Source organism: Anaerohalosphaeraceae bacterium, from assembly GCA_037479115.1.
Taxonomy (GTDB): domain Bacteria; phylum Planctomycetota; class Phycisphaerae; order Sedimentisphaerales; family Anaerohalosphaeraceae; genus JAHDQI01.
The window spans coordinates 1-54,551 of record JBBFLK010000022.1 but is presented as its reverse complement, the minus strand read 5'-3'; the positions used below and the strand labels follow the sequence as shown (position 1 = coordinate 54,551).

35 protein-coding genes and 1 tRNA gene are annotated in these 54,551 nt (G+C 55.5%); 11 read left to right on the top strand and 25 right to left on the bottom strand.

Going from position 1 to position 54,551, the window contains the following annotated elements:
- The first annotated feature begins 432 nt into the window (after positions 1–432).
- From WHS88_10355 to WHS88_10340, 4 genes are all read left to right on the top strand, one after another.
- Positions 433–978: a sigma-70 family RNA polymerase sigma factor gene (locus tag WHS88_10355; protein ID MEJ5260580.1), complete on the top strand. Its 546-nt coding sequence runs from the start codon at positions 433–435 to the stop codon at positions 976–978.
- Positions 978–2,612, top strand: a complete 1,635-nt coding sequence (locus WHS88_10350) for a LamG-like jellyroll fold domain-containing protein (protein MEJ5260579.1) — start codon at positions 978–980, stop codon at positions 2,610–2,612. Before WHS88_10355 ends, WHS88_10350 begins: the two co-directional genes overlap by 1 nt.
- 72 nt (positions 2,613–2,684) lie before the next feature.
- Positions 2,685–4,244 (top strand): sulfatase, encoded by a 1,560-nt coding sequence (locus WHS88_10345; protein ID MEJ5260578.1) that lies wholly within the window; start codon positions 2,685–2,687, stop codon positions 4,242–4,244.
- A gap of 7 nt (positions 4,245–4,251) precedes the next feature.
- Positions 4,252–5,382: an anaerobic sulfatase maturase gene (locus WHS88_10340; protein MEJ5260577.1), complete on the top strand. Its 1,131-nt coding sequence runs from the start codon at positions 4,252–4,254 to the stop codon at positions 5,380–5,382.
- A 75-nt stretch (positions 5,383–5,457) separates the two neighbouring features.
- On the opposite strand, the gene WHS88_10335 is transcribed toward WHS88_10340, so the two are convergent.
- From WHS88_10335 to WHS88_10285, 11 genes are all read right to left on the bottom strand, one after another.
- Positions 5,458–6,141 (bottom strand): hypothetical protein, encoded by a 684-nt coding sequence (locus tag WHS88_10335; protein ID MEJ5260576.1) that lies wholly within the window; start codon positions 6,139–6,141, stop codon positions 5,458–5,460.
- 77 nt (positions 6,142–6,218) lie between these two features.
- On the bottom strand, positions 6,219–8,672 hold the full coding sequence (locus WHS88_10330) for a LamG-like jellyroll fold domain-containing protein (protein ID MEJ5260575.1): 2,454 nt from the start codon (positions 8,670–8,672) through the stop codon (positions 6,219–6,221).
- Between the two features lie 92 nt (positions 8,673–8,764).
- Positions 8,765–10,792 carry a LamG-like jellyroll fold domain-containing protein gene (locus tag WHS88_10325; GenBank protein MEJ5260574.1) on the bottom strand — a complete coding sequence of 676 codons (2,028 nt, stop codon included), beginning with the start codon at positions 10,790–10,792 and terminating at the stop codon, positions 8,765–8,767.
- Between the two features lie 36 nt (positions 10,793–10,828).
- Complete coding sequence (locus WHS88_10320; GenBank protein MEJ5260573.1) at positions 10,829–12,817, bottom strand: LamG-like jellyroll fold domain-containing protein; 1,989 nt, start codon at positions 12,815–12,817, stop codon at positions 10,829–10,831.
- Positions 12,818–12,974: 157 nt separating this feature from the next.
- Entirely contained in the window at positions 12,975–14,678 is a 1,704-nt protein-coding gene (locus WHS88_10315) for a LamG-like jellyroll fold domain-containing protein (GenBank protein MEJ5260572.1), read from the bottom strand.
- Positions 14,665–15,171 carry a sigma-70 family RNA polymerase sigma factor gene (locus WHS88_10310; protein MEJ5260571.1) on the bottom strand — a complete coding sequence of 169 codons (507 nt, stop codon included), beginning with the start codon at positions 15,169–15,171 and terminating at the stop codon, positions 14,665–14,667. Before WHS88_10310 ends, WHS88_10315 begins: the two co-directional genes overlap by 14 nt.
- Before the next feature lie 209 nt (positions 15,172–15,380).
- Positions 15,381–16,181 (bottom strand): sulfite exporter TauE/SafE family protein, encoded by an 801-nt coding sequence (locus WHS88_10305; GenBank protein ID MEJ5260570.1) that lies wholly within the window; start codon positions 16,179–16,181, stop codon positions 15,381–15,383.
- Positions 16,182–16,997: an indole-3-glycerol phosphate synthase TrpC gene (gene trpC / locus WHS88_10300; GenBank protein ID MEJ5260569.1), complete on the bottom strand. Its 816-nt coding sequence runs from the start codon at positions 16,995–16,997 to the stop codon at positions 16,182–16,184. It lies immediately after the preceding gene.
- 23 nt (positions 16,998–17,020) lie between these two features.
- A complete protein-coding gene (locus tag WHS88_10295; protein ID MEJ5260568.1) occupies positions 17,021–17,398 on the bottom strand; it encodes a DUF1844 domain-containing protein in 378 nt (125 codons plus the stop codon).
- Positions 17,399–17,459: 61 nt separating this feature from the next.
- The gene (gene smpB, locus WHS88_10290) at positions 17,460–17,954 is read right to left on the bottom strand and encodes an SsrA-binding protein SmpB (GenBank protein MEJ5260567.1); all 495 of its coding nucleotides are present in this window, start codon (positions 17,952–17,954) and stop codon (positions 17,460–17,462) included.
- 123 nt (positions 17,955–18,077) lie between these two features.
- Positions 18,078–18,458, bottom strand: coding sequence for a DUF4870 domain-containing protein (locus tag WHS88_10285; GenBank protein ID MEJ5260566.1), 381 nt, complete (start codon positions 18,456–18,458; stop codon positions 18,078–18,080).
- Between the two features lie 635 nt (positions 18,459–19,093).
- Between WHS88_10285 and WHS88_10280 the strand changes: the two genes are divergently transcribed.
- Entirely contained in the window at positions 19,094–21,550 is a 2,457-nt protein-coding gene (locus WHS88_10280) for a methylenetetrahydrofolate reductase C-terminal domain-containing protein (protein ID MEJ5260565.1), read from the top strand.
- Between the two features lie 54 nt (positions 21,551–21,604).
- Here the strand turns inward: WHS88_10280 and WHS88_10275 are convergent, their stop codons facing one another.
- Together WHS88_10275 and WHS88_10270 are read right to left on the bottom strand one after the other, a co-directional pair.
- On the bottom strand, positions 21,605–22,435 hold the full coding sequence (locus tag WHS88_10275) for a protein-L-isoaspartate(D-aspartate) O-methyltransferase (GenBank protein ID MEJ5260564.1): 831 nt from the start codon (positions 22,433–22,435) through the stop codon (positions 21,605–21,607).
- A 165-nt stretch (positions 22,436–22,600) separates the two neighbouring features.
- Positions 22,601–24,040 carry an MFS transporter gene (locus WHS88_10270; GenBank protein MEJ5260563.1) on the bottom strand — a complete coding sequence of 480 codons (1,440 nt, stop codon included), beginning with the start codon at positions 24,038–24,040 and terminating at the stop codon, positions 22,601–22,603.
- A gap of 171 nt (positions 24,041–24,211) precedes the next feature.
- Here WHS88_10270 and WHS88_10265 point away from each other — a divergent pair, with 171 nt between their 5' ends.
- The 4 genes from WHS88_10265 (at position 24,212) to WHS88_10250 (ending at position 32,078) form a co-directional block, all read left to right on the top strand.
- Complete coding sequence (locus WHS88_10265; GenBank protein MEJ5260562.1) at positions 24,212–26,176, top strand: hypothetical protein; 1,965 nt, start codon at positions 24,212–24,214, stop codon at positions 26,174–26,176.
- Between the two features lie 137 nt (positions 26,177–26,313).
- Positions 26,314–27,345, top strand: a complete 1,032-nt coding sequence (locus WHS88_10260; protein MEJ5260561.1) for a LacI family DNA-binding transcriptional regulator — start codon at positions 26,314–26,316, stop codon at positions 27,343–27,345.
- Between the two features lie 20 nt (positions 27,346–27,365).
- The gene (locus tag WHS88_10255; GenBank protein MEJ5260560.1) at positions 27,366–30,536 is read left to right on the top strand and encodes a hypothetical protein; all 3,171 of its coding nucleotides are present in this window, start codon (positions 27,366–27,368) and stop codon (positions 30,534–30,536) included.
- A gap of 87 nt (positions 30,537–30,623) precedes the next feature.
- Positions 30,624–32,078, top strand: coding sequence for a family 16 glycosylhydrolase (locus WHS88_10250; protein MEJ5260559.1), 1,455 nt, complete (start codon positions 30,624–30,626; stop codon positions 32,076–32,078).
- A gap of 11 nt (positions 32,079–32,089) precedes the next feature.
- Here WHS88_10250 and WHS88_10245 read toward each other — a convergent pair whose 3' ends face one another.
- The 10 genes from WHS88_10245 to WHS88_10200 all read right to left on the bottom strand — a co-directional run bounded on the left by WHS88_10245 (position 32,090) and on the right by WHS88_10200 (position 46,268).
- Complete coding sequence (locus tag WHS88_10245; GenBank protein ID MEJ5260558.1) at positions 32,090–32,962, bottom strand: hypothetical protein; 873 nt, start codon at positions 32,960–32,962, stop codon at positions 32,090–32,092.
- 21 nt (positions 32,963–32,983) lie between these two features.
- On the bottom strand, positions 32,984–34,162 hold the full coding sequence (locus tag WHS88_10240; GenBank protein ID MEJ5260557.1) for an endonuclease/exonuclease/phosphatase family protein: 1,179 nt from the start codon (positions 34,160–34,162) through the stop codon (positions 32,984–32,986).
- Between the two features lie 139 nt (positions 34,163–34,301).
- On the bottom strand, positions 34,302–36,155 hold the full coding sequence (locus WHS88_10235; protein ID MEJ5260556.1) for a hypothetical protein: 1,854 nt from the start codon (positions 36,153–36,155) through the stop codon (positions 34,302–34,304).
- Positions 36,156–36,207: 52 nt separating this feature from the next.
- Complete coding sequence (locus tag WHS88_10230; protein MEJ5260555.1) at positions 36,208–38,811, bottom strand: hypothetical protein; 2,604 nt, start codon at positions 38,809–38,811, stop codon at positions 36,208–36,210.
- Positions 38,812–38,874: 63 nt separating this feature from the next.
- Positions 38,875–39,906 (bottom strand): prepilin-type N-terminal cleavage/methylation domain-containing protein, encoded by a 1,032-nt coding sequence (locus WHS88_10225; GenBank protein MEJ5260554.1) that lies wholly within the window; start codon positions 39,904–39,906, stop codon positions 38,875–38,877.
- A 177-nt stretch (positions 39,907–40,083) separates the two neighbouring features.
- Positions 40,084–40,731, bottom strand: a complete 648-nt coding sequence (locus tag WHS88_10220) for a PEP-CTERM sorting domain-containing protein (protein MEJ5260553.1) — start codon at positions 40,729–40,731, stop codon at positions 40,084–40,086.
- 264 nt (positions 40,732–40,995) lie between these two features.
- The gene (locus tag WHS88_10215) at positions 40,996–42,081 is read right to left on the bottom strand and encodes an ABC transporter ATP-binding protein (GenBank protein MEJ5260552.1); all 1,086 of its coding nucleotides are present in this window, start codon (positions 42,079–42,081) and stop codon (positions 40,996–40,998) included.
- 69 nt (positions 42,082–42,150) lie between these two features.
- A complete protein-coding gene (locus tag WHS88_10210) occupies positions 42,151–43,893 on the bottom strand; it encodes an iron ABC transporter permease (GenBank protein MEJ5260551.1) in 1,743 nt (580 codons plus the stop codon).
- A 6-nt stretch (positions 43,894–43,899) separates the two neighbouring features.
- Positions 43,900–45,249: an ABC transporter substrate-binding protein gene (locus WHS88_10205; protein MEJ5260550.1), complete on the bottom strand. Its 1,350-nt coding sequence runs from the start codon at positions 45,247–45,249 to the stop codon at positions 43,900–43,902.
- Entirely contained in the window at positions 45,246–46,268 is a 1,023-nt protein-coding gene (locus tag WHS88_10200) for an endonuclease/exonuclease/phosphatase family protein (GenBank protein MEJ5260549.1), read from the bottom strand. Before WHS88_10200 ends, WHS88_10205 begins: the two co-directional genes overlap by 4 nt.
- 368 nt (positions 46,269–46,636) lie before the next feature.
- On the opposite strand from WHS88_10200, the gene WHS88_10195 reads away from it, so the two are divergent.
- Both WHS88_10195 and WHS88_10190 read left to right on the top strand, forming a co-directional pair.
- Positions 46,637–46,709 (top strand) — tRNA-Asn (locus WHS88_10195).
- A 112-nt stretch (positions 46,710–46,821) separates the two neighbouring features.
- Complete coding sequence (locus WHS88_10190) at positions 46,822–48,048, top strand: site-specific integrase (GenBank protein ID MEJ5260548.1); 1,227 nt, start codon at positions 46,822–46,824, stop codon at positions 48,046–48,048.
- A 230-nt stretch (positions 48,049–48,278) separates the two neighbouring features.
- On the opposite strand, the gene WHS88_10185 is transcribed toward WHS88_10190, so the two are convergent.
- Both WHS88_10185 and WHS88_10180 read right to left on the bottom strand, forming a co-directional pair.
- Complete coding sequence (locus WHS88_10185) at positions 48,279–51,053, bottom strand: DUF499 domain-containing protein (protein ID MEJ5260547.1); 2,775 nt, start codon at positions 51,051–51,053, stop codon at positions 48,279–48,281.
- 20 nt (positions 51,054–51,073) lie between these two features.
- Positions 51,074–54,298: a DUF1156 domain-containing protein gene (locus WHS88_10180; GenBank protein ID MEJ5260546.1), complete on the bottom strand. Its 3,225-nt coding sequence runs from the start codon at positions 54,296–54,298 to the stop codon at positions 51,074–51,076.
- Positions 54,299–54,551 lie beyond the last annotated feature (253 nt).

The following is a 54,551-nucleotide window of genomic DNA, read 5'->3' as shown; positions in this document are numbered from 1 at the left end:
GCAAAAGCCCGATAATCGCTATCACCACCAGCAGCTCAATCAGCGTAAATCCCTTATGGAACCCCCTGCTCTGAAAAGAGTTGGAAAACCGTTTTTTCATCTGTTCGATTCCTTTTCCTGACAATTGTGGAACGTCCAAATCCACAAAGCACTTAATCAGAAAGATTCCAATCTTCCCTACTTTTACTTGATTCTTATTCGAAAAATTGGAAGGAAAATCTCAAAAAAAACAGATAGGAAAAACCAAAACCTCCTTAAAGAATTGGACTTATAACAAACAGTTGTTTGGTGTGCCCAGAAAAAGATTATATATATCTACATTATCCTCCAATAAAACCTAATTATTTTACAAAAAAGAAGAACTCAGACGGTTATAATATAGAAAATCTTATAATTTTATAGCACATACGCACATACGAGAGAAAGCCCCCAATGACGGCGGAACAAAACGAAAAGAAAAATTATTGTAAAGAAGATACTTTTTTTCGCTATTACGCCCAAAGCCAAAGTGAAATCTATACCTATATTCTCACTATGGTTCCAAACTCCACCGATGCTGAAGATATTTTTCAGGAAACCTCCTCCACAATGTGGCGTAAATTCGAGGAATTCAAACCTGGAACTAGTTTCACCGCATGGGGCTGTAAAATCGCTTACTTTCTCATCCTCGAACATCGCCGAAAAACCGCCCGAACACCTCTACGCTACTCCTCCGAAACCCTCCGTCTTCTCTCAGAGACCTATACACAGCACCAGATTGAAAAACCCCGACGAGCTGAAGCCCTGAAAACCTGCATCAGACGGTTATCGGAAAAGGAACGACTGCTGATCAATCTTCGATACCAGCGCGCTCTGCCGGTCAAACAAATTGCACAGCAGTGGGGAAAATCCAACGAACTGGTCTACAAAAACCTCGCCAAAATCCACTGTTTTCTCTTCGAATGCATTCAGCGAAATCTCCTTTCGGAACACTTTTAATGGAATCCGTCCGCGAAAAATTTGAAATCGCCCGAATTATCCTTCGAATTCTCGACGGTTCAATCTCCCTGGAGGAGTTTGAATCCTTTGAAAAACTCCTCCAGACACGCCTTGACGTGCGAACCTTCTATCTTTCCATCATTGAAAACACCGCTCAATTCCGAAAAACACCGGACATCCTTCAATGGGAACTAACAGAAGAAGACGAAGAAGGTCTTCTTAAGCAGGAACTGTGGCTTTCTCTGGCTGAAATGGAGCAACTGTCCCCGGCCGTTCCAATCGCCAAAGAACCTCCGGCTCCTCCTATTGCGGCCTCCAAACCCTCTCCGACCTTCCGCAAAATCAGTCTGGTGCCGATGCTTGCATCCATCGCCGCCGCCCTGATGCTCCTTCTTTACACTCATTGGATGCCGGTTCGAGATACCCAGCATGGGCAAATCCTCGAAACCTTTCAGGCATGTTTTGACGAGGAATTTGAACAGTACTCTCCCGGCGCTTCGCTTGGCAAACAAACCCTTCGTCTTCAGCAGGGGCTTGTACGCATTCGCACTGAGCAAGGCGCCTTTGTTCTTCTGGAAGGTCCCGCCGAATTCCGACTCGAAAATGACAATCAGCTGTTTTTGATTCAGGGGAAACTGACTGCCGATGTCCCCAAAAATGCCGAGGGATTCACGGTTCGGACACCCTCCGCGTGCATCATCGATTACGGAACCAAATTCGGCGTTGTTATGGACCAGTACGCCAACACAGAAGCTCACGTTCTTGAAGGAACGGTGGAAATGCTTCTCGGCTCCAACCTCCGTACTTCCCAGAAAACCGTGCGGCTCACCGCTTTTCAGGCCGCCTCTGCCTCCGGGCAAACCCTTGCACTGATTCCGGCGAAAGTCCAGGACTTTACGTATCAGATTCCTTCCCCGTTTGAGGCATCCGTTCGAGTCCTCGAGCCCACCCTTTATCTCCGGCTAAAAGAAAAACTCCCCCAAACCCTCGCCGATCTCACAGGAAAAACCGGCTTACAGATTCATTTCTCCTCCGATCTGCAAGTTGTTCAAGGACCTTTCTCGACTCCAGACAGTCCTTCTTACGCTCTTGCAATGATGCCTGAGCAGTCGGTCCGAATCTCCGAGGTCCGGCCGATTTTTGAAAATGATTCCGGCGACTACACCGTTCTCTGCTGGCTTCGGCCGGATAAAATTGAGCCCCAGCTCATCTGGTCTCATCTGACCGCTCAACCTATTCCGGCTGTTATGGAAAATTCCTACTATCGCATCCTGCGGATTGCCGAGGACGGCAGATTGGAACATACCGCCTACTACCCGAACCGACGGCCGGATGCTCGAAAAGTCAATTCCATTGTCAGCGACCGTCCTCTCGAGCCGGGCCGCTGGTATTTCTTTGCCGTCACCCACGCCAAAGGCACCCGGAAATTGATGTATCTCAATGGGCGTCTGTGTGCCCAATCCGCCCGTCCGCAGGACACCCCGCTTGAACGGTACATAGAGCTGTCCTTCGGGCGCTCCCTCGATGAATTGGGGGCTGGCTTTTCCGGTGCCATCACGGATATCGCTTTCTTCAACCGGGTCCTCTCGGAAAAAGAGATTCAGCATCTGTATCAAACCGCCCCGCGAAAATAACTCTTCAGCAGTAAGAAAGAAACCGTTTTCATTCGTTGTCTGCTTTGTTAAGATGACACACGGGAGATAGAAATGAATCCGACAAACAAAATCAGCCGCCGTACTCTGCTCAAACAAGGCACGCTCGGAGCCGCCGGGCTTCTTCTGAATCGACTGGCCCCTTCCCTTTATGCCGGCTCCTCAGTGTTAAAATCGAACCTTCTGATTGTCCTGGCCGACCAGCTGGGATTGAACCACTGCGGCTATGCCCGCTATTGGAACGGCACCCACTATACCGGGCAGGCCGTTACTCCGAATCTGGACCGGTTTGCCGCCCAAAGCACCAACTTCGTCAACACTGTCGCCAATACCCCCGTTTGTTCGGCCTTCCGCGCCACGCTGATGACCGGCAAGTATACCACCAGCCACGGAATGGTCATCAACGAACTGCGGCTCAATCCTTATCAGGACTGCCTCGGTCATGTTTTGACCCGCGCCGGCTGCCAGACTGCTTATATCGGCAAATGGCACCTGTATGCCAACGTCCTCGGCGACCACGACAACCCGAATAACTCCTTTGTCCCCCGCGGCGTCCACCGGCTCGGCTTTAACGGCTTCTGGGCCGCCTATAACTTCCATCACGATTACTACAACACCTACTACCACACCGAATCCAAAGAAAAAATTTATTACGGCCCCGGCGTCTATGAACCCGATGGTCAGACAGACCTGGCTATCAACTGGCTTAAGTGCAATGCCGTCAAATCCTCCCGGCCTTTCGCAATGGTTCTGTCGTGGGGTACGCCGCACGACCCGTGGAATGACGAAAACGTCCCCGCCGAATATCGGGATATGTTCGCAAAGACTTCTCTGCCCAACCCGCCCAACTATAAACCAACCAACGACCCCTATGCCGATAACTGGGCTCGGCTGTCCGACACCGAGCGTGCCTCCCTCGAAACGTGGAGACGAAACTATTACGCGATGACAACCAACCTCGACTGGAACTTCGGACGGCTGATGCAGTTTCTTGACGCCAGCGGTCTGGCCGAAAACACCATCGTTGTTTTCTCCTCCGACCATGGGGAAATGTTCGGTTCGCAGGGCCGCCGCGCCAAAAACATCTTCTACGAAGAAGCAGCCCGCATTCCCTTCCTGATTCGATGGCCCGGACATATCCCGGCCGGGGCCGTCTCCGATGCCTGCCTATCCACCGTCGATTTCGCCCCGACATTCCTCGGTCTGCTCGGTCTGCCTGTCCCCTCCCGATGGGAAGGAATGAATCTGGCCCATCTGGCATTGGGACAATCCGGCCCGCAGCCGGAGTTTGCCTTTCTGCAGGGAACCGGGGCCACCGCCGCCTGGGATGTCGGCCACGAGTGGCGGGCTGTCCGAACCAAACGCTTTACCTATGCCAGATTCCGCATCCCAAGAGCCGATGCACCGCAGGAATTGCTGTTTGACAATCAAAACGACCCTTATCAAATGACAAATCTGGTGTCCAATCCGGAGTACCAGACGACCCTGCAGGACCTTCGCAGCAAACTGAATGAGAAAATGGACTCCCTCAGCGATACCTTTGAAGCCGTCACGTACTACCGCGACAACTGGACGGACGGAAACCGAGTTATTCTCAGAGGAGCCAGAGGATAACCGAACGATGGTTCAGCCGTTTACATTGCTCATCAAACCGGCAGGGCCGGACTGCAATCTGGCCTGCCGGTACTGTTTTTATACCCCCAAAAAGACCCTCTTTCCCGACTCGCCCTGCCGGATGAGCGAAGCTGTTCTTGAAACGCTCTGCAAACAGTACCTTCAATTGCGATTCCCTGTGAATGCCTTCGCCTGGCAGGGAGGCGAACCAACCCTGATGGGACTGGATTTCTACAAAAAAGCCGTCCGCTTTCAGACACAATACCGAACCGAAGAACAATCCGTCCAAAACACATTCCAGACCAACGCCGTCCTTCTTGATGACGACTGGTGCCGCTTCTTCGCTGAACACAACTTCCTGCTGGGCATCAGTCTGGACGGCCCGCAGGAGCTCCACGATTTCTATCGAAAAGACCATTCCGGCCGCGGCACCTACAGCCGAGTTCTCCGGGCGATTGACAGCTGCCGAAAGGCCGCCGTCGAATTCAACATCCTTGTCCTGCTCAACGACCGCAATATCACCGAGCCGGACCTCCTGTTTGATTTCTTCACAGCACAGGGATTTGCCTTCCTCCAGCTGGTCCCCTGTTTTGAAATCGACCCTGATAATCCCCCACAGCCCGCTCCCTGGAGCATTACTCCGGAGCAATACGGCCGCTTCCTGTGCCGGTTTTTCGACCGCTGGCGGGACGGCTGGACGGAAAGACTCAGCGTCCGCACCTTTGACAATTTTATAAATGTTCTGGCGGGCGGCCCCCCCGCTGAGTGTATCTTCGGCCGGCTTTGCAGCGACTATCTGGTCATCGAGCACGACGGCAACGCTTACTGCTGCGACTTTTTCGTCACGCCGGAAACGCGTCTGGGCAGTCTCCTCGATACATCGCTTGAACAGCTGGCCGCCTCCCCGCTCAAACAGAATTTTATCCGCCGAAAACGCCGAATCGCAGACTCCTGCCTGGTCTGCCGCTACCTGGACCTGTGCGGCGGCGGATGCCTCAAAGACCGAATTCCCTTAACAGGAACGGAAAAAACCCCCAGTTTTTTCTGCCGGGCCTATAAAATGTTCCTGGACCATGCCCTGCCTCATCTTCAGGCCCTGGCTGCCTCCGCCGTCCAAAGACGCCAGCCCCCCCGGTGAAGAACCGCCAAAACAAAAAAGCCGTCTCGAGTGGAGACGGCTTTTGAAAAGCAGAAATTGTGGACAAAGGCAGAATTATTTCCTGCGGCGAATTCCCAGCAAGGCTCCTGCCGCAGCCAGCAGACACGTGGCCGGCTCCGGCACTTCCGTCAGAATCAGTCCGTCATACCACGTCCGGTCATACCAGCCGCCTTGAGAGGCATCCGACGGCTTGTCATCCAGATAAACGCGAATCCGGCCGTTCCCATCCGCTGCAATCGTCCCGATGGTTCCCGTAAAAACCCACCGGTCGCCGTCCTGAATCCCCTCAATCCGAGTGCCAGCAATGGCTCCGCTGCCGGCATCCCCCAGGCGGTCAAACAGCAGCATATTGTCCAGACTGAATCCGGCCCGAATGCACCAGTTCTGGCTGTTCGAAGACCAATAAACCACATCGACCTGATAGAGCTGCCCGGGCGTCAGGCCGGAAACGGTTGTCACAATCGCCACACTGTCTTCCCGACCGCTGCCGGTGCCGCTCGATTCAAAGATATCCTTCGCAGCGCCGTTCAGCACACCATCCTGGTCATACCCAAATGCCCTGCGGCCCCACAACCCATCCGGAGCCGTTGCCGTCGTCCACCAGGCATCGACATCCCCGTCACTGGCCCGGGCTGTATTGCCCGAAGCCCCACCCTCGGCATCCACATAAATCACCGCCCATGCCGGCAGAGCGGCCAACAGGAGCATCAGCCAAATCAAACCATCTCTCTTCATCATTCTTTCCTCCACATAAAGGTTTCCATTCCTGTTCCAATTCGCTTTTCTTTTTTGCACAACACACTTCACACACTTTTTCACAGACAATTCGAAGACGGAACCATTGTGCAGGACAGCCAGTCCGATGCCAGTTCCGCAAACTCATACAAATCCACAGCACAATCCGGCTCACCCGAAGCTCCCGTCCAATCCGCCTCCGGCCGGTTCACACACACATCCCCCTCCCAGCCGCTGTCCAGCCATTGTCCTCCCAAAACCGCCAAATCCGCTATATCCGTTCGGCAGTTCCGGTCGAAATCAAACGGTTCAATCCGATAACAGGCCCGCCCTTCCTCATACAGCAGCCTGATTTCCTCGGGCCTCATCGCAAAACTGTAAATCCGCACCTCATCAATCTGTCCCGTCCAGTATCGGGCCGCATCTGACCGATTCCCGATAAATACCGGGTCCGTCCGCTCATTGACCGGCTCGGGGGTCACAGCGGAAGCATCCAGTTGTCCGTCCACATAAAGCCGAATGACCTGACCGTCATAGGTTGCCGCCAGATGATGCCATCGCCCGTCCACCACCGGAATATCCCCATTGGCCTGAAATTCATAATTGGGAGAATTGAAATGGAAGGAAATAAAGTTGGTCGCATTGTTTCGACACAGACGCCAGGAATAACGGCCTTTGCCGATTACAGAAGCCCAGGCGGTGCTCAGCGCAGGGGTCCTGACCCAAACCGAAATTGTGCCGCCGCCGGCCAGCGTCAAATCGGCACTGTTTGTGCAGTTCAGATAACTGCTTCCGTTTAGAGAAATGCACTGCCCCTGGTAGCCGCTCGTGAAGGCAGGGCTCCCCACTCCAACGGCATGATAACCGTTTCCGCTGACATCCTGATAGGAACCGTCCAGCGGCCAATACGCCAGCAAGTCCGCCTTCATCAGCATCGCCGAAGAAGAAGTCGCCGACCCGGCCGAATTCGACACCACACAATAGTAGCGTCCATAATCCGTCGGACCAAGACCCTCCAGAACAAGCTTCGGCGAACCTTCTCCAACCAAAACATTCGAACCGGATGGATTGACTTTATACCAGCGGTACGTAAACGGCTCCAGTCCCGCCGCTTTCACTTCAAAAACCGCTTTCCCTCCTGTCGGTGCGCTGACCGGCTTTGGATGTTCCAGAATCTCCGGCTCGTAGGGCAAAATCGGCTCCGGATCAAACATGGCAACCACCTGCGTGTTATAATTCGTATAGGTTGAATAAGTCCCCCGCATCCAGAGCAGAATCGTGCCGGGCCCGCCGATGGGAATAATCGGACGAAGATTATCCACGGTCGAGTTCTTTGTGATATACTCCCAGGTCCAGGTCTCTCCGCCGTCGGCTGTGGTGCCGCGGAAAATCTCATAATGGCGTTTCCCGTCCGCCCCGCTGATCAGCGGAGCGCCCGTCACCGGATGGGCATTGGTCGAAATATACACTACATTCGGCTGCTCCGGATGAATCGCCGCCAGTCCTGCATAATCGTTCTCCGCCGAATACAGCGCACTGCCTGCATAGGCCAGCGGATAGGTCCGCATCTGGCTGCCGTCCCAGCGGGCATAAAAATACCGCAAATCACTGCCGTCAAAGGTTCCGCTGGAAGCCACCTGCACGGAGAAAATCATCACCGGCCTGCCGTCCGCATCCAGATGAATATCCGTCGGCCAGGCCCGCTGGGTCCAGCTTCCCGGGAAGACCAGCGTCAGCGTCTCCGGCGCCGCCGCATCCGTCGTGGTGATATCCCGCACTTTGACCCCGTCCAGCCGATACAGCCCGCCCTGATAGACATAACCGGCAAAAATGCTCGTTCCCCCAAGGCCGCTGTTGTAATACTCCCGCGGATGGGCATTCGAGCAAACCAGAAAAACCCTGTCGAGGTTATTGGAGGCATACTTGACATACGGCCGCTGTCCGTCTTTTCGAAGCAGCCAGCCGCCGTAGGACCAGGTCTGCCCGTTATCATTTGAAACAAGAAAATTGGGGTTGAAATTTTCCCCGCGGTAAAAATTGTAAATTCGGCCGTTTCCGTTATTTTCATCGGCCAGCCGGAACAGGTTGGAATAGGAGGTGCTGGCTCCGCGCGTCAGAGTAAGATAAGAGCCCCATAGCGTGGCATCATACGGATTGACGCTGATCCGATAACGAATCAGCCGGTCCGTCAGATGTTTGGTGTACACCGCCAAAAGACGTCCGTCCGGCAATTCCAGAAAGGCCGGCACATCATGGTCATCAGCCTCCAGATTGTCATGCAGGGTCACCCGAACCATTGAGCCGCTGTCCAGGTCATAGGAGACCACCTCAATGTCTCCGTGGCGGGCAGTGCCGCCGGCGCCGGCCGCGTTGGCAATCGAACCGACAATCAGTTTGCGGCCCTGCACAATTACCCGCTCATCCTGATACCAGCACCACCCGCCGTTGTCATTCAGCACAACCAGCGGTCCGGCAAACGAACAAACACTCACTCCAAGCAGAAAAATCCAAACCCATCCAGCCGTTTTCATCATGATGCCTTTCTGAGGTCCTCTCATCGAAAGTCCCCCCAAAAGGGGGTCTGTACTGAACGGCACAGACCCCATTGTGAACAGTCTCTTCCCTTTTAATCACACGCAGACGCCGGTATCAGATTGCAGACCAGCCACTGCCGTGCCACTTCCGCCAGGTCATACAAATTGACTTTGCAGTCCGGCTGTCCCTGCGGACCGCTCAAATCCATCTCCGGGTTGTCCACACAAATGGACACACCCGGCACAACATCCAGGTACAACTGGGCAATCGCCGCCGGTTCGAGGGCATAATTGTAAATCCGCACATCATCCAGCCCGCCCGAGAACGGCCAGCTGAAAACTCCCGCCGTACTTTTCTCCGAAGCTCCGATAACCAGGGGAGCTGATGTGCCGCTGCTGAACGGAACCGCTCCGCTGCTGACCCGCTGTCCGTTGCGGTACAGTGTTGCCGTCGTCCCGTCAAATACCACCGCCACATGCGCCCACTGTCCAATCGGCAGCGGCCCTGAGGATATCGCCGTGTTGCTGCCGTTTTTGTATACCACGTTGTTGTTCGTCTGGTCCACCTCAAGCTGCCACATCATTCCGTCCGCCGCAAATGAAGCCCGCTTGGCAAGGAGTCCCTGCCAGCTGGCCGGTTCCGTCTGCCCGTTCCATCGAGCCCACAGCGAAACCGTTATCTGCCCGGTGTAAGCGGAAGGATTCCATGTTCCTGCATCGGCAAACCCGTTTTCCGAATTCACCTGAACCGCCCCAAAGGCCTGGCCGTCCGCACCCTCCAGAAACGCCGGGGCTCCGTTCGGAACCGCCGCATGCCCTTCTCCGCTTGCATCCAGATACTGACCGCCCTGATAGTCCGACTGATTCATCGTCCACCGAGCGACCAGCCGCTTGACGGCAATGCTCGCGGCATCGGAATTCGCAGAACCCAGCTCATTGCTCGCCCGGCACCAATACAGCCCTTCATCCGCCGCCGCTGCGGTAATCGTCAATTGGGAACTGTTCGCTCCGGAAATATGCCCGGGCTCATCGGACAGCGGCTGACTCGTATCCCCGGAAGCGCCTTTGTACCACTGATACGTAAAGCTGCCGACGCCCGCCGCCGCCGTCAGCACGGCATCCTCTCCGACAAAGACCGCCGTATTAACCGGCTGATACCCAATGGGCGGATTAAAATCAGGCATAGTCTTGACCGTCTGAAATGACCAGACAACACCCGTCACCACACTGTTGTCATCCAACAGCTCATCCACCCGCCAGTAATACGTCTTATTCGGCTGCAGAGTCGGCATCTGCGTCTGGCTCTGCCCTGCCGGCACGGTCGCCAGCAAATCGTCTGCGTCCGCCAGATTCGGGTCATCATCAAAATAAACCCTGTGCAGCAGAATCTTGGGGTTCTCCTGATTCAGATGATTCGGGTCCCGCATGGGTGTAAAAGACAGCACCGCCGTCGAGGTCGGCACATTCACCGCCCCGTCCGCCGGCGACGGAGCAAACGGCACATTGTACACCTCATAAAGGATTCCGTCATACCAGCTGCGGTCATACCAGGCGCCCTGGGAGGCATCCGACGGTTTGTCATCGATAAACACCGACAGTTTTCCGTCCGCACCGGCGGCTTTGTAGCCCAGATAGGCCGTCAGTTCATTGCGGTCTCCTTCCGTTTTACCTGTGCGAGTACCGGCTGTTGCTCCCGCCGCACCGGTAAAGTCATACAGCGGCAGATTCGACGAAGTCAGACCCGCCCGAACACACCAGTTCTGTCCGTTGGCCGACCAGTACACCACCCACAGGTTGTAATACATCTCCGGCTGCAGACCTGAAATCGTCGTCTTGATCATCGGGCTGTTTTCCCGTCCGCTGCCGGTTCCGCTCGATTCGAGAATATCGCTGTCCCCGCCCAGCGTAAAACTCGGATTGTTTGCAAATCCCGTCCGCCGGCCCCACAGGTTATCCTGCGAAGGCGAGGAGACCCACCAGTCCGTCGGACTGCCTGTCAGCGCATTGACCGTATTGCCGCTCGCTCCGCCCCGGGCATCCAGATAACTCTGCGCCCCAAACCCTATGCCGCACAACAGCCCGGTTAAAATCAAACTGCTTATATACCTTGCCGTTTTCATCGTTTCTTCTCCTGTCTGGTTCTTTCTCTCTCAACCCTACTGCCCGCATGCATCCGCCGGAATCAGTCGGCACTCGAGCCAGCCGACCGCAAATTCCGCCAGGTCCGCCAGGTCCACCTGGCAATCCCCGTTAAAATCATGTGCCGGTGCTGTCGGACAAATCGTCGCCCCGGGGACAAAATCCACATACAGCTGCGCTGCTTCCGCCGCCGTCAGCATATAGTTGTACACCCGCAGGTCATCCATCGCCCCGTTATAAAACGAAGCCGGCGTCCCTCCGTTATTGAAGGCCCCCACCGTCAGCGGATACTGCCAGCCCGTAAACCCGCTGACCGCCGTGGAGGTTCCCGTGTAGGCCAGCCGTCCGTCCAGATAAATCCAGCCCTGCCCCGTCCCGCTGTTCCACGCAAACGTCAGCAGATGCCACTGGCCGTTCCGCAGATTAATCGGAGACGAGAACTGCACCAGCATCTGACTGGACGCGGCATTCTGCACATACAGCTGCACCGCATTGGCGTTGGAGTAGTGAATATTCAGCATCGTCCCGTCAGCGGCATTGGCACTGCCGAGAAAACTGTGTGCACCGGTCACACTCGAGTTAATCCAGAACGAAACCGTCCCCTCCGACAGCCCGCCTCCTTCCGTGCCGTTCGGATACCCGCCTGTTCCGATGTTCATCGACTGCGTGCCGTCAAACACCAGCGCCTGCCCGCTGATGCCCGCCGTATAAACCGGACTGCCCATCGTCCCGTGATTGGCTCCCGCGGAATCATTCAGGGTCCCGTCAAATGTGTAATGGGCCAGCAGCTTCTTGAGCACAATCCGGGCCGCTGCGGAATCGCCGCTGCCCTGACTGTTTGTCGCCCGGCACCAGTAATCCCCTTCATCACCCGGCTGCACCCAAATCTTCAGCTGCGCCGTCATCGCCCCTTCAATGTGCCCCGGCTCATTCAGCACAGGGTGGGTTGTCACACCGGACGGCCCTTTGTACCATTTATAAGCAAAGGCACTGTCCTGACCGGGTGAAACTCCCGCTTGCGCCGTTAAAGTGATTTGCTGTCCGACAAATGCCGCTGCACCGCTCGGCTGACTGCCGTACGGCGGCTCAAAGGTCGGAATTGTCTGGGTGGTCCGGAACGTCCACACATCCCCCTGAACCGTATTGGGGTCATTCGGCCCAGACCCCTGAATGCTCTCATCCACCCTCCAGTAATAGACAGCATTGTTTTCCACAAACACCGTTCGGCTTTGTGCTGCCGGATTCGAGGAAACAGCAACTTCCAGAGGAACGACGCCCGCCAGATTCGGGTCGTTCTTCCGCAAATACAAATAATGCTTGCTCACATAAGGACTGGGCTGATTCGGGTTGGCTGCATCGGTCGGCATCGCCCACTGCAGCGTCAGATTCTGCCCGCCCGGCACATCCGCCGCCCTGTCCGCCGGATTCGGGTCCGAAGCCCCCAGCGCCCGAACCGTCAGCCCATCGTACCAGCTCCGGTACGTATTGGCGATGTCGTCGATATAAACCCGAATTGTCCCCGCACCGTCCGCCTGAGCCGTTCCAATCAGACCTTCATACTCATATCGGTCCGCATCCACCGCCCCGGTCTGTCGGCTGCTGCCGTTATTCGTATTAAACTCGCTTAAAGTGTCTGTACTCAACCCTGCCAGCAGACGAATATTCTGTCCCGACGGATTCCAGTACACTACGGAAACCGCATACCGAAATCCCGGCATCAGCCCCGAAACTGTTGTCACCAGCATCGGGCAGTCCCCCAAATAAGAGGTATTGCCGTTGGCCTCCCACAGCATCATCTCATTGCCAAAGGTGTTGCGGAGCTTCCACAGACCCGCCGTATCCCCCGTTCCGCTGTTCCACGGGCTCTGTCCGCTGACCGCCGCCGTGTTGCTTTCCGTCGCATCCACGTAAACACCCTGATAGACGCTCCCCGTCCATCCCACGGCAGCCGCCCCGCAAGCCAGCCATACAAACAGTTCCAAAAGTCCGCCTCTCATCCTTTTCATCGTCAGACCCTTTCCGAAAAACGCCTCTTGAATAGGAAACTTCCTCCAGATTTCTTATGAACCGCCCGCACAAAAATCAAAAACGGTCTTTCCCGCAACCTGTCCTCCGAATCTTCCGCGAAGGAGGAAAGCGGAAACCCCGACTTCTCCACGGAAATCATGGTTTGCCGGCTTCATACATCTGCCGAATCTCCTCCGCAGTTAAAACCCGATTGAAAATCGCCGCCTCATCCAACATTCCATGAAACCTCTTGAAGGAATAATCCACCCCGGGCACATCCACATCGCCGATCAGCAAATCCGCCGTTGCCGGCTCCGCCTGATACACATACGGTACAGTGCTGTGGAGTGTGCCGTTGACATAAAACGACACTGTCTTGCCGTCATGCGTCACCGCCAGAAAGGTCCATCGCCCCGGCTCCAGCAGAAGCGGCCGACTGCTGAGCTTGGTAAAAGACTGATACCGCAGAAACTGGATTGTATAATCCTCCTGACCGGCGCTGTTCCACCCATTGAAATAGCTGAGCTGATAATTCACACGATTGTTGTCCCGGCACGAAAGAATATGGCCGCCCAGCGCCTCCGGATTTTCCTGCAGATTGACCCACACCGCCAGCGTAATCGGCCCGGTCAGACACAGCGCCGGATGCGAGGGCACCCGAACCCCCTGTCCCGTCTGCCGGTCAAACCGCAGGGCACCTTTCTGCGGCCATCGTCCGCTCGTCCATTCCGGTGCAGCGGAAAACCCCTCCCCCAGCCGGCCGTGTCCAACGCCAAACCGTTCGGACACCGCATTTTCCAGAACCTTCGAATCGTTCGCCGTACTCTCGAACGGGAAATAAGCAACCAGTGAAGAATCACGGCGAAGGGTATATGAATAGGCCTTCCATCGATAATAGCCGCCCTCTTTCTGTGCCTGAAAACGGACATCCATCTCTTCCGTCCGAACAAAACGAGTGGGGTCAATTTGCTTGACGGCAATCCGGCTGTCCGCATCCGCCTCCGCCCCCTGACCGGCACTGAGAAGAAGACGCTGCCGAAAGCGAACCGGATTGGACGAATCCCGCATTTCTACCTGCCCCTCATACACATAGGTTTCCGTATGGCCTGTCGGATGAACCTGAACCCCAAACTCCGTTCCGTAATCGACCACGCTGGCCGAGGGCGAACGCACAACAAACCCTTCCTTGCCTCCTTCCATCTTTGCCACCACTTTGCCCTCCTGCAGGAAGATTTGGCTGCCCGACTCCAGAACCAGCATCGAAGGCCCCTCCACCACCAGTGTCGTCCCTCCTTCGAAAAGGAGTTCTGCGTATCCTTCGGCCAAATGGAGCGGGCCGGTCTTTAGTTCGCTGCCCCAGCTGAGAGGTCCGCTTCCATCCCCCCATTTCGCCCCAGCCGTTTTCGACAGCCGCGCTACCGTCGGACGCGAAGCTCCCGTAAATAAGAAGGCATACACCACCAGAAAAATCAGAGCCGCCGACGACATCAGCAGGGCATAAAGCGACAGTCGACTGATAACGGGCTGTTCTCGTCGGCTTTCCTTCTGCTCCAGCCCCAGGACCGGTTCCTCTTTCTTCGGCAGGTCTATCGTTTCCGCCGTCTTTTCCGAGGCCGCCAGTGCCGCCCACAACTCCATATCCAGACCGCTGTCCTGGCCGTCTTCGGTCTCCATCGGCTCCTGCAGCTCCGGCAAAGTCCTGATATGGGCCAAAATCGCCATATAATCGGCATACAGCTTACGGGCTTGGGGTTCCCGTCGAAGAATCTCTTTCAGACGGGCAAAGTCGTCGGGACTGATTGTCCCGTCCACAGACGCCGTAATCAGTTCATAAAACCGGATGCACTCATTCTGATTCATACCGGATATCCCACGCCGCCAGGGTTTTCTGTACGCAGTCCTGCAGCAGAAAATAGATAAAGGAAATTCGCTTATAGAGCGTATGAATCGACCGATTGCTTTGGCGGGCAATTTCCGCAATCGACAGATTCTGAAAATACTTCATCCGAATCAGATTCAAATCATCTTCACGCAGCTTTTTCAAACAGCCGGTCAGCGCCGCTTTTTGCTCATTCAAATGGCCGACTATCCGCTCATGAGCCGCCCCCAAATCCTCCAGCAAATCTTCATCCAGCTGAAACTGGCTCTTCTTCACCCGATAATAATTGGCCACTTTATAGCGGGCAATCTGACGCGCCCACGCCCAAAAACTGCTTCCCGGACGATAGGTATCGAATTTCTCCCACATCAGGGAAGCCGTTTCCTGCAGCAAATCCTCCGCATCCGAGTAATTCGGCACCAGCGTCAGGATGAAACTGAACAAATGATTGCTGTGGGCAAGAAACAGCTTCAAAAATGTATCTTTAGACTCCATATATCTTTTTTGCTTTCAGAATCTCTTCTTTCTATCAGATGTAAACAAACCCCGACTTTGGTATTTTTTGAGGGAAAAAATGCGTTTTTTTGAAGAACTTCAAAAGGCGTTTCTTTTGTTATAGCCACGGACGCAAGCCCGTGGTGTAAAGACAGCCGGCTCCTTCTTTTTTTTAGCCTCTTGCTCTTTTATCGGCTCGGCTGAACCGTAAGCAGTCGGTATGCCGCAAAAAGACAAACCGCCGTAAAGACCGCCCGCACAAGGTTTTTCGGCAGTTTGTGCATTAAAACACCCCCCAAATATCCGCCGACCATCCCCGCCGGCAGCACCCAAAGAGCGATGCGTATGGACTGCCCAACGGCTATTCCATGTTCAGCCAGGGTTGCATTCTTATAAATGGCCCCCAGCCAGGCCATCGAGACAATCGCCGCCGCCGAATTGCTCATGGCATTCCGAAGCGGCAGTTTCAGACACAACTGCTGCAGCGGCGTGGATACTGTCCCAGCCCCAATTCCTAAAAGCCCGGCTCCGATACCTGTCAGAAACCCGATTCCCGCCGAAAAAAATCCCCGAACCCGCTCAGACACAGGCGGTTTTCTCCTCGGTTCCGGCGGAGACCAGAACTTCCACAAATTGTACGCCGCCACATACACCAAAAACCCGCCAAACATTCGAGCCAGATAAAAACTGTTCCGCCCCTCAAAGCATCGGCAGTTGCTCAATGCCACCCCGAAAATCACCCCAATCAAGGCCGCCGGCAGCAGCCGCTTCAAGACCGACCCGACAAACGCCTCCGCACGCCAATGAGCCGCCAGCGAGGCCGCCGCCACAAAAAAATTGCAAATCATCGCCGACGCCTGATACAGATGCTGATTCTCTCCGTAAACCAGCGTCAGCGCCGGAATCATCACAATCGAACCCCCAATCCCCAGAAGCCCCCCAAACAGTCCCATCACCAATCCAATACTCAGCAAAATCAGACCGTCCACTTATGCGCCCCCGCCGCCGAACAGTTCTTTAAACTTTTCTTCAATGGAGCGGCTTCCGCACAGGGCCTGACCGATCAGCACCCCTCCTATCCCCAATCCCTTGAGCATCTCAACATCCTGCCGCGTATGAATCCCGCTTTCGGCAATCACCTCCCGGCGATTGTCCGCCAGTTCCGCCAGCCGCCGCGTATGATTCAAATCCACCTTCATCGTCCGAAGGTCCCGGTTGTTGATTCCCAGCACACTGTAGTGTTTCTGCGGAAACCCGATGAGACTGCGCATCTGCAGCAAACGATCCGCTTCGTGCACCTCCAGCAGTACCGTCAGGGTCAGCTGATTGGCCAGAATCATCAAATCCATAATCTGGCCCTGCGGCAGCGCCTCAGCAATCAGCAGAATCGCATCCGCCCCCGCCGCCCGCGCCTCATACACCTGATAAGCGTCCACAATAAAATCCTTCCGCAGCACCGGCAGACGCACCGCTTCCTTGACCGCCGTCAGATACTCCAGCTTCCCCCCGAAATATTTTTCATCCGTCAGCACGCTGACGGCATCCGCCCCGCATCGTTCATAAATCCGCGCAATCTCCACCGGCTCAAAATCCTCCCGAATGACCCCTGCCGACGGGGAGGCCTTCTTGACCTCCGCAATCACATTCAGCCCGCGCGGATTTTTCTTCGTCACCGCCTGATAAAAATTGCGGCACTTCGGGAGTCCGGCAATCTTCCTGCGCAGCTCCTCCAGCGGCATCTGTTCCTTCCGAACCGCCACCTCCTGCCGCTTATGAGCCAGAATTTCGTCCAGAATCGTACTCACAATCCATCGAAAACCAAGAAGACTTACATCGACAGCTTCACAAACACCATCCGAAGCTGAGAGAGCGTCTCCGTCAGAACGGCCTGCTCCTCCCTCGTCAGATTCCCCTTGCACTTTTCCTCCAGCATCGCCAGCAGATCGATATGGTATCGTGCCATCGGCAGGTCCGGCTCAATCTCCTTATCCTTGTCCGCCGCACTGCGAATCACCCCCAGCGCATAGAACGCCTGGGAGGCCAGAATGCTCACCAGCCCCAGAAAATCCGCCGGCGGCATTTCCATCGGCCCCTTATCCGAGCCGTCCTTCTTGGAGGCCTCTTCCTGGGCCTTCAGCTGTTCTTTTTCTTTCTGGGCCTGACTTTTCCAATCCTCATCAACAATAATCTTTTTTTCATCAGCCATCGGCATTCTCCAGTTTTTTATCTTTCGTTTCGTTTAGGATTCAGGGTTTGGAGTTTAGGATTTAAAATTTCCCTTTGTATTTCTTCCTTCCCCTTTCCAAATCCCGCTTCATCTGGCGTTCCTGCAGCTTCTGCCGTTTGTCATACTGGCGTTTCCCGCGTGCCAGCCCCAATTCCACTTTGGCATATCCTCTCGCATTGAAATACACCTTCAGCGGTACCAGCGTAAATCCCCGCTGCTCCAGCTTGCTTCGAATCTTGCGAATCTGGCTGCGATGCAGGAGCAGCTTTCGCTTCCGGACCGGGTCATGATTGGCCCCGCCCGCCTGCAGATAAGGAGCAATCTTGCATCCAATCAGCCAGCATTCCCCATCCTGAATCTTCGCATAGGCCCCCTCCAGGTCGCATTGTTTGGCGCGCAGGCTCTTAACCTCGGTCCCGAGCAGAGCAATTCCTGCCTCGACCGTTTCGACGATTTCATACTCGAACCGTGCCTTCTTGTTCTGGGCAACCGGCCCTGTACCTGATTGATGTTCTTTTTCCTTATCTTTTGCCATCAGGGCCATCATATCACCGCCCGGCGGTTTTGCAACGACTCTTCCGGCCGGCGGGCGCAGCAAAACGGCATGTCCATCCCCTTTTCAGGAAAAAGACATGCCGCCTCGCTTTCTCCCCTTATTTCATTGAATCAGGCGGATCGAGACTGGATACCGATACCGCTGTCCTTTCGATGCCGCTACCGCCGCCAGGATGGAAAAAACAAGATCCGCAATCCACGCCGCCGCAAGAATTACGAAACCTATACAGAGAAAAGTCAAAATCCCGCCGACAACATAACCAATCAAAAGCATAATCTGAAAATTCAGGGCCTCACGTCCGTGATGTTCCACGTAAGCATCCGTATCTTTTTTCATCATCCACAAAATCAGCGGCCCAAGAATGCTCGTGAAAAAACCCAGTATATGGCACAATACTGCCAGATTCAGTGCATCCTTAGATGGGGATGTACTTTCACTGGGCACAGCCGTCGAACTTTGCCCCTCCTTGTTTGGGTCCATCATTGATCTCCTTTTCGTTCTCAATTGTTTTTCTTGAACTCACTTGATTCCTTCGTAATAGAGAAAGGCCAATCTGTCAAGAAACCTTTTTCTGCAGACGCTTTTCTGCATCTTTCGTTTAATCCATTATTTAGGCAGGAACGAACTTTCGCAAAACAAAAACTTACTTATCCACTAATCATTCACAATTTTCATGTTGTAAAATCCAAAATATACAAAAATCTAACAAATCAGCAAGAATATACATACCGGTCGGTATCCAATTTCCTTATAAAATCAAGACAAATATAAGTCATTTTATAAAAATGAATTATGAACGAAAACAATTTCAGAAAAAATCCTCCGATTCCCGTTTTTCTGATTTTTATATGATTAAAAGAAAAGTATATAGGTCTAATATATCTTATTACAATCAAAAAACGTGGACCTTATTCACAGGTTTTCCACATTTTGTTTTTTAAAGGAATAAAAATCTTTCTTTTGAGACGAAAATTATAATCGTTCCGTTCTTTATTCTTCCTCGGCTTTATGCATAATACGTGCTGAGAAAAAAAGTTCCGCTGTCATTCCTGCACCCTGTCCTTCGGAGCTTCAACTCAGAAGGAAGGCGGGAATCCAGCTCTGTGGAGAATCCTTATATGGCCGGCAAACAAACTCTCAGACAAATCCTGGAAAAAAGGGAAAAATTTGCCGTCATTGCCGAGTTAGTCGGCGGCCCTAACTACAGTTTTGCCCCTATTCTGAATTTCCTGAAACAATATCAGGAAAAAGGGAGCAAGGATATCCCCTCCGACTTCATTTTAGCCGGCATCACACTGCCTCAAAATCCCGGCGGCATTGCCAACCTCGACCCTGCCGATGTCATCGCCGTCCTCGACCAAAATCACCTTGCAGACAATCTGGATATCATACCTCACCTGACCTGCAAAGACGCCAACGCCGATTCGCTCCTGAGTTCTCTGGTCGGGTACCGTCAGCGCGGCATCGAAAGCCTCCTTGTCCTTACCGGCGACAAACCCATAACGGCCAAAGGGGTCTTCGAGCTCGAATCGCTCGGGCTTTTGTCGCTGATGAAACGCGAAAACCAAAAAGCCATCCTGAGCGCCAAACCCGGTCAATGGGATTCCATCCATCAGTTCTTTCCCGGCGCGGCCGTATCGCCGTTCAAATACACCGAGCCGTCCCTGATGCAGCAATACTACAAAATGGAAAAGAAAATCGCCGCCGGCGCCCAATTCCTCATCACTCAGGTCGGCTGGGACTGGAGAAAATCCCTCGAGTTAATGCAGTACCTTCGAGAAAATCATATCAGCATTCCCGTCATCGGCAATGTCTATTGGCTCACGACACTTACCCCCGCCCCCCGCCTGATGCACGACATCAAGCTGCCGGGCTGCTTTGTGAGCGACGAACTCCTGGCCAAACTTCAATCCGAATCCGTCGAGCAGCACATCGAGCGGGCCGCCCAGCAGATTGCGATGTACCGGGCTATCGGTGCCGCGGGCGTCGATGTCGGCGGTGTCCACGATTACCCAACCTTTATCCGAATCCTTCAACGAGCCGCCGAAATCGGAACCGACTGGCAGCCTTTCCGGGACAACCTCTATTGGCCCCCGAAAAAGACCTTTTATCTCTACGATGATGCCGGCCGACAAATCCCGCTTTCAACCCCTACAAAAACCGTCCGCAAACGGTTCTTTGACTTTATGCACCGGTTCCTGCTGGACCCAAACCATATCGGCTTTCATGCCTTCAAAAAAACGCTTCGTTTCTTCCGAGCCGATAACGAACAAAATTGTACCTATAAACTCTTTAACGCTGTCGAAAAACCCGTCAAATACCTCCTTTTTGAATGCGAAGAATGCGGCGACTGTTATCTGCCCGAAAATTTCGGCTGCTGCACCATCGGGGAATGCGAAAAAGGCCTCGACAATGTTCCCTGCGGGGATGCAGCCGTGAACGGCTGCTGCGGCAACAATCTGAACCGAATCTGCGTCGGCGAAACGGTCTATCAATTCGCCCTCACCGAACCCAACGGCCGCCAAACGCTCCGCACCCGCATCAACAAGCCGCGCATCCCGTCCCTCGAACATACGAGCTCGATTATCAACTATCTATTCGGAAAGGACCATACGATGCACGCACCTCTGATTCAAATCGGTGAAGCCATCCATGCCTCGATTCCTAAAACCGGCGCCGTGATGAAAGAACTGGACGCCCTCGGCCCGAACGCCTATACCGAACCCAGCGGCCCGCTGTCATACATCCAGGCCCTCATCGAAACGCAGGCCGATGAAGGAGCGGACTATATCGCCGTCAACCTCGACGCCTTCGGGGAAGACAATCCCCAAACCGCCGTGCGGATGATGAAGGAATACGTCAAACTGGTCCGCCGCTGGGGCAAAGGCGTCCCTGTCTGCATCGACACCAGCAACAACAACGTGCTCATCGCCGGCCTGCAGGAATGGTACAACACCGACCAGCCCGTCAAACCGCCGCTGCTCAACTCCATCAAAGTCTTTACGGCCGATCAAATTATGCCCCTCAAACGGCAGTACGACTTCCGGTTTATCGGCCTGCTGGTGACTGAAGGCCGTCCCAAAGGCCCCGGCGGTTCACATTCCGTCGAAGAGCTCGTCCAGCTCGCCCACACCCTCTACGACAAAGCGATGCAGCACGGCTTCAAACCCGATGAAATCTTCTTCGACTCCACCGTTTTTCCTATCGCCATCGACCTGCCGATGGAGCCCGGCATCCCCGGATACACCTACCGTGCCTTCGAAACGATTAAGCGCATCAAAAGCGACCCAAAACTGAAGCATTGTCACTGTTCGCTGGGCATCAGCAACTGCTGCCGCGACCTGCCCGGGCGCAAAATCGGCATCTGCCGCGCCTACGTCGCCAAGGCCATGGAGTACGGTCTGGACGCCGGCATTGTGAATACCTCGCATCAATACGGACGCAAAGACCCCGACCCCGAACTGCTTGAGTTAATTACCGCCTATGCGGAAATGGACGGTTCGCCTGACAAACTTAACCGGGTGATGATGCTGATGGGCCGCTTCTGTGCCTCCGCTGCCCGAAAACCGACTTAAAAACAAGGGCGGCCGCCGTTTTTTCTACCGACGGTCTCTCTGTCCCTGTCTGAATTATTCTTTCTCCCGTATCAGCGGGACAAACCGCACGGGCATTACAGAACGTCTGCGAATGTCTCCCCGGCTGTCCTTTTCCACCAATACCAGCTCCTGCACGCCCCACTCGCTGCCCACCGGAATAATCATCCTTCCGCCCGGCTTGAGCTGCTCGAGCAGCGGACTGGGGATTTCGTCCGGCGCGCACGTCACAATAACGGCATCAAACGGCGCCGCCTCCGGCCAGCCCTTATAGCCGTCCCCAATTCGTACCTGAATCGTCTCGTATCCATATCGCGCAAACGTTTCAATCGCCCGCTCAGCCAGCGGACGAACAATCTCGATCGTAAACACATGGGGCGTAAACTCATTCAGCACCGCCGCCTGATACCCTGACCCCGTCCCAATCTCCAGCACCCGCTCATTCGGCTCCAGCTTCAGCACGCTGGTCATATACGCCACAATAAAGGGCTGCGAAATCGTCTGTCCGTACCCAATCGGCAGCGGCGAATCAAGATAAGCATAGGCCTGCTGTGAAGCAGGCACAAACCAGTGACGCGGCACATTCCGCATCGCCTCCAACACCCGCTCATCCGTCAGGCCGTAATCCTGCCGAATCCGATTGACCATCTGCATCCGTTCCCGCTGCCGTTCCGCCGTGCGCGGACGGTTCCATCCCGCCGAACGCTCCGGCACGGCAGCCGCCGGCTCAGCCCGTTCAGTCGGAGCACTCGGCCTGTCCTTCCCGGAAGAATTCGGCAGCGGCTTTCGACAGGAACATAAGGAAAAAACAACCCCGACCGCCCATACCCCCCAAATCCCCATTCGAATCAGTCGCCTCTTCTTCATATCTGCCATTGTATCTGAACCTGTTATCTCATACAAGCCCCATTGGTTCCCCCCAGAAACAAGCGGGCTGTCCTCAAATCCGATAGGAAAAATCTCCGGCGAAGCGGTCCTGTAATTCGGCAGGATTGTTGGTTTCGAATTCTTACAACGGCAAGCAGTAAAAAATTAGGCGGACAGTTTTCCTCTTCGCTTTTCCAAAATCTGTCGGATTTCGTTGGCTCTCGTTTCATCAATCTCATACAGATAAATGACTGCCATCGCCAAAGCGGAAGTTGCCAGCGGAATCCCCACATCAAAGACCCGCAGCCAGAACAGCGACGCTTCCGGCTGAGCAGCACCGAGATTTACATCAAAGCCCGACAGCCGCAGCAGAATCCCGGCCAGCAAACCCGCCGCCGACATCCCCACCTTCACCATCCACCAGTAAATCGCTCCGAACATTCCTTCCCGACGCTGGCCGCTCTGCAGTTCATCATAGTCGCACACATCTGAAATCATCGAGCCCATCAGTGTAAACAGCGACCCTGTCCCGAATGCCACCAGCGGAGCCGCAAAGAGCAGCCAATTCGGGTGATTCGGATTGTATCCGACCCACTTGAGAGCATATCCAATCAGCGACAGCCCGATGGTGCAGAAAAAGGTCGGACGCTTGCCGATTTGCGTCGCCACCCATCCTGTCAGCGGAATCACAATTATTAGGGTGACCGCCGACATCAGCGTTCCATACAGGCCCTGAAGATGCCCGCCCATCAGGTCGCTTCCGCGGTACACATAGTAAATCATCACATACAGAGAAAATGACACGCCCAGCTGGTAGCCGTTAAAGACCAAAAACGTCGCGGCACAAAGTTTCACAAACGGCCGGCAGCGAAAGGTCTGCCCAAATGTCCTAAAAAAATCCAGAAGATTCTTCCATACGCCCCCCGGCGCCTGCGCCGCCGTCGGCATCTGTCCAAAGCGTTCCCGGCAAAAAATCGCCGGCACCACCCCCAGCACCGCCACCGCCGCCCCGATAAAGACCGCTAAAACCCTGGCCCCCTGCACTTTATCCGGAAAGAGTTTCTCATCGGCCATCAGCGCATAAAACCACGGCGCAATCAGCCAGGCGGCCTGCCCCACCGTATTGGCGAAGGTATGCAGGCGGGTACGTTCGTGATAATCCGGCGTCATCTCATAGCCGAACGCCACAAACGGCGTCGCATAGACCGTATAAGCCCCGAAAAACGCCAGCGAAGCCGTCAGGAAAACCCAGAAATAGAATGCCTGGCTGTGCCCGGCCGGCAGCTGCCACATCAGAGCAAAAATCACCCCCGACAGAATCGCTCCACAGAAAATATAAGGACGCCGACGCCCCCAGCGCGACCGTGTGTTGTCCGAAATGTACCCCATGACCGGGTCCGTCAGCGCATCAAACGCCCGCGGAATAGCGGCCAGCAAACCCACCAGCACCGGATCCACCTTCAGCCCCAGATTCAGAATCACCGACATCGCCGGCAGTGCCGCCGCCTGAAGGTTATTCACAAACATCCCAATCGCATACGCCGACTTCTGCACCAGCCCAATCCGGTCTTCGGGGGCCGTTTTCGACGAGGAACTGAAATTCATTTGTCTCCTTTCCGTTTCAACGGAACCGCCGCTCCTGAACGCTCCGAACGTCAGCATAAAAAATCCCGGCGGCTTCTGTCAAGTTTTCTCTTGACGAAAAAACAAAATATTTTAAAATAGCAAACGGTTTTTACTAAAGTCGCCAAAAACAACTTCTCAGGAGAAATGTTCATGGCTTCATCCTTCTTAAGCCGTCAAAAACCATCCCAGACAGCCGCATTCCACCTGGCCTGTTTTTCTTTGCTGTTTTTTCCCGTTTGCAGTTTTGCCCAAACTTCGTCGGCCAATCCTGCGGTCCTGACCGGCCCTTACTCCGTTCAAAAAGATGAAAACGGAAAATACTGGTTTGTCGATTCGGCCGGCCGCCGGTTTCTGTCCATCGGCATCAATAACATCACCTCTGAGCCCTTCCGCCCTCGCCCAAGCACTCAGTATTACAACCCCGTCCCCACTCTTTTTGGCGGCAGCTTCGATGCATGGAAGCGAGAGGTTCTGCAGCTGCTCCATGACCACGGCTTTAACACCCTCGGCGCCTGGTCCGACGGACGCCTGTATGACGGTCCTATCCCGGGGACAATCTGCTTGTATGTAGCCGCCCACAACGCCGACCGCTGTCTGGACGCCCTTCGGCCGGACTTTGAAAAACGCGTCCGCCAAAATATCCAAACCGTCCTCGAGCGGTACCCCCACACAAACAATCTGCTCGGGGTCTTTCTGGATAACGAAATGCCCTGGTACGGCCATGCCCCCTGGGGCGAAATCCCCAATTCAACACTCCTCGAAGCCGCCCTGGCCCTGCCGAAAGAGGATGCTGCTTATCAGGCCGCCGTCAAATTTCTCCGGCAGTGCTACAGTTCCGCCGACAATCTCGCCAGGGCCTGGGGCAAACCGCTCGATTCCTGGGACAATCTGACCGCCGACTACGCCCGCTCCTGCCTGAGTCCGGCGGCCCATCAGGACCGACAGGCCTTTATCGGTTATGCTGCCGACGCTTTTTATCGTATCTCCACCCAAATCGTTCGCCAATCAATGCCCGGTGTGCTCATTTTAGGCACCCGTTTTGCCGCTTATGCCCCTCAGCCTGTCATCGAGGCCTGCGGACGGTATTGCGATGTTATTTCTTTCAATGATTATCGTGCCGCTCCCGTTGCCGATCCGGATATGATTGCCCGCTACTGGATTTGGGGCGGACAAAAGCCCCTGCTCATTACGGAATATTCCTGGCGTGCCGAAGAAAACACCAGCGGCAACCCCAACACCGGCGGTGCCGGCGCGGTCGTGAAAACACAGGCCCAGCGTGCTGAAAACTATCAAAAATATGTCGAAGACCTCCTGTCTTACCCCATCGTGATTGGGGCCCATTGGTTCGAATTTGCCGACCAGTCTCCACAAGGCCGGTTTGACGGCGAAAACTCCAATTACGGCATTGTAGATATTTACCATCGCCAGTACTCGGAATTGCTTGCCGCAATGAAACAAACGAACTCCCGCGTCGCAGAAATCCACACCCAATCATCAAAAACAGCCCCGACTGAACTTCCCAAACCCAAAAAAATTCGCGTTGAAATTGCTCAACGCCCTGAACGGCCGCCCTTCATAGACCTGCTACGCTCCGAGCCCCTCAGAAATCCAGAACTCTTCCAGGCACCGGATGCCTCCATCCAGCTCGAAACCCTGCCTCAGAATCAAGGTGCTCAAATCCTCCTGCAGACCGGGCGTGATTGGGGCTGCGGCCTGCTCCTGTTCGGCCCCAAAGACACCAAAAGAGGTCAAGGCCCTGATTTTGCCTCTGATTTGGACGGCTACAGCGCCGTTGAACTGGACGCTGAAATCCCGCAAACCCTTGCTTTTCAATGCTTTATCGACGAAGCAGGGGTCGATCGCCCTGACGCCGCCTCCTATGACACCCGGGCCGGCGATGATGCCGAAAGTTTCATTTTCCCCCTGATTCACGGCAGCGGAACCCGGAAAATCTACCGGCTGAACCTAACGGAACTGGAGCCCAGAACCGCCTGGGGCAACCAAAAAGGAGCCGGACGGGTGGACCTGTTCGCCCTCAAAGGAATCGGACTGTACTTCCCCGGCAGCCAAGGCACTCACTCCATCAAACTTTACGCCCTCAAACTCGTCCGATAATCTTCAGCCATGCTTTGCGGCCGCTTCCCTCAAAAAGAATCGTTGACATCGGACATCCGAAAAGATATAATACTTGCATAAGCAAACGGTTTCTAATTATATATTTGAGCAGAAAAACAAAGAGGAATATTTGAACGATGAAATCGACGGCTCCCAGTTTGAGTGACGTAGCCGCCCAGGCGGGCGTCAGCAAATCCACCGTCAGCCGCATCCTGAACAACCGGCTCGGAAACGGCTTCTCGGTCAAAGAGGAGGTGCGGCAGCGTGTCCTCGAAATCGCCCGCAAACTGAACTACCGCCCCAACCTCATCGCCAAAAGTCTGACGATGCGGTCCACCAAGATGATTCACATCATCGGCGGCAATCACGCCCTCAGCCAGCTCGGAAACATCTATCAGACCGTCGTCAACCACATTACCGAAGTCATCGACTCGCAGGGACAGGGCTTTGACGTCACCGTCGATATGTCCAAACACAAACCCGACGAAAGCGAAATGCCCGCCTGGAAAATCGACGGGGCCGTCATTCTCGCTCGATGCACCGAGCCGACGATGGAAGAAATCCTGCAATTGGGCATCCCGTATGTCGTCATCAACGGCCCCGCCCCTGCCGGCGGGACCTCTGTCGTTCCCGATGACGTTCAGGGAACCCGACTGGCCCTCAAACATCTGATGGACCTGGGGCATCGCAAAATCGCCTATACACCGCCGCCCAGAAAATACATGATGGTCGGCCATTCGAGCATTACCGACCGTCAGGAAACGTATATAGCTCAAATGAAGAAAAACGGTCTTGAACCCATTATCAGCTCCCTCGACGTGCTCGACGACACGGAAAAACTGCTTCAGGAACTGGTGTTTGAAAGAAAAGCAACTGCCATTCTTGCCTACGGACACATGGAAGCCCTCAACCTCCTCCAGGCCGCCCACTCCCTTGAAATCCCTGTCCCTGAGCGGCTCAGCATCATGTGCTTCTGTGACCATTACGCCAACAAAATCATGAGTCCGGGGCTGACCTTTATCGACCTGGGTTCCGCTCAAATGGGGACCCTCGCCGCTCAACTGCTCCTTGAACAAATCACACAGCCTGAAAAACAAAAACCCAAACGGGTGGTTCTGGACGAAACGCTTTGCGTTCGAAGCACCACCGCACCGCCTTCTTCGAATTGAGCTCAACACGGACCGAATCCATGAAAACAAAAATCGCCAACCCCAAAAACCTCCAAGTAAAAACCGAACTGCCGACCGGTTATCAGCTTGAATCCGGCGGCATCTTCCGCATCGACCAGTATGACAGCCGGCCGGCCTTTGCCGGATTCCTGCCCGGAATCGGCGGACCGGACGGCGTGCCTCTCTGGTGCCTGTATGTCAACCGCGGCCAGGTCGTCTCTTCCTTCGGCGTTGCCAATAAAAATCATGCTATCCTCGAATTTCTGCCCGCCAACTGGGCGTACCAAATGACGCCTATCCAGGGCTTCCGCACCTTCTGCTTCGCCGATGAGGCCTTTTTGGAACCCTTCGGTCTGCGCAACCGCCCATCGGAGAACGTCCAACGTTCACTCTGGATCGAGATGGACCGCATCAAAATCCGGGAAGACAACGAGCCCTTCGGCCTGCGGTTCGAAGCCGTCTATTTTTCTCCCGTCAACCAGCCGCTCGGCTCGCTTATCCGTCTTCTGACCGTCTCGAACCTGACGGTCAAAACCAGAAAACTCTTTCTTCTGGACGGCCTGGCGCAGATTCTGCCGGCGGGCTTTACGGAACTGGGCATCAAAACCATGCGCCGCATCTACGAGGCCTATGCCTCCGTTCGGCTCATCGACGGCCGCATTCCGTTTTATGCCGCACGCGTTCGGGTTCACGATGAGGCCGAAGTCGAAGAGGTGCAGAGCGGAAACTTCTACGCCTCCTGGCTCAGCGAGGGCGATTACCTCCTGCCCGTCGAACCCTACTACGACCCGGACGTTATCTTCGGGACCGATCAGGACCTTCTGCTGCCGCGGCACTTTACGCCGCAGGGGCTGCCGGACCGGTCCCTTCAGGTCGGCGAAAACAAACTTCCCTGCGCCCTGACTCCGGTTCAGACCGCTCTGGGACCGCAGGAATCCCTCGTTTTGGTCTCCATCGCCGGAATGGCCCCGAATGAATCCCTTCTGAAGACCTTTTTGTCCAATTTCCAGAAATTATCTGATTTTGAAACCGCCTCTCGGCAGAGCCGCAAAACCATCGAAACGCTCACAGCACCCGCCTTTACGCTCTCTGCCGACCCGCGGCTGGACGGCTACGCTCGTCAAAACTTCCTTGACAATGTCCTCCGCGGAGGCATCCCGTATTCGCTGCCGTCTCGGCGCGGCCCCGTTCTGCTGCATTTGTACTCCCGAAGACACGGCGACGCCGAACGGGACTACAATTTCTTTGACCTGCCGGCCTGCCCTCTGTCCAGCGGAGAAGGAAATTACCGCGACATCTGTCAGAACCGCCGAAACAATCTCTGGTTCTATCCCCAAACGGCGGATGCGGAAATCCGAATGTTCGCCTCCCTGCTCCAGCCGGACGGCTACAATCCCCTTTCTGTGAAAGGGTACCGATGGCTCTGGCCGCAAAGCGACAATCCTCTGCACGTCTGCCCTTCGGAGGACTCCGCTGCGCAGGATGCATTTGCGGCCATTTTGAAACGGCCCTTCCTGCCCGGAGAGCTCCTGTCCTGGGCCAACCTGTATGCCCCCAGCCTTTCCGCCCGGCATTCCTGGCTTGAACAGATTCTTTCCCGCTGCAACGTTCATCTGGAGGCCAGCGGCCATGAAGGCGGATATTGGATAGACCACTGGACCTACCTCACCGACCTGCTCGAATCCTATGAGGCCCTCTATCCGGAACGCATCCAAACCGTTTTAACGGAGCCGGCGGATATCGAATGGTTCTGCGAGCCGGCACAGGTTGCGGACCGCCGGCAGAAATATCTCCTGCGGAAAAAAGGACTCCGGCAGCTGCACGCGGTGCAGGATGCTCCCTGTCCGCCGGTTCCTCTGCCGCCGGTAACGCTCTTTGGCAAACTCTGTGCCCTGCTGGCCCTGAAAATCGTCTCGCTCGACTTTGAAGGCCGCGGTGTCGAAATGGAGGCGGGCCGGCCCGGCTGGAACGATGCCCTCAACGGCCTGCCCGGTCTGTTCGGTTCTTCCACCTGTGAAACGGCGGAAATCTGCCGGCTGGCCCGATGGCTCCTGCGCATCCTGCCAACCATGCCGGATACACGCTTCCCGGAGGCCGTCGCTGACCTGCTCGAAGCCGTCCTGGCCGACGTCCGGTCGGATTATTCCTGGCACCGAGCCGCCGACATCCGCGAGTCCTACCGCCGAAAAATCTATCAAAACAGCTCCGACAAAACCCGGCTCGTCAAAGGAGCTGTACTCAAAAAACTCCTGCAGGGCATTCTGGCACGCTGCGAAAAAGCCGTTCAGGAGTCCGTCAATCCGCAAAACGGCCTCCTTCATACGTACTTTTTCCATACACCGCAGCCGCCCTCGGCAGGCCGCCTGGAAGACCTTCGCACGTTTGAAGCCCATCCGCTGCCGCTGTTCCTCGAGGGGCAAGTCCACTGGCTGCGCATCTGCGATACCCAGACCGCCCGCCGCATCTCCGCCGCCGTCCGGCAAAGTCCCCTGCTTGATCCGCAGCTGAAGATGTACAAGCTGAACGAATCGCTGGAGTCCTGCTCGCCGGAAATCGGACGCGCCCGGACCTTCACGCGCGGCTGGTTCGAAAACGAATCCGTCTGGCTTCACATGACCTACAAATACCTGCTCGAACTGCTCAAGCACGGCCTCTATGAAGATTTCTTCGAGGATGCCCAAACCATGCTCGTGCCTTTTATGAAGCCCCAGGTGTACGGACGCAGCATCCTCGAAAACAGCTCCTTCCTCGCCTCCTCCGTCTGTCCGGACTCGGAGGCCCGCGGACGCGGCTTTGTCGCCCGACTGTCCGGAAGTACCGCCGAATTCATCCACATCTGGCTCCTGCTGACCGTTGGTGCCCGGCCCTTCCGCCTGGACGCCGGACGGCTCATTTTTGAGCCCACACCGGCTCTGCCCGGTGAGTGGTTTACCCGGCAGCCCCATACAATTCGTTGGAAAGACCGCTCGTTCCTCATTCCGGAAAATGCCTTCGCCTGTGCCCTGCTGGGGGATATTTTGCTGGTCTATCACAATCCGGCTCGCAAAAACACCTACGGTCCCTCTTCCGTACGGCCGGTTCAATATATTCTGGACGAAAAAACTTCCATCACGAACCCGTATTTAAGCGACGAAACAGCCCAACAAATTCGCGAACGAAAAATCGACCGTCTCGACATCCATCTGGGCTGACAAATTCCTGATACCTGATGACTGATAACTGATGCCTGATAACTGATAACTGATGCCTGATAACTGATAACTGACTCGGGGGTACTCATGCGGCGAATCATCTCAATTCTCTGGCTCTTGGCCTTTGCCTCTCTCCTGTATGGACAAAACCTGCTTATCAACGGGGACTTCGAATCCGGGGCTGTCAAAGGCCACTTTGCCAACGGATACCCGGACAACTGGCAGGGCTGGGGGACTAACGGCTGGCATCATTCCGACCTCGGCTATCGAAAAGGCAGCTACGGCATCGCCATATGGAACAACGACACCGGCCTGTCTCAATCCGTTCCCGTGACCGCCGGTATGCAAATTCAGGTCTCCGGCGAGATGATTTACCACACCACGGAAGTCCTCGTCAACAAACGAGCCCTCATAAAAGTCGAGTTCTGGAACGGCCCCGCTTCTTCCGGCACCAAAATCTCCGAAACGATAGTCGGCAACCTCACCCCCTCCCATACGGCCGGAACCTGGTACACCTTCGCCCAGACGCTCACCGTGCCCGCCTCCGCGAATCTGGCTCGGCTGCTCTGCTATACCGTCTCCACCGGCTCTCCCTCCACCGGCAAGGCCTTCTGGGACAATCTGTCCATCGATGACGGCCGGGTCCTCAACAGCCCCGACTACAATTTTGACCAAATTATCAATCTCCTTGATTTCGCTCCGCTGGCCTCCGCCTGGCTCAGTGAATCCCCGTCACACAATCTCCTTGGACAAAACTGGATTAATCTGGAAGACCTTGACTTATTCTGCTCCCGCTGGCTGAACACAATTCCCCAATACCCGGGTTATCGGTTCGTCTGGTCTGATGAATTTGACGGCCCCTCTATCGATACCGCCAGCTGGACCTGGGAAATCGGCGCCGGCGGCTGGGGAAATAACGAACTGCAGTACTACACGGATCACCCAGAAAATTCTTACATTGAAAACGGCTGTCTGGTTATCGCCGCCCGCAAAAACCATCTCGGCAAAACCTACACATCCGCCCGGCTGAAGACGCAAAATAAGCGGTCCTTCCGATATGGACGGATGGAAGCCCGTATCAAACTGCCCGCCGGCGGAAAAGGAATCTGGCCTGCTTTTTGGATGCTCGGCAACAATATTTCCACTATCGGATGGCCCGGCTGCGGCGAAATCGACATCATGGAGGCCATCAACTCGCTGTCCACCGTTTACGGAACCATCCATTACGGCAGCAGCAATCCGTATATTCACAACTCCAACGGCGGCTCTTATGCTCCGTCTCCCAGCCCGGCCGGACGATTTAATACTTATGCTATTGAATGGGAACCTACCCGAATCCGCTGGTTTTTCAACGACATCAACTACTATACGTCTTCAAACTGGTGGTCCAGCGACCCCTATCCGGCCCCCTTCAATCAGCCGTTCTTCTTTATTGTCAACATCGCCGTCGGCGGCAACTGGCCCGGCTACCCGGACAGCACAACTCCCTTCCCCCAGCTGATGTACATCGACTACATCCGAGTCTATGAAAAAATCAACTGAGCCCGTCTGATTTACGTTCGATTCTGGTGGGCCAAATCCAGCAGCAGCCAGTCATCGTCCGGCACCATCTTCTCCGTGACCGGGTCCCACCGCTGCGGGGCCTTGTTCCCCCGATGCACCTCCTCCAAAAACGGCAGAAGCGGCCGCTTGGGCGGATATTTTTCCTCCAGCCGGTCCGTCGGGTCCGGCACCCACCCAAAGGCATCCCGGTATTTGGCAAACCCAAAACCGTCAAAAAAGTTCTCGCTGCCAATCAGCGGCATATACCACAAACTCGGCACTCCGCGGGGGTTGGGCTTAATCGGCACCTGACGCTCCAAATCCGCCAAGAGACGCTGGCCCTTCCGGTCTTTCTTTTCCTCCAGGTGCCGCCGCAGATGCTCCAGGGCTGTGAAAACCACCGGCGGACTGACAAACAGGATGGGCTTATGCTGCAGGGATGCTACAATAATTTCATGGGGCGTGCCCACACTGTAAATATTCGTCGGACTGTAGGCAATCAGAAAGTCGCTGATGTCCACCATCCGAAGGTCCAGATGCATAATTTCCCGAAACGTCTGGCAGCATTTGCTTCGCGCCCGGCGCCCCTCCTCCGTCGGCTCAAACGTCCACGTCTCCCGGAGCCGGACCGTCTGTTCCCCCTCCCGTCCGTATCCGTACATCCCCTGCACACTCGGCTTGGACCACGGGTCAAACACCGTCACCCCCAGCTCCTTGAGAAACTGCCCGACCCGCACCCGCCAGCCCCATTTCTTTTCCACTTTGCGGCTGTGAACAAAATCCATCGGGCCCGACAGGTACACCCGGGCATTCTCCAGAAACCCTTTCTTCGCCCACGGAAGAATCGAATTTTTCTTCGAAGCATTCTGATTTTTTGCAGCCATTCTGAAGCACTCCCATTCCTGTTACGGCAGTTCCAAATCCGCCCAAACCAGCCGATGGTCCGAACTGACATACGGCGGCCCTGCCGTCAGTCTCGACAGCGGGTCGGCCCGCTCCGGCCAGAAAACCTCCGCCTTGATAACCTTCAATTCCTTCGACGGCAGCACATAATCCAGCCGCAGATTTCCCGGCGGCCGTCCGGGCGGCGAATGATACGTATCCAACTCCGCCGGTCCCTTATGCCCTTCGTTCACCCCTCCATCCAGCCGGGCCGCCTCCGCCGCTCCCTTCGATGCGGGCCGCACATCCTGCACGCGCGGGTGATTCAGCAGCGACAAAATCCCTTCGTGCAGCCCGTCCCCATCCGCCGGGTCGGCATTCAAATCCCCCAAAATTACAAAAAGCCCCCCTTCCTCCAGTCCTCCCCGCCGGCCCGCATCATCATAAATATACCCGCTTTGCTCCGGTGTCAAATAATCCGCCCAAAACCGAATCTCATCGTGATTTCTCCGCCCGTTGCGGTCCTCCGCCCCGTCAAAGACCGGCGGCGTCGGATGCGATGCCAAAACATGAATCACTCGGCCGCGTATCTCAACCGGCACATCCCAATGGCTTTTGGACGACAGCCGCAGCCGGTCCAGCGCCTCCGGCGAATACCACATCTCTTTGTCCGCTCCGGGCCTTTTCGGCAGCAGCGCCCCCGGCATATCTTTCCATAAAAAGGTTTGAAACGTCCGAACGGCCTCCTTTCGGATGGGAAACCGCGACAGGAGCACCATTCCGTACTGCCCTTCAAACCGGCCGTAGCCGAAGGCGTCCTCCGGCCCGTCCGTCCGCCCGTCTCCGTCCAAATCAATTCCGCTGGCCAGCCCCGTATTCACCGGCGCCGTAAACACAAACGGATAGACCAGCGGCTCCTGCCCGCTCTGGGAAACCTCCAGATACTCTTTTTGGAAAATCCCGATTGCCCCTCCTCCGGCATCCCAGTCGAATTCGTTCAGGAGCACCACATCCGGCCGCACCCGCTGAAGAATCTCCGCTACAGCCTTGCCCTGCGGATTTTGCCCCCCGCGCAAATCCTCAATCAGCCCGCCCGTTTGGGAACGGGTCAGCGAACAATTAAAGGTTGCCGTCCGAATCATCGTTGCCCCTGCCGGCAGCACCGCCGCAAACAGCCACAGAAAAACTATCCCTTTTCGCATAGCAAACTCCATCCTAACATCTTTTTCAATATTCCACAACCCGCGCTGTCTGCTTGCGGCAGTTCGGCCGCTTCCGGCTCAAAAAAAAGGGCCGACGCCCCGCGCCGGCCCTTGTCCTTCCTGCAAAACCATTGCTCCCTTACAGCCCGCAGTCTTCCGCCGGCTGCAGGTTGCACTTAAGCCAATCCTGCACAAAATAAACAAAATCCCCTAAATCCACTTTGCAGTTGGCATCCAAATCAAACTGGGAAGGCAGCCCGCCAACACAAATCGCAGGCCCATCCGGACTGGGGAAAAGTACCGTCGCCGTCTGCGGCACTTCAATGCTCAAATCATCCACAAATCCGCCTTCACCGACATTGGAATACGTACGAATCTTCAAAATCATCCCCGTCACCGGATGCGGATTCCCCTGACTGTCGGTATAGGTCAAAGACGGAAATACCCATGTTTTCCGCAATTCCGTCCAGTCGTCCGAATTCGAATAAATATCGTATCCGCCGGCGGAACCGCCGTAACTTCGGATATTCGCATCGTCATAGGTATAATGCGCCCACAACCGCACCCCGCCGCTGGTCTGTCCCGCATAACTCTTTGCAAAACAGGATGCATTGATATAATCCCCAGGCTGCAGGCCGCGAATCCACGCTACATACCCTTCCGGTGTATCGGAAGCACTGTCATCAGAAATCCACAAGGCCTTGCCGCCGCTGCGCACCTGGCTGATCTCCAATCCCGTCTGAAGAGCCCCGTAGGTCCCCAGCAGCACTGTTTCCCGGAAATTCGGAGCAAACGGGTCAAAGTTTTCCCATCCGTACGTGTGAACCGTATAGGAGCTCGGGTCATAAGCCGGCGGCAGAACAACCTGGGCATGTGCCGGATACGTGATTTCCAGCGTATCAAAATAGAAATCCTCGGACACATTCGTCCAGTTATCGGACAGCTGCAACCCAATGAGCATTCCGTCCCGCTGCCCATCCGCCACAAATTTCCAGGTGTACTCGAGCTGTTCCCAGCCGATGCCGGTTGTGTAAGCACCGGTACCGCTGACAGCCCCAAGAACATTCCCTATGTTTCCGGAGGGAACATAATCTGCAATCAGACGGGCTCTTTTGTAATCGGCGCCATTGTCATCATAGGCCCACACCTTTGCCGTTACTTTCTCCGCCATCTGGAGCCCTTTTACCCAGGCAAAATAAACCTTGTTATTGGCTCCCTGGACAATCGGTTTGACGGTCACTTTGACGGCACGGCTGCCGCTTTGGACCTGCTCTGTTGTATTCTCGGACTTATAGACATAATCCGTTGCAAAGAGACTCCCGCCGACCCCATCTTCCCATCCGTAATTCGCCTTGCTCATCGGCACGTTCGGGTCAAACACATTCGGGTCGATGATGACTGTCCCATACAGCCCCAAATTCGTATAGGCACCATCATAATACTCCCCAATCCGATAGGTTCCGCCGGTACCACTGGCCCCGGAAGCATAAAAACGAATCTCCACTTCTTTGGCACCGTTGACAATACCAGCCAAATTGTCGATAAAGTTTTGATAGTTCGTTGTGATGCTATAAGCCCGGACAGGCACTTCCGTCTGATTTACAATGACTCTTGTCTCACCCGCTACCGGTCCCGTTGCAGAACGGAGTATTCCTCCATAATAAAGCTGAATATCATTTCCAAATTTACACCCATCCTCCAAAACAACCTTCAAACTGAAAAACTGATTCGGCACATTCCAACCCACAGCAGAATATTGATTGTTTGCCGGTGTGCCGGGAACGCTTAAACCGCTTGATATATCCAATGACGCAGACTTAACCGTCACATTTGTGTCCCATTTGTCCGCCCACACATTATCCGTTGAAACCGGATAGCCGTCCGTCGTCAAACGGGTGCCCACAGCAGCGCTGTTCAAGCCCGCAATTTTTACGGCCGGCGTTTGAATACTGCACAACAATGCCGTCCCTACAATCACCCAAAACTTTTTCATAACACATCCTCCAAGACATTTTACGATTCCATTTCCGATTGATTTCAAATATCTAATCCCAACAGGCCCACTCTGGCTGCAGCGTACATTGCATCCATTGTTCCGCAAAAATCTTCAAGTCCGCCAAATCAATCCGGCAGTCCTGAACCCAATCAAGTTCCGAAAAAACCGTACACGACGTATCCATCCGATAGGTTCCAAAGGGCACAAGTCCTGCAATCTGCGCCGGCGTCTTAAAATCCAGCAGGTCATTGCCTCCGAAAATCCAGTTGGACGAGAGCCATCCCCCGTCCGGTCCGGTCCCGCTGCGGCGGTACAAAAAACTGTCCCGATACACCTGAGCGGAATTCCGCTCATACACCTGATCGACAACCACCCCGTCCTTGATAAGGCGAAAACCATCATTGCCGTTATCGCAGTACAGTACATCCGACACGGCTATCCGATTGCCGAAAGCCCCTTCGCTGCCGAAAATTGAATCAAAATAACTGACCCCTGAGTTATTGCTTCGAATCACATACACGTAAGTATCCGTAAAAATCCCGCTCAGCGAAAACCCGTTATTCCACGCCCCGCCGTCAATCGACTGCTGAACAACATACCCAGACAAATCCGCCGTTCCTCGGACATACAATTCCATGGCCTTGGGGGTATTTCCGCTCAGCGTTCCATCCAGAATCCCCGTAATCACCACCGCCGGCTCCGAAGCAGACAGCCCCCCTTCGAGCGTCTCCCCATCCAGCCATCCGCGTGCAAACAAGGCCAAATCCGCCAGATTCACCCGACAGTCCCCGTTCAAATCCGTCGGTCCCGTCTGCCCGCACACAACCTCCGTCGGCCTCGGCAGCCGCACCTGCGCGTGCGACGGCACGGTAATCCGCAGCGCATCGAGCGCCCCGCCCCCCGACAGACCGCAAAGTTTGGCCGCAATCAAAATCCCCTCGCCCGCCTGTCCCTCAAACGTCCAGACCCCCTCCAGCGTCCCCCAGGCCGTCCCGCTGAGATTCGAATCCGCTCCTGTCGGTCCGACAATGCTGCCCGCATCCCCCGTATCCGCCAGCCGATACGCCCCCAGCCGAATCCCCCCGTCCTCCGCTGCAAAATGCCTCCCCTGACAGCTCACCTGAACCGTATCCCCCGCCAGCAGCCCCGACACCGCCGCCAGATACACCGCACTTTCGCAATCTCCCCCATTAGAAATCTCCAGACAGCGCAATCCCTCATTCGGCTCATTCTGCACAGCCCCATAGACGGCCGTCCCTGACGAGCCCAGCACGGCGCTCGGGTCATACCGGCTCGTAAAATCCTCCCAGCCGTACTCAATCATCTGAACGGTATAGCCGGGCACCACCGTATAAACGACCTCCTGCACAAAGAGCGGATTTTCCGCCCCCTGGCTCGATGTGCTCACCACAATCTGCCCGCTTTGCGGCCCCACACTCGCCGCCGTCAGCGTCACCCATCGCACCTCTTCGCCTCCGGCCAAAACGGACCCCGCCGCCGTCCCGCTCACAGCCCCGCCGGCCGTCAGCACATAATCCAACTCATCCGCTCCCAACGGTACGGAAACCGGTGCCGTATTGGCAATCGTCACCGGAATCTGAACCGGCTGATTGTACAGAACCTCCGCCGGAATCGCCCCTACACTCACCGTCATCTTCGCCGGTATCTGATAATCGGCGACAACCGGCAGATGATCGCTGGTCTCTGCCAATGCCGTCAACACCGCCGGAGCCGCCCCGCTGCCGCTGGTAATCTCCCCGTTGAGCTGATGCGTGCCGTTATTGCCGAACACCCGATACGAACCCGAAAGAAAACTCAGCCCCTCTCCGTCCAGCATCTCATTGCTGACCAGCTGAAAATCAAACCGGTCATCCATCCCGCCCGTCACCTGCCCGCCGTAGCGTTCCGTCGTCACAGGGCTTTGCGAATGAACCAGAATGAAGGCCGGATTGTCATGCCAGTTTCCAACCATCCCTGCCGGGTCAAACGCCTGCCCGGGCCCCGCCGCCGTCAAGACCGACCAGGCCGGCTCCGAAGCCGTATAAAGATTCAAATCCCCCGCATAAAGCAGATGCACCCCCTCCCCCAGCGCATCGGAGTTGGCCCGAATCTCCCCCGCCTCCGTCGCCCGCCGGTTCTGGTTTTCAGAATCCGATTCGGCCTTAAAATGACTGTTATAAACGTAAAATTCCGCCTCGGATCGAGAGTATCCGACCGGCCGAAACTTGTACCGAATCGTTGCCCGTGCGGCCCCATCCGACGACGGCACATTCACCGGAACTTCCTCCAGCAGGACGACCGTCTGGGTATTATAAACCACACCGGGTCGACCTGCACCTGTTGTAGCCCCGTCCAGAGTCCCCCGCGCATAGACCCCCGCTCCGTAAATCCCATTCAAAAGATTGACAAGCTGCTGTGTGGTGGTGCTCACGGAAACCTGCTCCTGCACCAGCAGAATATCCACAGGCCGCACGATGCCGTTTCGCTCGTCGTTTCCGACGGCCTCCAGAATCGTCCCCATCCCGGACCGAACCGCCCCGCAGGTATTATAGGAAACAATACGAAGGGCCCCCCGTGCTCCCCCCAGCCACAGAAGGACAAGGCATCCGACGATTTGCCGCCTCCTGCGGCCGCACACATTTTCTTTAAACATCCGCTGCCAACTGTTTCCTGATAACTGACGACTGATAACTGATGACTGATAACTGAAACCTGTTTACTGAATAGTCCCCTCCGCCGCATCAACCGCCTGCATCGCCAGCGCTCCCACCGTGGTAATCAAGGTTCCTTTCGGGAAATAATAGCGGACACGAAGCGACCCAAGCAGGTCCTGCGTTTCCACGTGCCCATCGAAAAAGACCAGATTAATTCGCTTGTTATGCCGATACGCCAGCCGTATTGCGGCATCCGACAAACTCCACGTCGAGGGATCCGTCAAGCTCGTCCGCCGCAGAAGATACGGGTCGCCGTTCCGCCGAAACACCGGCCCCTGCAGCATAAAATTGCCTCCGTCATTCTGGTAGGCAAGATTGTTGAAACTCACTCCCCGCTGCTCATCAAAGTACCGAGCCCCTTCCACAACAAACACCTTCAGCGAAGGCGTACCCAGTTTGGTCAGCTTCGGCTGATACCCCCGACCGATGCGGGCATAACTGTAAATCTCCTGGTCCGTTACGACCCGACAGCCCGAAATCTGATACTCACTGGACGCCCCCTGCCCTCCGCTCGGATACATATGAAAACCCAAAACCGCCGAATAGCTCGAATACGAAATATCCTGCGGATTCACGCCGGCAATTGCACTCGGGTACACATAATCGTTTTTGACCCGATTCGACGGGCACCGCAGTTCTTCATTGAGCAAATCCAGAAGCCGCTGCAACGGTTCGGCCGCCAGCCCCAGTTCATCCCCCATCATCGGCGACATCCAGTCCACATTCTGATAGGGACTCGTAGAACCGTATCCGGCACCCGTCGAATAGACCTTCGCCCCGCTGGTGCTCGGGCCGGGTATCCACTGGTCCCACGCCGCCGAATAGAGATTCAGTCCGCTGCCGATTCCCTTCATATGCGCCCGGCAGACTACGCTCTCCGCCGCCTGTTTGGCCCGACGAAGCCCCGGCAGCAGAATCCCCAGCAGCATCGCCACAATCGCAATCACCACCAGCAGCTCAATCAGCGTAAAACCGAAAGAAGAATTGGACCGGTTGCTCCGGACAGTTCTTTTTTGGTATGTTTGGGATTTCATAAAAGGTCTCGCAGGTTTTTCGGTTCCCTCGTTTTACCGGCAAGCAGAAAATTCTTTATTTCCTGTCTTCTTATGGAATTCGAGAGATGCGGCCGGAATCTCCGTTCCGGCCGCATCTCTATTCTTATCTTCCCTACATTTCACGGCAAGTTCGGTCAAAAACCTGCTAAAAACACCTTATTTCCGACGGACAACAGCCAAAAATCCGCCCAAGCCCAACAGAGCCATCGTCGCCGGCTCCGGAACAGCTGCCTCGGCATACGTGGTGGCCACGACCAGATTATCCACCGTCAAACGCAGCGAACCGCCGGTTCCCTGACGAAATGCATACGCCGTGTTCGCATTGTTCGTAAACCAGTTCTGCGTCAGAACCTGTGTTCCATCAATCCACAGCGTGCACAGCCCCGAGCTGTAATCATAGGAGGACACTACACGATAAACCTGCTCAACATTGTAATCAAAACCCGTCAAAACTTCCGGATACGTTGTGGTGCCCAGCAAACCAAACGCAAACTTGCCGCCGGTGCCAATGCTCACACCAACACGAGCCGCAAAATTGCTCGTTCCCTGAAGGAAATGAGCAAAATAATCTTTTCCCGTCGAGGCCGAACCGACAATCACATCAAATCCGGCATACCAAATATCCCCCGCCCCCATCGTTGTCCCGACAGACTTGTTCACATCCTCCGCCGAAGCACTCTGCGTGATCAGCTTTACTGTTCCATTCACCACCTGTACAGGAGCGTTTCCGGCACCGCTGTGAGCCGACCAGCCGCCCTGCCCGACCAAATTACCATTGTTGTAGGAATTAAAATTGTCGGACATCAACACAGCAGAAAAGCCGGGAGCGACTAAGGCGCACAACGAGAGCAACAAACTTAATTTCTTCATCTTTCCAACCTCCAAAAAACCTCGTTTCCTGTTCCAACACAACCCCACACACTTCACACATTCTCAAGCACAACCGCTGTGCTGTCAAGGTCTGAAACCTACTTTCCGATTGTTAAAAACAAATAAGCATCCGGTTAAGTTTTCCGCAAATTTTCAGCAACAATTCAGCAACAGCCCCAGCCCCCCATTTTGCTCTTTTTACTCCTCCAGCACAATCACATCCGCCGGATTGACCCCGCACAAAACCTCAGTTCCCGCCGAAAGCCCCTCCGCCCGGCCGGAAAAAACCGTCACCGTCCACACAACCCCTGCATTCAGCCGCACTTCTATCTGGCTCAGCTCTCCATAATAGGCGATGCTTTGAACCGTCCCGGCCAGAAGGTTTGGGCGATTTCTATCCGCAAAATCTTTTATATCGTGAATCTGCACCTTCTCCGGGCGCACGCAGCATTTCACCGCCGCCCCCGCCGCCCGGTCCGTTCTCATCTCTGACGCCAGAATCCCCGCTTCCGTCCGGATTTTCACCGGATTTGTTTGCAACAGATTTCCTGTTAAAAAATTCGCCTCCCCGATAAAATCCGCCACAAATTCATTTTTCGGCCGCTGGTAAATCTCCTGCGGCCTGCCGATCTGCACAATCCGTCCGCCGCACAGCACGGCAATCCGGTCCGCCATCGACAGCGCCTCTTTCTGGTCATGCGTCACATAGACCGCCGTCGTCTGCGATTCCTTCACCAGCCGCCGCAGTTCCGTGCGCATCTTTGCCCGCAGCCGTGCATCCAGATTGCTCAGCGGCTCATCCAGCAGCAGACACTGCGGCTGCGCTGCCAGCGCCCGTGCCAGTGCCACCCGCTGCTGCTGACCGCCCGACAGCTGATTGGGCTTGCGTTGTGCAAACGCCTCCATCTGCACGACCGCCAGCTTTTCCATCGCAATCTGCCGCCGCTTCTCCGGCTCGATGCCCTGCATCTGCGGTCCGAACTCCACATTCTCAATCACCTTCAGATGCGGCCAGAGCGCATAATTCTGGAACACCATCGCCGTCCGCCGCTTCTCCGCCGCCAGATGCGTCACATCCCGCCCGTCAAACAAAATCCGGCCGCTCGTCGGCTCCAGCAGACCCGCCAAAATCCGCAGCAGCGTCGTCTTGCCGCACCCGCTGGGCCCCAGCAGAAAGAAAAACTCCCCCGGCTCAATCACCAAATCAATCTTCTCCAAGACCGGCCCGCTCCCGAGCCCCTGTGCATAGACCTTCGAAATTCCTTCCAGCCGTATCTCAATCATATCCGCCGCTTCCGAACCAGGATAATGTTGTCCAAACTCGCCTCAACGCATTTTCGCCGGTGGACGTTCTCACGCCCGGAATACCGCCCCCAGCCGCTTGCCCATCAGCACCGCCGCCGCCGCCAGCGACCCGCCCAGCACCAGCATCCCCAAAAGCCCCAGCGAGGCCGCAATCTGCATCGCATCCGCATTCGCCGAATACGCCTGCGTATAAATCTCTTTGGTAATCGGATAATGCACCCGCAGCTGCGCCAGCACCAGCGAATCGCTCACCTCCAGCATCGCATACGAAAAGGTCAGGAGGCCTGACGCAATCAGATTGGCCGCAATCAGCGGCACCGTAATCTTTCGTATCGCCTGCCCCGCACTCGCCCCCAGATTCCGTGCCGCCTGTTCCAGCGTCTCCGGAATCTGCTGCAGGCCCGCCGTAACGCCGCGGACCACAAACGGCGCCCGACGAATCGTGTACGCAATCACCAGCAGCATCGTCGGATTCCGCATCGGCCCAATCGCCTCCAGCAGCCGACCCGGCGCCGTCATCGCAATGTATCCGGCCGCCAGAATCACCCCGGGCACCGCCAGCGGAAGCATCAGACACAAATCCAGCACCCTGGCCCCCCGAAGCCGGCGCCGCACCAGCATCCACGCCGCCGCCGAGCCGATCACCAAATCCAGGGTTGTCGAAAGTCCCGCATATACCAGACTGTTCAGCACAGCCCGTCGCGGCTCCGGCTGCCGCAGCACAAACAGCACATGCTCCAGCGTGTACCGCTCCGGCAGAATCGTCTTAATCCACTGACCCGAAACCGCCGTCAAAACCACCCCGATATGCGGCAGAATCGCCAGCAAAATCACCCCGCCGAAAAACGCCCACGCCCCCAGCGTCCCCCAAAAGCCGAGTCGTCGGCCCGCCGAGGCGGTACTAGCCTTGGCCGATTCCGCTCCGCTCGAGCGCCCGAAAACCACCTTGCCCAGCACATAAAAAAGCACCGACAGCACCAGCATCACCAGAACCAGACTGTACGTCCGCCCCGACACATCCGCCCGCGCCAGCTCCTTAAAAATCCTCACCGACGCCAGCTCCTCATAGCCCACCATCAGCGGCGTGCCGATGTCCGTAAACGACCAGATGAACACAATCGAGCCGCCTGCAAATATCCCCGGACGCAGCAGCGGCAGCGTAATCCGCCGAAACACCGTCCATTTCCCCGCCCCCAGATTGCGGGCCGCCTGCGCATACGCCGGGTCCAGATTCGCCAGCGCCGCCGACAGATTCAGATACAAAATCGGAAACAGATTCAGCGTCTGCAGGACCGCCACCACCCAGAACCCTGACCCCAGCCAGTCCGGCGGACGCCCCGTAGACAAATCCAGCACGCCCAGCCGCTCCAGCACCAGATTGAGAATCCCGAACTGTCCCAGATACCGCTTAATCGACAGCGCCCCCACAAACGGCGGCAGAATCAGCGGCACCAGCAGCAGCCCCGTCAAAACCCCCTGCCCCCGAAACTGATACCGGGTGCTCACAATCGCCATCGGCATCGTCAGCAGCAGGCACAGGGCTGTTGTCACAGATGCCAGCAAAAAACTGTTTGCAATCTGCCCCAGCACAATCCGATTGGAAAACAGCCGTCCCAGCCAGTAAAAGCTGAAATGCCCTTCAAATGTCAGCCCCGCCCCAACCGCTTCCGCCAGCGGCCAGAAAAAAAACAACCCCACAAAAAGAAAAATCAAAACCTCCGCCGCAACCAGCGGGTCGGCCTTCTCCAGATACCGCCGCCAAAACGGCTGCTCTGTTCCCGTTCGTTCCATCCGTCCCTATTGAAGAATCTGCCGATACTGCGACCGGAAATATGCCGTCCAGTCGGTTCGAATCCGCTCGGCGGCTGTACGGTCCTTCAGCTGCTCGGCTATCGCATGAATCTCTTCGACCGTATCAATATTCTCCGGCAGACGCGTGAGTGCCGCGACCAGCGCCGGGTCCATCCGCCGTTCCAGAATCCGCCGCTTGGCTTCCCGCAGCAGTGAAGCATTTTCAATCGCCGCCGAATAAACAAGCTCCGCCAGTACTCCGTACCGCACCTCGCGCAGTTTGGCATCAATTTTCATTTCGGTGCCGCCCTCATAAGGATTGGCCGCCAGCACCGCGCCGGTTGTTCCATATGTCTGATAAAAATCCTTTCGAATCGGTGTGCGGTTCAGTCGATACCGCTGGGGCCCATCCGGATGCCCAGCCGGCAGCCCCCAAAGCCCCTGTCCCTGAGGCGACAGAACAAACGCCGCAAACGCCTGGGCTGCCTTCCGATTCGGCGGATTTTTCAGCACGGCTATCGGGTCCGGCGTATAGGCCGTCTGCCCCTTCGGGCTCACATACCCCAGTTTCTCCGGCGCCTCGGATGCGTACATCATCCCGTAAAAATCAATGCACACCGAGACCGCACACTCCCCCAGACTCGGCGCCCGCGCCGCTGCTCCGGAACTGTCCGTAAACTTTTTGGCGTTGGACAAAATCAGCAGCAGCTTGGCCCATCCCTGCGGCCAGCTCGGAGCCGTCTGGACAATCATCTCGTTGGCCGCCGCCTGTGAGCCCGACTGCGTCGGGTCCGCCATAATCACCAAATCAAAATATTCCGGACGTCCCAAATCCTCCCACGAAGTCGGCTCCGTTACATTCAGCCGCCTGAGCAGTTCCTTATTGTACAAAAACCCAAAACTGCTGAGCACATTGCCGCACCAGGTCTTCCGCGGACTGTACATCTCCATCCCGCCGAATACCGCCGGAATGTTTTCCCACACATCCTCCCCCGCCTCCAGGGGCTCCAGAAGCCCTTCCGCATCCAGATATTGAAACGTGTACTCTCCCCCGCCGAACAGCACATCAATCCCGCAGCTGTCCGCCTTCGAATACACATTCCGAAGATACTGAAGAATCGAGCTGCTTCCGCCCCCCACATCCCGCCACTGAAACTCCACATCCCAGCCGTACTGTTCTTTGGCATAGGCCCGAAAGGCCCGGCTGAACTCATATTTGATATTCTCATTGTGCGGCGTAATGACCGACAGCACCACCTTGCCGGACTCACCGCCCGCCGGCTCCTTGCCGCATCCCGGCAGCCCCAGACAGACCGCTGCAAAAAGAAGTCCCGCCGCCCATCCTATCCGTTTCATTTTGCTTCTCCCTGCTGCAGATTCTCGTTCAACTCATCCGGCCAGCTCAGCCGCACCACCAACGGATAATGGTCGCTGGCTACCGCCGCAATCGGGTCGTCCACCAGGTAAATTTCCTTCATTCGCTCCGCCAGAGCCGGACTGGCAAAAAAATGGTCCAGAAACGACCGATACCGCGGCGGCTTAATTTCACAATGATACGAGGCGGCCTGCGGATTCTGTTTCCATATCACCTCATCCAGACATACCAGTTTCTCTTTTCCTTCCCCCCTTATCATCACTTCTACTGCATCCTGCCCTACTGATTTCTCAAACGAATCCAGTCCGAAATCATCATTGAAATCCCCCCCAATCAGCAGATACTCCGTCGGACCGGCTCCGAGCAGCTCCCCGCAAATCTGACGCGTCCGCACCAGCTCCCGAATCCGCCATTCCGTCACCGATTTGCTGTTGTCCGATTTGCTCTTGGCGTGCGTCGTGCCGAGCCACAGCCGCCGCCCCTTCGGCGTTTCCACCAGCACAAAGGCAGGCCCCCGCGAAAACAGCATCTGCCCGCTGACGGCGTCTTTCTCCTCCTTAAACACCCGCTCCTGCAGCACGCGAAAACCCGGCTTCATCAGCATACACAAATACTGTCCCTCCGTATTGCCCTCAAAGGATTTGACATAGGCATACCGTCCGCCAAGCCACTTCCGCACGAACAGTTCCAGCATCGCCTGGGTCGGCCCTTCCTGGATCAGCACAATATCCGCATTCATCTGCGGCAGTTTCATCGTTCGGGCTATTTCGTATAAATCCTCCTGGTCTCGGTAATATTCCGTCATATTGCGGCTGCGTTCCGGCATCATCTCCTGGTCAAAGAGCATCATAAAATTCTCGATGTTCCACGTCGCAATCACTACTTCCTCGCCGAGCTGTCCTTTCTGCGAAGAATTCTCCGCTGCAGCAGCCCATCCCCATGTCAGCAGTCCAAACCCGCCGGCCAGACACCATACCGCCAATCGATTTACCTGTCTCATAACGCCCCTTTATAAAAAAACAGATATGTTTTCGAAGAAACGCTAAATAGTTGAAAGCCAAAAAGACTTTTTTTCAACCAAAAATTCCCTTTTATTCCAACTTTCTGCATCCTGTTTATCCGGTGTCTTTTCTAAAAACTTTGCTTTTCAATTTACGCTTACTCCTCGCAAAAAAACAGCAGCTATGTCTCTTTACCGGAGTCTTCGGGTCTATTATTTTGGACAATTTTTGAGATGCTATTTCTGTTTTCTTTGCCAGACAAATCTTTATGAAAAAAGCCGGATACTTTCCGAAAGGAAATCGAAATTTTCTGCTCGACTGGCTTGACAAAATCACCGAAAACAGCAATATTATGAACTAAACTGATTCCCCGATAGCTCAATCGGTAGAGCGAGCGGCTGTTAACCGCTAGGTCGCAGGTTCGACCCCTGCTCGGGGAGTTGGCGTAAGTTACGCTGAAACCCACACTTACGGTTACATGCCTTCGGGCATCGCGGTCGTAACTCTTTGCAGGAAAGCAGTAGAACTACTCTTTTTTGGAAAGGGAATACCGTGAATGCCCAGAAAACCACCCCAATCCCCAAGTTGCGTCATCACAAAGCCACCGGCCAGGCCTATGCTGTCCTGAACGGAAGAGCCGTATACTTCGGCCCGTATGGAACCGCCGAGGCAAACCAGCGTTATCACCAGGCCATCGCCGAATGGCTGGCGGCCGGAAAGCAGGTGGACCCGCCGCCCAATGACATCACCCTCAATGAGATTATCGCCCGGTTCTGGAAGCATGCCGAGGGCTATTATGTTCGGCCCGATGGAACGCAGACCTATGAAATCAACAACTTCCGACAGGCCCTGCGGCCGCTTCAGTTCCTGTATGGTGCTGCGCCGGCGGTTGAGTTTGGGCCCCGTGCCCTTGTGGCGGTCCGGCACAAGATGGTGCAAAAAGGACTCTGCCGCAACAACATCAACAAGATGGTCAGCCGGATCAAACTGATGTTCCGCTGGGCGGCTGAGAAGGAATTGATTCCGGCCGGCGTTTATCATGGCCTGAAAACGGTCAAGGGACTGCCCAAGGGCCGCTGCGAGGCCAGGGAGACTGCACCGATCGGTCCGGTGCCCCAGGAACATATCGACGCGGTCCAGCCGTATGTGAGCCGGCAGGTCTGGGCGCTGATTCAGCTTCAACTCCTGACCGGTGCCCGCAGCGGGGAGCTGGTGATGCTGCGGCCGGGTGATATTGACATGTCAGGCAAGATCTGGCTGTACCGCCCTGCTCATCACAAGACGGCCCATCGCGGTTTTTCGAGGACTATTTACTTGGGCCCTCGTGCCCAGGCAGTCTTGAGGCCGTTTCTGCTGCGTCCGAAAGAGGCGTATTGTTTCTCCCCTGCAGAGGCCATGGCCGAATGGCGGCAGCAGCAGTTTGCCGGCCGCAAGACGCCTTTGCATCAGGGCAATACAGTGGGCACCAACGTCAAAAAGGCGCCCAAAAGACAGCCGGGTGAGCACTATACCACGACCGGCTATGGCCATTCCATCGCCAAGGCAATCAAGAAGGCGTTTCGGCCGGAGGGAATGTCGGATGAGGAATTTACAAACTGGAAGCCCGAGCAGCACTGGCACCCGCACCAACTGCGCCACAACGCCGCCACGTTCCTGCGGAAGGAGTTCGGGCTGGAAACCGCCCGGATTATCCTTGGGCACCGTTCCTCGGCTATTACAGAAGTCTATGCCGAGCAAGACCATCAGAAGGCGATGGAGGCGATCATGAGGGTGGGATAAAAGGAAGGTTCAGGGAGACAAGTATTAACGTTTCGGCAAAAAATATCGGGCTACATTGATATTCCAAGCGGTCGCGAATTGACAAGAAACACGGGGCAAGTTCCTTGGACAGCAGCGGGCCGGAGGAGGACGGGACCTTGCCCTGCGGGTCGGTTTCGATAGCGAACAGGTCGCCGGATAGTTTGTGGCGGTAGAAGGATTTCCAGAATAATCCCTTCAATGCATAAACGCTAAATCGGCTCTATGGAAATAGACTCATCCAGTCCTAAATCCTTTAAGATATTTTGCAAATCTGCATGAAACGAAGAAACCATTCTATTTTCTACTGTGACCTTAAACTCCACACAAATATCTAAATCGGAACCGCTTCGCAGTTTTGGAAGAACCCGAGTGCCCAGCCGGTTCCATATCTCCGGCGGCAGACTGCCTGAGATTCGGAACGTTTGCTTCCTTTCACCGGAAGGCGGAACCGGCCCAGACTCTGGTTCCGGAGCAGGCTCCGGCTGCGGTTGAGGTTCTGGGCTTGGACCCGGAGTAGGCCCCGGCTGAGGAGCGGGTTCCGGCAATCTTTTAAGAGATTGGGCTTTTGATTTAAGCAGTAAAAATACTCCCGGATCAAATGCGACTTCATCCGGGGCAATCGATTCCTCAAACCATACTCGCTCATACGATCCATCCGGCTTCTGGCCGGAAGCAAGTCCGAAATCACCTTTCAAAACAAATTCGACAATCCGTGAACGTAAAACCGTATCCGGATCTAAAAGCCGAGTAAGCGAACCGTTTAGAAAGCTTTGCCGAAGACTGGCCAAAGGCCAAGCACCCCCTTCTTTCAACGCTGGAGGCCAATTTCTCTCAATATATCCCGCTCCGACAGACTCATTCAGCAGGGCCTGCGATTTAAGGGCCGTAAGGACTCTCCCGCACATCGATTCACTGCTGCTGGAATGACCTGCACCAAGGTCGATGGTCTTCAGCCCGTCTGATTCCTGGTTGTCTGCGATGACCACGAAACGATAGCCACCCCAGACCTCGTCTTTGGCAGCCTCTTCTGCCTCCGCCACTTTCGATTGAAGCTCCGCCCGGTCGCTGCGGTCAAAATCGCCTCCCAACGTTCCCTCGGCGATCTCCCTGGCCACTCGTTTCCAGGCCAGCCAGAGTTCCACTTTATCGCGTAAATCACGGCCCGGCTTTTTCATACACCAGACAAGAGATCCCGAATACAAGCGAGGGGATTTTCCTCGCTGTTTTGTCCATTCTGCAATTTGCTTGCGCAATGTTCCTTCGCCTGTCCATTCCGAGCGGGGATCGGCAACCACCAGTGTCAGCCGCGGGGTATCCTGTACAGAGGCCCCTTCGGTTGGGAAAAAGACTAAGGGAACACCGGCACTTCGCTCAAATTCCTTCTGAATTAGTGACCGCATGGCGGGAATGATTTCAGATTCCTCATCGAGGGAGGCCCGGCGGTCATTGACTACCTTTTTCATGGTCGGCTGATGACTGATCTTAAAACCATCCGACCCCACCCGGCGAATAAAGTACGATTTGTCTTCCAAAGCAAACGCTGCGTTATCGATGGATGTGGTATCCATGGCCGGTTCCCCGAGGGCGAAACGCAATTCCGGCAAGTGGGCAACTTTGTCTACCTGGCCGCCGGAAGATTCAAACAGGATGGTTGTCGCGACCCTTCGATGGATATTCCGCAAAACGCCTTGGGTGTCTGCATCCAATGCCCGAGCATGAGAATGAGTACCGGAAATATCCGCCTCGATGGCGGCAAGAAGGCGGGATTCTCCCAACTGCCCCAGCACAATACTGCGAAATTCCGGCACATCCAACGGAGCCGAACCCAGCGTAATCAACGGCTCCTTGCGGGCTTCGATAAAGCCGGTGCGATAGGCCCAGGAAATCCACTGAGCCAGCATGGCCAGCGTGCCGCGAGTCTGCTGATATTGTGGAAGCGCCTGCCATTTCCGCTGAAATACAGACAGAGTAGCCGGATGGAAGGGATAGCAGACTTCAAACCGCTGCCGAAGAAATTCCCGCGCCTTCTTCTCGGTACTGGCGCTATCCACTGCCGTCCATTCCGGGGGAAGCTGTGCCCGCCGTTCAAAACACCAGTCAGCATAGGATTTAGCCACATTTTTCCGGATGCGGTCGTTTCCGATATCCTCAAACAGACGGCGGCGAACCACCTCGGAAATTTCGGTTTCGTCATTGGCAATCAGGTCTTTGGCAACACGGCGGACCACCTTGGTGATTCGATCCTGCCACCGCATATCCCAGTCGGTCATCTCAACCTGGCTGCGGGGCAAACTGATTACAGCGGCACTGTGAGTCGTTCCGGTAACGGCCACAGTCAGATTCTGGATGAAAGCATGAAATTGTTCCGCCATGCCGCGGTGGCGGTTCAAGAAGTTCAATACTTCATCAAACAGCAGCAAAACCGGGGCATCGGCCGCCTGAAAGATCCGGTTGAGCGCCTCGGTTCCGGGGGGTGTGGTCTTGGCCGCTTCTCCCAATAAAGCCACTCCCTTTTCTCCGGCCAACTGCCAGGCGATATCAATCCAAGGCGTCTCCCGGCCCTTCTGAGGGTCCCATGCATTGCCGACAAATGCGGCCACTTTGGCCGAGGGAACACGGTCCAAACCTGCTTTCTCCAGAAGCGTGCTGACGCCGGAAAACTCCGATGCCTTCTCTCCTGCAGTTGCTAAATGATATAAGGCCGCCAGGGTGTGGGTCTTGCCCCCGCCGAACTGAGTGATCAGGGTCATCACCGGGGCCGTATTGGAGGTCTGGCCGGAAAGCCGCCGGAGCACCATGCCCGCATGTTCCCGAAGCGCGCGGGTAAAGCAGGTTCGGGCAAAAAACTGTTTCGGCTCCCGATAATCCTCCGGGGCCGTCTTGGCCAGCACCTGTTCTAAATGAATGGCGAACTCATCCGGATTGAACGAGCGGCCCTCTCTAACTTCTTTTCGCGGTGTTGCAACCTTAAACCAGGCTTCCATGAAAACCTCCATTCATCTTTCTATCTGGGCACTGCCAGAAGCATAGCATCCAATAAACGTTTTTCTTCGCTGTCTTTGGGATACAGGGCCGAGAGGGCATTGGCCAGCCGCAAAAAGTCCGGGCCGCGCTGCTGTTCGCCCTGGATCAGAGCCCGCAGGGCATTGGTCTGCCCCCCGGCCTGCAGCAGCATGGCGGCATGGACCCGATCCAGCGTTGTGACTGTCCGCTGATGGCTTACATCAATTTCCGATGCATCGGGACTGATTGTTCGCTTTCCCCGGCGGCCGCGAATCTTCGGGGCGCGGTCTTCCATATCCGAGAACAGCATGGGCTGGATATTATGAGTCGGATCTTGTTCGACCCAAGTAGCCGCAGCCCGAGCCCCTTCCTCGCCGAATAACTGCTTTGCCCGTTCAGCAACCGGCAGCAGCCGTACAACACCCTTTTCAGTCTTGATGATGCGGCCCTCCCACTTGGAAAGGTCGATGCCCAAGGGCTGGGCGAAGCGGCGGACCACATCGAAGACCAGGCTGAACCCTTTGGCCTTACCCTTCGGGGCGGTTTCTTCTTCATCCTCGTCGTCGCCGGCCTCGTCGTCGGCCTCCTCGCCTGCCTCCCTGCCCGGGCCGTTCCGGCCGTTGGTGGACTGCAATGTCCAGAGGAACAGGGCCGTCAGGCGAGCATCTTCTTCGAGCGCCCCGGCTACGCCGTTTCGCGCCTTGGCCTCGGCCGTACCCAGCACCTGTTCGAGGGCTATGCGGCCGACAACCTCCCAGACCTTCTCCAGAAATTCGGCCAGACTGACCGGGCGGCCGTCCGCCGTCTCAACCCGGCTGTAACGGCTGTAGATCTCGAGCGCCGGGCCGATGCAGGCGAACACCAGGTCCGCGCCGCGGATGCCTTCGGCCTGCAGCCGTTCCATCCAATCGCCGACACGTTTGGGCAGTTCCCGCAGGACTTCGCCCCAGTCGCCCACCGGCGCGTCCTCGGGCCGCGGGCGGCAGACAAGGTGGATGCTGGTGGCAAGGGCGGCAGAATCTCTGGCTCTTAACCTCGACTCCATTTCCGTAGCGATGGGCCAGGAGCCGGTAATCGTCCACCCGCCATGGATAAGACCGGTCAATAATGCTTCCCACCCTTCGGTTGTTTTATGGGCAAAGACAACACTGGAAATGCCATCTTCTTTCAGAATACGCCTGCCTTCGGCAAACGCTTTCCCCATTGCTTCTTCGAAAAAAGCTCGATCTTTACAACGACTATTTATTTTTTTGGTTTCATCCTGAACTATTTCAGCTGCTTTGGGGCTTAGGCCATTTTGCGGATCAAACGGATCTCGCAATAAGGGGTGGCCTGGTAACGTTCGTTTGAGCCAAACGAAGAAAAAATCCGACAAATCTGAATATGGGATCGCGTCGTAATACGGCGGATCAGTAAACCAAACCGATACAGAATCTTCCGGCAATGGAGACTGACACGCATCGGCTTGCTGAACTAGTCCAGTTTCATTTAATGTACTACTCGTAAAATATCCTTCTGCAGAGCGATCTAATAAGCTATCCCAAGAACCTGTTGCTCCTGCCATTGGAGAAGCTTCACCAAAATCCCACACAATAGGTAAAGCCTGTCGTGCAAAAAGGTGATCAATGCATTCTGAACTTGCACGCCAACCACAAAGGGAATTTTCAAGATCAGTTATTCGACTAAGTACTATTGCAAGATTTTGCTTTTCTCTAACTGTCATAATTTTATATGCAATAGTAATAAGCGATAATTTTTGTCTTGCCGTGAAGAGGTCGCCCCATTTGAGCATGCCGTACTTCTGGACGCTGAAGGCACGGCCAGCGCCCGAGCCGCCACCAACTGGGGTCGGCTCATCCGGCACTGGACACAAACCTTTTTTGCCGTTCCTTTCCCATTCATCAAGTATTTTCTTGAGTTTCTGCTGGGCCTTATAAACGGCCTGATAATCTGCTTTGGTGGGCAGGCGATAATAACGGCCGGTTTGGCCCTCTCGTAGGGTAACCACAGCCAGCAGCCGTGCCCCGCCGATGCGATTGCCCTTGGCATCAAACACGGCATTTGCTCCGCCGTGTTGGGCGGCCAGCTGGGCACGGACCCGCTCCGGAGAAAGGACTGTACCACAGGCCAAACAGGTGGCCTTGGCACGGGTGACCGTGCCGTTCTGGACTTCCTTGTCTGTTTCCGGCTCGAATATTTCGAACTGCGGCAGATTGTCCGTGGTTCCTGTATAACGCAATGCTTTTTTGCGATTGGCTTTCTTGCAAAGCCAGAACGACCGCATCAGCGGGATTTCCGCTCCGCAATTGGGAGATTCACAGCGAACGGTCCTGGCCCACAGATAGGCGATAGGTTTTTCTTTGGGAAACTGCTGTGCCAGCCACTCCCGTCCGACTCCGGATTTCAACCATTTCTCTCGTTCGATGGCTTCTTCTCGTGTCTCATATTCATCCCAGTAAAGCAAATCGACGGGCAACCGTGTTTTGGTCCATTCGACCAGTCCTTCACAGTGTTGTTTGAATCGTCTAGGAAGGTCATCCGTGTGTCCTTTATAAAGAGAACCATCACAGCAGCGCAAGACGTAAGCATAATACTTATTCGGTGTGGCCTCGTCGGGATTCTTTGGCCTGCCTGCCGGCAGGCAGGGATAGAATTCGGCCAGTTCCTTCTTGGCCTTTTCCTTGATTTCATTGCCCACCCGGCGCAGTTCCTCCGCCAATTGTGGGCCGTGGCGGGGAATATCCTCCAGCATGACCTTGAGGATCAGGCAGGCCACGGGATTGAGGTCGCTGGCAAAGGCCTCACAGCCCAGCCGCAGGGCCTCCAGCGGGATCGACCCGCCGCCAGCAAAGGGGTCCACCACCAGCGGCGTTTCCTCCGGCCAGGCGGCCTTGACCAGTCCCCGGCCGACTTCCAGATAAACCGGATGGGAGGAATTATCCCAATCAGCAAAGTCGCCAATAAAATCCAGCAAGGCCGTTCTCAAATCAAGGTCATTGGGGCCGATATTTCCCCTTGTCTTTTGCAGCAGCGACCGTGCCTTCTCTTTGAAATCCGGCGGGCAGCGCGGATCGCAGGGGTCCGGGAGCAGCAGCCCCAGCAGCATGGCTCGACAGGCCGCCAGCGGCCGCCGGGCCCACCACAGGTGCAGCGTCGATGGATGCCCATGCCGAATGGACTTCTCCCGCGCCGAGTGCTTGCTGACCACCGCAATCGGAAAATCCACCTCCGCCAATCTCTTGCATTCCTTTGGGATCATGCGCCCTCCCCTTGTCTCGGTGTTTCACCTGCGTTCAGTTCCGCGCCAACTTTCTCGAGCCAGCCGCGCACCTCGTTGTTGGGGTCAACTTTCGTCAAAAGGTCTGGAGTCATCTTCGCAGCGAACTCGGAACAGAGGCGTCTTTTCGCATTGGAAATCTTCTTGCCTAGTGCCGTTTCCAAAAAATAATTTTAGCATTTTCTAAATTCAAGACTTGCGC

What these genes read in the sequence shown, in the direction of transcription:
- WHS88_10280 (MEJ5260565.1), top strand. Translation starts at nt 19,094, where the DNA reads ATGGCCGGCAAACAAACTCTCAGACAAATCCTGGAAAAAAGGGAAAAA.
- WHS88_10260 (MEJ5260561.1), top strand. Translation starts at nt 26,314, where the DNA reads ATGAAATCGACGGCTCCCAGTTTGAGTGACGTAGCCGCCCAGGCGGGC.
- WHS88_10205 (MEJ5260550.1), bottom strand. Translation starts at nt 45,249, where the DNA reads ATGAAACGGATAGGATGGGCGGCGGGACTTCTTTTTGCAGCGGTCTGT.
- WHS88_10245 (MEJ5260558.1), bottom strand. Translation starts at nt 32,962, where the DNA reads ATGGCTGCAAAAAATCAGAATGCTTCGAAGAAAAATTCGATTCTTCCG.
- WHS88_10210 (MEJ5260551.1), bottom strand. Translation starts at nt 43,893, where the DNA reads ATGGAACGAACGGGAACAGAGCAGCCGTTTTGGCGGCGGTATCTGGAG.
- WHS88_10335 (MEJ5260576.1), bottom strand. Translation starts at nt 6,141, where the DNA reads ATGATGAAGAGAGATGGTTTGATTTGGCTGATGCTCCTGTTGGCCGCT.
- WHS88_10275 (MEJ5260564.1), bottom strand. Translation starts at nt 22,435, where the DNA reads ATGAAGAAGAGGCGACTGATTCGAATGGGGATTTGGGGGGTATGGGCG.
- WHS88_10220 (MEJ5260553.1), bottom strand. Translation starts at nt 40,731, where the DNA reads ATGTCCGACAATTTTAATTCCTACAACAATGGTAATTTGGTCGGGCAG.
- WHS88_10250 (MEJ5260559.1), top strand. Translation starts at nt 30,624, where the DNA reads ATGCGGCGAATCATCTCAATTCTCTGGCTCTTGGCCTTTGCCTCTCTC.
- WHS88_10270 (MEJ5260563.1), bottom strand. Translation starts at nt 24,040, where the DNA reads ATGAATTTCAGTTCCTCGTCGAAAACGGCCCCCGAAGACCGGATTGGG.
- WHS88_10295 (MEJ5260568.1), bottom strand. Translation starts at nt 17,398, where the DNA reads ATGGCTGATGAAAAAAAGATTATTGTTGATGAGGATTGGAAAAGTCAG.
- WHS88_10340 (MEJ5260577.1), top strand. Translation starts at nt 4,252, where the DNA reads ATGGTTCAGCCGTTTACATTGCTCATCAAACCGGCAGGGCCGGACTGC.
- WHS88_10255 (MEJ5260560.1), top strand. Translation starts at nt 27,366, where the DNA reads ATGAAAACAAAAATCGCCAACCCCAAAAACCTCCAAGTAAAAACCGAA.
- WHS88_10240 (MEJ5260557.1), bottom strand. Translation starts at nt 34,162, where the DNA reads ATGCGAAAAGGGATAGTTTTTCTGTGGCTGTTTGCGGCGGTGCTGCCG.
- WHS88_10215 (MEJ5260552.1), bottom strand. Translation starts at nt 42,081, where the DNA reads ATGATTGAGATACGGCTGGAAGGAATTTCGAAGGTCTATGCACAGGGG.
- WHS88_10185 (MEJ5260547.1), bottom strand. Translation starts at nt 51,053, where the DNA reads ATGGAAGCCTGGTTTAAGGTTGCAACACCGCGAAAAGAAGTTAGAGAG.
- WHS88_10355 (MEJ5260580.1), top strand. Translation starts at nt 433, where the DNA reads ATGACGGCGGAACAAAACGAAAAGAAAAATTATTGTAAAGAAGATACT.
- WHS88_10235 (MEJ5260556.1), bottom strand. Translation starts at nt 36,155, where the DNA reads ATGAAAAAGTTTTGGGTGATTGTAGGGACGGCATTGTTGTGCAGTATT.
- WHS88_10330 (MEJ5260575.1), bottom strand. Translation starts at nt 8,672, where the DNA reads ATGATGAAAACGGCTGGATGGGTTTGGATTTTTCTGCTTGGAGTGAGT.
- WHS88_10265 (MEJ5260562.1), top strand. Translation starts at nt 24,212, where the DNA reads ATGGCTTCATCCTTCTTAAGCCGTCAAAAACCATCCCAGACAGCCGCA.
- WHS88_10200 (MEJ5260549.1), bottom strand. Translation starts at nt 46,268, where the DNA reads ATGAGACAGGTAAATCGATTGGCGGTATGGTGTCTGGCCGGCGGGTTT.
- WHS88_10320 (MEJ5260573.1), bottom strand. Translation starts at nt 12,817, where the DNA reads ATGAAAAGGATGAGAGGCGGACTTTTGGAACTGTTTGTATGGCTGGCT.
- WHS88_10315 (MEJ5260572.1), bottom strand. Translation starts at nt 14,678, where the DNA reads ATGAATCAGAATGAGTGCATCCGGTTTTATGAACTGATTACGGCGTCT.
- smpB (MEJ5260567.1), bottom strand. Translation starts at nt 17,954, where the DNA reads ATGGCAAAAGATAAGGAAAAAGAACATCAATCAGGTACAGGGCCGGTT.
- WHS88_10225 (MEJ5260554.1), bottom strand. Translation starts at nt 39,906, where the DNA reads ATGAAATCCCAAACATACCAAAAAAGAACTGTCCGGAGCAACCGGTCC.
- WHS88_10350 (MEJ5260579.1), top strand. Translation starts at nt 978, where the DNA reads ATGGAATCCGTCCGCGAAAAATTTGAAATCGCCCGAATTATCCTTCGA.
- WHS88_10325 (MEJ5260574.1), bottom strand. Translation starts at nt 10,792, where the DNA reads ATGAAAACGGCAAGGTATATAAGCAGTTTGATTTTAACCGGGCTGTTG.
- WHS88_10285 (MEJ5260566.1), bottom strand. Translation starts at nt 18,458, where the DNA reads ATGATGGACCCAAACAAGGAGGGGCAAAGTTCGACGGCTGTGCCCAGT.
- WHS88_10345 (MEJ5260578.1), top strand. Translation starts at nt 2,685, where the DNA reads ATGAATCCGACAAACAAAATCAGCCGCCGTACTCTGCTCAAACAAGGC.
- WHS88_10230 (MEJ5260555.1), bottom strand. Translation starts at nt 38,811, where the DNA reads ATGTTTAAAGAAAATGTGTGCGGCCGCAGGAGGCGGCAAATCGTCGGA.